We start from the raw sequence: 57,244 nt of genomic DNA on the forward strand, positions 1-57,244 counted from the left end.
TGAACTGGCCTAATGCTCCCGGACACCTCTTAAGGGCGATATGATTCGCCCAATCAGGAGGTTTCATGCAAGAGCGAAAGACCTACACCCGCGAGTTCAAGCAACGTGCTGTAAGCATGGTTCTTGATGATAACTGCTCAGTTCCTGACGTCTGTGCGTCGATGGAGGTTGGCCCCACGGCTCTGCGCCGTTGGATTGAGCAGGTTCGCAAAGAGCGTCAGAAAGGGCAGCCAGTGGCAGGTACTAAGGCAATCAGCGATGAACAGCGAGAGCTTCAACAGCTGCGAGCCAAGGTCAAGCGCCTGGAGACCGAGGCTGAAATCTTAAAAAAGGCTACGGCTCTCTTGATGTCGGATCCCGATCGTTTTTCCTGATCGAGGAGCTGAGAGAGTCGAGTTCGTATCCGACCTGCCTGCTTTGCAGTGCGCTGGGCGTTTCCCGCAGCGCGTTTTATGACTGGCTTAAGCGTCGCTCAGTGCCGAATACCAAGCGTGACGCGCTCAGAGCAAAAGTCGTGCAATTGCATGACCAAAGCCGGGGAAGTGCAGGCGCGCGGATGATCTCTCAGCACTTGAAAGCCCAGCAGATCAAGGTGGGACGGCATCTGGCCGGAAAACTCATGGCGGAGGCAAATCTGGCCAGCAGACAGCGCCGCCGCCATCAGTATCGCTCTAGAGGCGTCGAAGCATTTGTGGCCAAGAATCTGCTCGAGCGTAACTTCGAGCCAACCGCAATCAATCAGGCCTGGTGCGGCGACGTTACCAGCCTGATGGTTGGTAAACGTTGGTATCACTTGGCAGCGGTCATTGATCTGTTCGCCCGCCGAATCGTTGGCTGGGCGTTTTCCCTGATCAACGACGCCAACCTGGTTAGCAAGGCGCTGAGAATGGCGGTGGAGGTTCGAGGCAAACATGCAGGCTTGATGTTTCATTCGGATCAAGGCAGCCAATACACCAGCCAGCTCTTTCAGTCCGAGCTGCTGGAGCATGGGATAACGCAAAGCATGAGCCGCAGGGGGCAGTGCTGGGACAACGCGCCAACAGAGCGTTTCTTTGGGACGCTTAAATCAGAGTGGGTGCCCAATAAGGGCTACACGACAGTTGAAGAAGCCAGGCGGGATATGACCAGCTTCTTCATGCGATACAACCGAATCAGGCTCCACAGCTACAACAACTACCTGTCGCCAATAGCCATGGAGCAAAAAGCGGCATAAACACCGTAATCGGTGTCCGGGATTACTTGACCAGTTCAAGCCCCCTCCCACATTTGATCTGTATTGCTGCTGATAGATGGGCCTGACTCAAATCCCAGGCATAAAAAAGCACCCCTCGGGGTGCTTTTTTTGTGCTCGCTCGCTTAACGCTTCAGCGAAGCCGGCAGGTGCGGCTGGATCGCCGTCAGCACTGCCTTGAAGCATTTGGTGTTGCCGGCAACCACGTGGCCTTTTTCCAGGAAGTCGTGACCGCCGGTGAAGTCGCTCACCAGGCCGCCCGCTTCCTGAATCAGCAGGGCGCCCGCAGCCATGTCCCACTCGGACAGGCCCGACTCCCAGAACGCATCGAAACGACCGGCGGCCACGTAGGCCAGATCCAGGCTCGCTGCGCCAGCACGACGGATGCCCGCAGTCTGGCCGACCAGGGCGCGGAACATGCCCAGGTAGTTTTCCAGGTTGTCCATCTGGTCGTCACGGAACGGGAAGCCGGTGCCCAGCAGGGCGCCGTCCAGGCTGGTGCGGCCGCTGACACGCAGGCGGCGACCATTGAGCTGGGCGCCACGGCCACGGCTGGCGGTGAATTCTTCCTGGCGGACCGGGTCCAGCACCACGGCGTGTTCCAGGCGGCCGCGGTATTTGCACGCAATGCTTACGGCAAAGTGCGGGATGCCGCGCAGGAAGTTGGTGGTGCCATCCAGTGGGTCGATGATCCACAGGTAGTCTTCGCCTTCGCCGCTGCCTTTGTGCAGGCCGGTTTCTTCGCCGAGGATGCCGTGGGTAGGGTAGGCCTTGCGCAGGGCATCGATGATTTTCTGTTCGGCGGCGCGATCCACCTCGGAGACATAATCCTTGGCGTCTTTTTCGTCGACCTTGATGGTATCCAGGCGCTCGATGGAGCGGAAGATCAATTCACTGGCGCTGCGGGCGGCGCGCAGCGCGATATTCAGCATGGGCTGCATGGATAGGTCACCTAAGGTTGTTAAAGAAAGCCGGGCAGTTTAGCAGAAACTTTCTTCAGGTGAAGGGCGACGTTAGCTTTCGTGGCATAACCCTAAGCGCTTCTGTAAGATTTGCTCCCCTTTCCCGTGTCCGAGAGCGCCTCCCTTGCTGCAAAACATCCGTGTCGTTTTGGTCAATACCAGTCATCCCGGCAACATCGGTGGGGTGGCGCGAGCCATGAAAAACATGGGGCTGACGCGGCTGGTGCTGGTCGAGCCACGTGTGTTTCCGCACCATGAGGCCGATGCCCGCGCATCCGGTGCCAACGACATCCTGGAAAACGCCCAGGTTGTCGCCACCCTGGAAGACGCCTTGGTCGGCTGCAACCTGGTGCTCGGCACCAGCGCCCGCGACCGCCGCATTCCCTGGCCATTGCTGGACCCACGTGAGTGCGGTACCAAAGTGGTGGAAGAGGCGGCCGGTGGCGCAGAAATCGCCCTGGTGTTTGGCCGTGAAGACTCCGGCCTGACCAATGAAGAGCTGCAGCGATGTCATTACCACGTGCACATTCCATCAGACCCTGAGTTCAGTTCGCTGAACCTGGGTGCGGCGGTGCAGGTGCTGACGTACGAAGTGCGCATGGCCTGGTTGGCGGCTGAGGGCCAGCCGAGCAAGATGGAGAAGGACGAAGTGGCGTCGACCAAAAGTGGCGAGCTGGCCACGATGGACGAGCTGGAGCGATTCTATGAGCACCTGGAGCAGACCCTGGTGGCCATCGAGTTTCTCGATCCTGAAAAACCACGGCACTTGATGGCGCGCCTGCGCCGCCTTTACGGGCGCAGTTCGGTTAGTCGGGCGGAAATGAATATATTGCGTGGCATCCTCACGGAAACCCAGAAAGCGGCCCGTGGCGAGCTCCTTAAGCGGAAGGATTAAAGATGTTCGAGCGTTTGCGAGAAGATATCCAGAGTGTTTTCCACCGTGACCCGGCGGCGCGCAACGCCTTTGAAGTGCTGACCTGCTACCCCGGCATGCACGCGATCTGGCTTCACCGCCTGTCCGGCGCCCTGTGGGGCATGGGCTGGAAGTGGCTGGCGCGGCTGGTGTCGAACTTCGGGCGCTGGCTGACCGGGATCGAAATTCATCCGGGCGCCAAGGTCGGCCGTCGCTTTTTTATCGACCATGGCATGGGCATCGTGATTGGCGAGACCGCCGAGATTGGCGATGACGTAACGCTTTATCAGGGTGTCACCCTGGGCGGAACCACCTGGAACAAAGGCAAGCGCCACCCGACGCTGGGCGACGGCGTAGTGGTGGGCGCGGGCGCCAAGGTGCTGGGCCCGTTCACGGTCGGCGCCGGCGCCAAGGTCGGCTCCAATGCCGTAGTCACCAAGGCCGTGCCGCCCGGTGCGACGGTGGTGGGGATTCCGGGCCGGATCATCGTCAAGCCGGAAGTCGGCGACGAGCAGGAGGCCAAGCGCAAGGCCATGGCCGAGAAGATCGGCTTTGATGCCTATGGCGTCAGCGAAGACATGCCTGACCCGGTGGCGCGTGCCATTGGCCAGTTGCTCGACCACCTGCAAGCGGTCGATGGCAAGCTGGAGGGCATGTGTGGCGCCCTGAAGGACCTGGGTAGCCCTTACTGCGCCAAAGACCTTCCTGAGCTGCGCGAAGAGGATTTCGCCGAGATCAAGGACGAAACCGCCACCAAGGCAGGCTGAGATCTCGAAATCACCAGAGATCCCCTGTGGGAGGGGGCTTGCCCCCGATTGCAGTGGATCAGCCGGCCTATTTGGCAACTGACCCACCTCTATCGGGGGCAAGCCCCCTCCCACATTTGACCTTCATTGTGTCTGGCATCGCAGGTTATCCGGCGACGCTGTTCGTCCCCACCCCAGCCTGCTATGATTCGCGCGCCCTTTTTACGGGTAATCCTGACTAAAGTACTAGGTCTTATAGTTGACTTAAATACTCGGGAATCGCATACTTGCTCCCATTCTGAAACACCTTGGTACTTGTCCATGAGACTGACTACAAAAGGCCGATACGCGGTGACTGCCATGCTCGACCTGGCTTTGCACGCGCAAACTGGGCCGGTGTCCCTGGCCGATATCTCCGAGCGCCAAGGCATTTCCCTGTCCTACCTCGAGCAGCTGTTCGCCAAATTGCGCCGCAGCAATCTGGTTTCCAGCGTGAGAGGCCCAGGTGGCGGCTATCAATTGTCCCGCGATATGCAGGGCATCCAGGTAGCCCAGGTGATCGACGCGGTCAACGAATCCGTTGACGCGACCAAATGCCAGGGCCTGGGTGATTGCCATGCCGGTGACACCTGCCTGACGCACCACTTGTGGTGTGACTTGAGCCTGCAGATCCATGAGTTTTTGAGTGGTATCAGCTTGGCTGATCTTGTGACTCGCCGTGAGGTGCAAGAAGTAGCCCAGCGTCAGGACCAGCGCCGTTGCAACACCAAGGCGCCGCGTCTGGACAAGATCGAAGCGTCCGCCGTCGAGTGACAGCCGCAGAGCTAACGGCGCGCCAGCCAGCCTGATTTAGGAGAAAGTCCATGAAATTGCCGATTTACCTTGATTACTCAGCGACCACCCCGGTTGATCCGCGTGTCGCGCAAAAGATGAGCGAATGCCTGCTGGTTGACGGAAACTTCGGCAACCCGGCCTCCCGTTCCCACGTATTCGGCTGGAAAGCCGAGGAAGCGGTCGAGAACGCTCGTCGCCAGGTCGCCGACCTGGTTGGCGCCGACCCGCGCGAAATCGTCTGGACCTCCGGTGCCACCGAGTCCGACAACCTGGCGATCAAGGGCGCGGCGCATTTCTACGCGACCAAGGGCAAGCACCTGATCACCACCAAGATTGAGCACAAGGCTGTCCTCGACACCATGCGCCAACTGGAGCGTGAAGGTTTTGAGGTCACCTACCTCGAGCCCACCACCGACGGCATTGTCACCCCGGCCATGATCGAAGCCGCGTTGCGTGACGACACCATCCTGGTTTCCGTGATCCACGTGAACAACGAAATCGGCACCATCAACGACATCGAAGCGATTGGCGAGCTGACCCGTTCCAAGGGCATCCTGCTGCACGTCGACGCCGCTCAGTCCACCGGCAAGGTCGAGATCGACCTGTCCAAGCTGAAAGTCGACCTGATGTCGTTCTCCGCCCACAAGACCTACGGCCCCAAAGGCATCGGCGCCCTGTACGTAAGCCGCAAGCCGCGCGTACGTATCGAGGCCACCATGCACGGCGGCGGTCACGAGCGCGGCATGCGTTCGGGCACCCTGGCGACTCACCAGATCGTCGGCATGGGCGAAGCCTTCCGCGTCGCCAAGGAAGACATGGCTGCCGAAAACGTGCGCATCAAGGCCTTGAGTGACCGCTTCTACAAGCAGGTCGAGAACCTTGAAGAGCTGTACATCAATGGCAGCATGACCGCCCGTGTACCGCACAACCTGAATTTGAGCTTCAACTACGTCGAAGGCGAGTCGCTGATCATGGCGCTCAAGGACCTGGCGGTTTCGTCCGGTTCGGCCTGCACCTCGGCGTCCCTTGAGCCTTCGTACGTACTGCGCGCCCTGGGCCGCAACGACGAACTGGCACACAGCTCGATCCGCTTTACCTTCGGCCGCTTCACCACTGAAGAGCAAGTCGACTACGCCGCGCAGAAAGTCTGCGAAGCCGTCAACAAGCTGCGCGTTCTGTCGCCGCTGTGGGACATGTACAAAGACGGTGTCGACATTTCCAAGATCGAGTGGGCGGCACACTAAATATAGAAGCCGCCACCCCAGCTCTGTAGCAACGTGGCGGAAAACGCAGGCGTTTCTACAGGGTTCCAGAGCGGCCCTGATGAGTGAGGATTCAGTACCATGGCTTACAGCGAAAAGGTCATCGACCACTACGAAAACCCGCGCAACGTCGGCAAGATGAACGCGGAAGATCCTGATGTCGGCACTGGCATGGTCGGCGCTCCGGCGTGCGGCGATGTGATGCGCCTGCAGATCAAGGTCAACGACGCCGGCGTTATCGAAGACGCCAAGTTCAAGACCTACGGCTGCGGTTCGGCCATCGCCTCCAGCTCCCTGGCGACCGAATGGATGAAAGGCAAGACCCTGGATGAGGCTGTCACCATCAGCAACACCCAGCTGGCCGAAGAACTGGCCCTGCCGCCGGTGAAAATTCACTGCTCGGTACTCGCCGAGGACGCCATCAAGGCGGCCGTTCGCGACTACAAGCAGAAGAAAGGCTTGATCTAAGTATTTGGCGACGAGTAAGGAGTCAACGATGGCTATCAGCATGACAGAAGCGGCTGCGCAGCACATTCGCCGCTCCCTGAATGGGCGCGGTAAAGGTGAGGGGATTCGTCTGGGTGTTCGCACCACGGGCTGTTCCGGCCTTGCCTACGTGCTGGAGTTTGTCGACGAGGTGGTTGCGGAAGACCAGGTGTTCGAAAGTCACGGCGAGAAGGTGATCATCGACCCCAAAAGCCTGACCTACCTGGACGGCACCGAGCTCGATTTCGTCAAGGAAGGGTTGAACGAAGGCTTCAAGTTCAACAACCCCAACGTACGCGGTGAATGTGGCTGCGGCGAAAGCTTCAACATCTGAGGCTTCTTGTGGGTACTCCTTGTCATTTCGCTTTATTCGAGCTGCAGCCGAGCTTTCGGCTGGATCTTGAGCAGCTTGCCACGCGCTATCGAGAATTGGCGCGTGGCGTGCATCCGGACCGCTTCGCTGACGCTTCCGAGCGTGAGCAACGCCTGGCGCTGGAGCAATCGGCCAGCCTCAACGAAGCCTATCAGACGCTCAAAAGCCCCCCGAAACGCGCCCGTTATTTACTGGCGATGAAGGGCGGCGAGTTGCCGATGGAAGTCACCGTGCATGACCCGGACTTCCTGATGCAGCAGATGCAATGGCGCGAAGAACTCGAAGACTTGCAGGACGAAGCCGATGTGGCTGGCGTCGCGGTCTTCAAGCGTCGTCTGAAGGCGGCCCAGGATGAGCTCAACGAAAGCTTCGCAGCCTGTTGGGATGATGCTGTGCAACGCGAACAGGCCGAACGCCTGATGCGGCGCATGCAGTTTCTTGACAAGCTCACCTACGAAGTGCGCCAGCTAGAAGAGCGCCTCGACGATTAACCCAGTGTGCTGCCCGTGATGCACGCCTGATAGACAGATAAGACCTGATTACCATGGCTCTACTGCAAATCGCCGAACCCGGTCAAAGTCCTCAACCGCACCAGCGTCGCCTGGCGGTCGGGATTGACCTGGGCACCACCAATTCCCTGGTTGCTGCCGTGCGCAGCGGCCTGTCCGAGCCGTTGCCCGATGCCGATGGCCAGGTCATCCTGCCGTCCGCCGTGCGCTATCACGCCGACCGTATCGAAGTCGGCGAGTCGGCCAAGCTGGCAGCGTCCTCCGACCCCCTTAATACCGTGCTGTCGGTCAAGCGCTTGATGGGTCGTGGTCTGTCCGACGTCAAGCAATTGGGCGACCAGCTGCCGTACCGCTTTGTCGGCGGTGAATCGCATATGCCGTTCATCGACACCGTCCAGGGCCCGAAAAGCCCGGTGGAAGTGTCGGCCGATATCCTCAAGGTGCTGCGCCAGCGTGCGGAAACCACCCTGGGTGGCGAACTGGTCGGTGCGGTGATCACGGTTCCTGCTTATTTCGACGACGCGCAGCGCCAAGCCACCAAGGATGCGGCGAAGCTCGCCGGCCTGAACGTATTGCGTTTGCTTAATGAGCCGACCGCTGCGGCCGTGGCTTACGGCCTGGACCAGCATGCCGAAGGCCTGGTCGCCATTTATGATCTGGGCGGCGGCACCTTTGATATTTCGATCCTGCGCCTGACCGGCGGTGTGTTCGAAGTGCTGGCCACCGGTGGCGACAGCGCCCTGGGTGGCGATGACTTCGACCATGCCATCGCGGGCTGGATCATCAGCAGTGCCGGCTTGTCTGCCGACCTGGACCCGGGCGCACAGCGCAACCTGCTGCAAACCGCCTGTGCTGCCAAGGAAGCGCTGACGGATGCAGCTACCGTTGAGGTTTCCTACGGCAGCTGGTCGGCCCAACTGACGCGCGAAGCCTTCGATGCGTTGATCGAGCCGATGGTCGCCCGCAGCCTCAAGGCCTGCCGCCGCGCCGTGCGAGATTCCGGTATCGAGCTGGAAGACGTGGGTGCCGTGGTCATGGTCGGCGGTTCCACCCGCGTTCCGCGCGTGCGTGACGCCGTCGCCGAAGCCTTTGGTCGCCAGCCGTTGACTGAAATCGACCCGGATCAAGTGGTGGCCATCGGGGCTGCGATCCAGGCCGATACCCTGGCCGGCAACAAGCGCGATGGCGGCGAACTGCTGCTGCTCGATGTGATTCCGTTGTCCCTGGGCCTGGAAACCATGGGCGGCCTGATGGAGAAAGTGATTCCGCGCAACACCACCATTCCCGTCGCCCGCGCCCAGGACTTCACCACCTACAAAGATGGCCAGACGGCCATGATGATTCATGTGCTGCAAGGCGAGCGCGAGCTGATCAGCGACTGCCGCTCCCTGGCGCGCTTCGAACTGCGCGGTATCCCGGCGATGGTGGCCGGTGCGGCGAAAATCCGCGTGACCTTCCAGGTTGACGCCGATGGTTTGCTCAGCGTCGCCGCGCGCGAACTGGCCTCCGGCGTCGAAGCCAGTATCCAGGTCAAGCCGTCCTACGGCCTGACTGACGGTGAAATCGCCAAGATGCTCAAGGACTCGTTCCAATATGCCGGCGACGACAAGGTCGCTCGCGTGCTGCGTGAGCAGCAAGTCGATGCCCAGCGCCTGCTCGAAGCGGTGCAGGGCGCCCTGGATGCCGATGGCGAGCGCTTGCTGGATGCCGAGGAACGCATGGTCATCGACCTGCAGATGCAGGAGTTGGCCGAACTGATGAAAGGCAACGATGGTTACGCCATCGAGCAGCAGACCAAGCGCCTGTCACAAGTAACCGATGCCTTTGCCGCCCGCCGTATGGACCAGACGGTAAAAGCCGCCTTGGCGGGTCGCAACCTGAATGAAATTGAGGAATAACTGATGCCGCAGGTCATTTTTCTGCCACACGCCGAGCATTGCCCGGATGGTATGGTCGTGGAGGCTGAGACCGGCAAGTCCATCCTTGAGGTCGCCCACGACAACCACATCGAGATCGAAAGTGCCTGTGGGGGTGTGTGCGCTTGCACCACGTGCCACTGCGTCATTCGCGAAGGTTTCAACAGCCTTGAAGAGGCTGATGAGCTGGAAGAGGACTTCCTCGATCGCGCCTGGGGCCTTGAAGCGACTTCGCGTCTAAGCTGTCAGGCAAAGGTCGGCACTGAAGACATTACGGTCGAAATCCCGAAATATTCGCTCAACCATGCGGCCGAAGCGCCGCATTGATTCAAGGAACTGTCATGAGCCTGAAATGGGTTGATGTACAAGAAATCGCTATACAACTTGCTGAGGCTCATCCTGAGGTCAATCCTCTTACGGTGAACTTCGTCAAGCTGCGTAACCTCGTAATGGAACTGCCGGATTTTGACGACATCCCTGATCGGGGTGGCGAAAAGGTCCTGGAGGCGATTCAGGGCCTGTGGATCGAAGAAGCAGACTGAGCCGCCTTATTACGCAGTTAGGCAATACCTGATAACCCGCGTATAATTCGCGGGTTTAATTTTTCGTAAATTACCGTTTCTGGAGTTACACCATGGCTGTTCAACGTACTTTCTCCATCATCAAGCCTGACGCTGTTGCAAAAAACGTCATCGGCGAGATCACCACTCGTTTCGAAAAAGCCGGCCTGAAGGTTGTAGCTTCGAAACTCAAGCAACTGTCCAAGGCTGAAGCTGAAGGCTTCTACGCTGAGCACAGCGCTCGTGGCTTCTTCGGCGACCTGGTTGCCTTCATGATCTCCGGTCCTGTTGTTGTTCAGGTGTTGGAAGGCGAGAACGCTATCGCTCTGAACCGTGAGCTGATGGGCGCTACCAACCCTAAAGAAGCGGCTGCCGGCACTATCCGTGCTGACTTCGCCGAGTCCATCGACGCCAACGCTGTTCACGGTTCGGACTCCGAAGCCGCTGCTGCTCGCGAAATCTCGTACTTTTTCGCTGCTACTGAAGTAACCGCTCGCTAAGCATCGGCTTAAAGAGTGAGGGTGAATCCATGACGACATCGACTGTTAAAACCAACCTGCTGGGTCTGACTCAGCCGGAAATGGAGAAATTCTTCGACTCAATCGGGGAGAAGCGTTTCCGTGCCGGTCAGGTAATGAAGTGGATTCACCACTTTGGCGTCGACGATTTCGACGCCATGACGAACGTCAGCAAGGCCCTGCGCGACAAGCTCAAGGCCATTGCCGAAGTTCGTGGTCCCGAAGTGGTCAGCGAGGACATCTCCAGCGACGGCACCCGCAAGTGGGTGGTGCGCGTGGCGTCCGGCAGCTGCGTCGAGACCGTCTACATTCCCCAGGGCAAGCGCGGCACCTTGTGCGTTTCGTCCCAGGCAGGCTGTGCCCTGGACTGCAGTTTCTGCTCCACCGGCAAGCAAGGCTTCAACAGCAACCTCACCGCCGCCGAAGTGATCGGCCAGGTGTGGATTGCCAACAAATCCTTTGGCAGCGTCCCGGCGACCGTCGACCGTGCCATCACCAACGTGGTGATGATGGGCATGGGTGAGCCGCTGCTGAACTTCGACAACGTGGTTGCGGCCATGCACCTGATGATGGACGACCTGGGCTACGGCATCTCCAAGCGCCGTGTGACCCTGTCGACCTCCGGCGTGGTACCGATGATCGATGAGCTGGCCAAGCACATCGACGTTTCCCTGGCCTTGTCGCTGCACGCACCCAATGACGCATTGCGTAACCAATTGGTGCCGATCAACAAGAAGTATCCGCTTAAGATGCTGCTCGAATCCTGCCAGCGTTATATGGCGACCTTGGGCGAAAAGCGTGTTTTGACCATTGAGTACACCATGCTCAAGGACGTCAACGACAAGGTCGAGCACGCGGTCGAGATGATCGAGCTGCTCAAGAACACCCCGTGCAAGATCAACCTGATTCCGTTCAACCCGTTTCCCCATTCTGGCTACGAGCGGCCGAGCAACAACGCCATCCGCCGTTTCCAGGATCAATTGCACCAGGCCGGCTACAACGTCACCGTACGCACTACGCGCGGTGAAGACATCGACGCCGCCTGTGGCCAACTGGTAGGGCAGGTGATGGACCGCACCCGCCGCAGCGAGCGTTATATCGCCGGACGCGAACTGAACGCCGCCGACGATTTGCCGCTGATTGCTGTAAATCGAATCTGAGAGAGGATCTCTATGCCCTTGCGCCTTGCGCTGCTTTTGCTTGTTACCGGTCTCGCGGCCGGTTGTGTTTCATCGGGCCATGATAGCCCTTTGCAAACCGACGAGGGGCGTGAAGCGGCGCGAGTGGCGTATGTGCAACTGGGTCTGGGCTATCTGCAACAAGGCATGAGCGAGCAGGCCAAGGTGCCATTGAAGAAGGCCCTGGAGCTGGATGCCGACGATGCGGATGCCAATGCCGCGCTGGCGCTGGTCTTTCAGGCTCAGGCCGAGCCCGAGTTGGCTGATCGGTATTTCACCAGGGCACTGGCTTCCCGTCCTGGCGACGCGCGGTTGCTGAACAACTACGGCAGTTTCCTGTTCGAGCAGAAACGGTATGAACAGGCGGCCGCTTATTTCCGCCAGGCGAGCACTGACACCCTTTATCCTCAGCGTTCGCGCATCTTCGAGAACCTTGGGGTGACGTCGATACACCTGGGACAGCGCGAACTGGCGCGCCAGCAACTGGAAAAAGCCCTGCACCTGAACGCTCGCCAGCCACGTGCTTTGCTTGAAATGGCTGAGTTGTCCTACGAAGACAGGCATTATGTGCCAGCACGTGACTATTACGAGCGTTTTAGCCTGCTCAGCGGGCAGAATGCACGTAGTCTATTGCTCGGTGTGCGGCTGGCGACGGTTCATGAAGAACGCGACACGGCCGCACGTTTTGGCCAGCAACTCGAACGACTCTATCCCGGTACGCCGGAATATCAGCAATACCTGTCGGAGCAATGATGAAAGCCGCGCACCCGGAAGTTGTAGCAGCTAATCGCGTAAACCCAGGCGACACCTTGCGTGAGGCCCGCGAAAGCAATGGTTGGTCGCTGGCGCAAGTGGCCCTCAAGCTCAATTTGACCAGCACCTCCCTGGCCAACCTGGAAGCTGGCGCATTCGACAAGCTGCCCGGGCACACGTTTGCCCGCGGCTATATCCGCGCTTATGCCAAGTTGCTGGGTATCGACCAGACCGCACTGGTCCAGCAATTCGACCAGTTCACCGGCACCGACTCCCAGGGCAGCAATGTGCATGGCCTCGGGCGTATTGAAGAGCCGACCCGGGTGTCCCACACGATCCTGCGCATTGTCAGCCTGTTGCTGCTGATTGCCGTGATCGGGGGGGGCTTCGTCTGGTGGCAGGACCAGACTTCCCAGCGCAATAAAGACCTGACCAGCAACGCGCTGGAGCACGTCGAAGTCGAAAGCGCCGACGGCACCACCCAGATTCATCCGCTGGATGAGCCGGAAGACCAGGCGGTCGTCGAAGGACAAGTCACGCCGGAAGCGCCTGCCACCGCTGAACAACCCGCTCCGCAAGCCGACAGCGCACCTGCAGCGACTGCAGCCGTACCCGCGCCGGCCCCCGCAGCGCCCGTGGCCCAGGCTCCCGCAACAGCCGCTCCGGCCCAGGCTCCAGCGCCTGCGGCACCGGCTGCGCCTGCCATTTCGCCGCCCACCACCCCCGCGTTGATCGCCGGTGACGGGCGCGTACAGATCACCTTCGTCGCTGACTGCTGGACGCAAGTCACCGACGGTAATGGCAAAGTGCTGTTTAGCGGTCTGAAGCGTAAGGGAGATACTCTTGACCAGGGCGGCAAGCCTCCTTTGACGCTGCGTCTGGGCTATGCCCGTGGCGCGCAAGTGGCCTACAACGGCCAGCCTGTGGACGTAGCGCCGTTCACCAGTGGCGAGACCGCTCGCCTCAAGTTGGGACAATAGTCATGCACGGCGAATCTCCAATCAAACGTCGCGTATCGCGCAAGATCTGGGTCGGCTCGGTGCCGGTGGGCGGCGATGCCCCCATCGCGGTGCAGAGCATGACCAACAGCGACACCAATGACGTGGCCGCCACCGTCGCCCAGATCAATCGTCTGGAAGCGGCCGGCGTGGACATCGTGCGCGTGTCCGTACCGGATATGGACGCTGCCGAAGCCTTCGGCCGTATCAAGCAATTGGTCAAGGTGCCGCTGGTTGCCGACATCCACTTCGACTACAAGATCGCGCTGCGCGTAGCCGAGCTGGGTGTGGACTGCCTGCGGATCAACCCGGGCAACATCGGTCGTGAAGACCGTGTGCGCGCCGTGGTCGATGCGGCCCGTGATCGCGGTATTCCCATCCGCATCGGGGTCAACGCCGGATCGCTGGAAAAAGACCTGCAAAAGAAATACGGCGAGCCTACCCCGGCGGCGCTGGTGGAGTCGGCATTGCGCCACGTTGAACACCTGGAACGCTTGAATTTCCAGGACTTCAAGGTCAGCGTCAAGGCTTCCGACGTGTTCATGGCCGTAGAAGCCTACCGCCTGCTGGCCAAGGAAATCGTGCAGCCGCTGCACCTGGGTATCACGGAAGCGGGCGGTTTACGCTCAGGCACAGTGAAATCTGCGGTGGGTCTCGGTATGCTGCTCGCCGAAGGGATTGGCGATACCATCCGCATCTCCCTGGCGGCAGACCCCGTAGAGGAAGTGAAGGTCGGTTACGACATTCTCAAATCCTTGCGTTTGCGTTCCCGTGGCATCAACTTCATTGCCTGCCCGAGCTGCTCGCGGCAGAACTTCGACGTGGTGAAAACCATGAACGACCTGGAGTTGCGTCTCGAAGACCTGCTGGTGCCGCTGGATGTCGCGGTGATCGGTTGCGTGGTCAACGGACCGGGCGAGGCCAAGGAGGCACACGTGGGCTTGACCGGCGGTACACCGAACCTGATTTACATCGACGGCAAACCGTCGCAGAAATTGACGAATGACAATCTGGTGGATGAGCTGGAAAAGCTGATCCGCGAGAAAGCGGCCGAAAAGGTCGCCGCTGACGCAGCGCTGATCGCTCGCGGCTGATTGAACGAATTTAAGGATTTGATGTGAGCAAGTCTCTGCAAGCCATTCGTGGCATGAACGACATCCTGCCGGAGCAGACGCCACTGTGGCGCTATTTCGAGAGCACGGTCGCGCGTCTGCTGGATAACTACGGTTACAAGCAGATCCGTATGCCGATCGTCGAGTTCACCGAGCTGTTCAAGCGCTCCATCGGTGAAGTGACCGACATCGTCGAAAAAGAGATGTACACCTTCGAAGACCGTAACGGCGACTCCCTGACCCTGCGTCCGGAAGGCACTGCGGCCTGCGTTCGCGCTGTGCTGGAGCATGGCATCACCGGTGGCGGCCAGACTCAGAAACTCTGGTACATCGGCCCGATGTTTCGCCACGAGCGTCCGCAGAAAGGTCGCTATCGCCAGTTTCACCAGATCGGTTGCGAAGTCTTCAACCTGGACGGTCCGGACATCGATGCCGAGCTGATCGTCCTGACCTGGCGCCTTTGGGGTCAGTTGGGCATCCGCGACGCGGTCAAGCTCGAACTCAACAGCCTGGGCACCAGTGAGTCCCGCGGACGCTATCGCGAAGCCCTGGTCGAGTACCTGTCTGCCCACCTGGACAGGCTGGACGAAGACAGCCAGCGCCGGCTGAAGACCAACCCGTTGCGCGTGCTTGATACCAAGAACGCCGACACCCAGGCCGTACTGGTCGACGCGCCGAAAATGGCTGATTACCTGGACGACGAATCGCGCACGCACTTCGAGGGCCTCAAGGCTCGCCTGGATGCGGCGGGTATTCCCTATGTGATCAACCCCAAGCTGGTGCGCGGCCTCGATTACTACAGCAAGACCGTGTTCGAGTGGGTCACCGACAAACTCGGTGCCCAGGGCACCGTGTGTGCGGGCGGTCGTTACGACGGCCTGGTCGAGCAAATGGGTGGCAAGCCGACCACGGGCGTAGGTTTCGCCATGGGCATCGAGCGGCTGATCCTGTTGCTCGAGACCCTTGAGCAAGTGCCACAAGAGATTTCCCGCCAGGTGGACGTGTATCTTTGCGCTTTTGGCGAGGCCGCCGAACTGGCTGCCCTGGCCTTGAGCGAACAGGTGCGTGACCAACTGCCCAACCTGCGTCTGCAAATCAATGCCGGCGCCGGTAGCTTCAAGAGCCAGTTCAAGAAGGCTGACAAGAGCGGCGCGCTGTATGCGTTGATCCTCGGCGATGACGAATTGGCCCAGCAAGTGGTAGGTTTCAAACCCCTGCGTGGCCAGGGCGAACAACAGAACATTGCCTTTGATGCGCTCGCTGCGCACCTGGCCACCTGCGTCGTGCAGGGTTGAAGCTGTCGAACAGCCGAATTTAGCGATTAAGGAGTATTGGGGTGTCGAGTACTGATGATGAGCAACTGGCCGACTTCAAGGACTGGTGGCAGCGTAACGGCAAGCCCCTGGTAACTGGCGGTCTGCTGGCTTTAGTGGTGGTGTTCGGCTGGCAAGCCTGGACCAAATATCAGGCCAACCAGTCCCAGGGCGCCTCGATCGTTTACCAGCAATTGCTGGAAACCACCCTGACGCCGGACGGCAAGCCGGACCCTGCACGAGTGGCAGACCTGGCCGGCAAGCTGAAGAACGAGTTTGGCGGTACGACCTACGCCCAGTACGGTAGCCTGTTCGTCGCGAAAGTCGCGGTCGACACCGGCAAGCTGGATGAGGCAGCCACTGAGCTCAAGGCCATCGCCGACAAACCGACCAACCCGACCCTGGGTGAAATCGCACGTCAACGCCTGGCACAGGTATTGGCGGCACAGAACAAGGCTGACGAAGCACTCAAACTGCTCGACGGCGATGCTGACAAGGCATTTGTAGCCACTCGCGAAGAGCTCAAGGGCGACCTGTTGGTCCAATTGGGTCGTACCGACGAAGCCAATGCTGCGTACCAAAAAGCCAAGGCGGCGCTGTCTGATGAAGCGGCGGTCGGTGGCTTACAAATCAAGCTGGACGACTTGGCCAAAGGGGATGCGTGACGTGATCCGTTGGAAACATGCAGCATTGCTGGCTCTGGCCGTTCTGGCCGCGGGTTGCAGCAGCAACAGTAAAAAAGAACTGCCGCCTGCGGAGCTGACCAGCTTCAAGGAAGAAGTGGTCCTGCAAAAGCAGTGGAGCCGCTCCATCGGTGACGGTCAGGGCGAAACCTACAACATGTTGGTACCGGCAATCGACGGTGACAACATTGTGGCCGCTGATGTAACCGGCATCGTGACCTCCCTGGATCGCATGACCGGCGACGTGAAGTGGAAGAAAGACCTTGAACTGCCTGTCTCCGGCGCCGTTGGCGTGGGTTACGGCATGGTCATGCTCGGCACGCTCAAAGGCGAAGTCGTGGCGCTGGATTCCAGCACCGGTGAAGAGAAATGGCGTGCCCGCGTGACCAGTGAAGTGCTCGCACCGCCTGCCACCAACGGCGATATCGTCGTGGTGCAGACCCAGGATGATCGCGTGATCGGCCTGGACGCCAGCACCGGCGAACAGCGCTGGTTGTACGACAGCACCCCGGCGGTGTTAACCCTGCGCGGTACCAGTGGTCCGATTGTGACCAACAATCTGGCCGTTGCCGGGCTGTCCACCGGTAAAGTGGTGGCCCTGAATACCCAGAACGGCGTGCCGGCCTGGGAAACCCGTGTGGCTATCCCGCAAGGTCGTTCCGAGTTGGATCGCGTCGTGGACATCGACGGCGGCTTGTTGCTGTCCGGCGAGACCCTCTACGTCGCTACTTACCAGGGCCGTGTCGCGGCACTGGACCTGCAGAGCGGCCGGGTCAACTGGCAGCGTGATGCGTCCAGCTACGCCGGTGTCGCCCAAGGGTTTGGCAGCGTCTATGTAAGCCTGGCGTCCGGCACCGTTGAAAGTGTCGACGAGCGTTCCACCACTGCGCTGTGGAGCAACGACTCCCTGGCTCGCCGCCAACTGTCGGCACCGGAAGTCTTCTCCAGCTACGTAGCGGTCGGTGACTTCGAAGGCTACCTGCACCTGTTGAGCCAGGTAGACGGTCGCTTCGTGGGTCGCGAGCGTATCGACAGCGACGGCTTGCGTGCGCGTCCGCTGGTGGTGGGTAACATGCTGTATGTGTATGGCAACAGCGGCAAGCTGGAAGCCCTGACCATCAAGTAAGAATCATGCTTGGGTAACCCCCAGGCGGCCTTGCCTCAATGCTGTTTGTAGGAGCGAGCTTGCTCGCGAAGGACGTCAACGCTAACGCGGGTTTTCTGGATAAACGCGGCGTCCTCTGGTTTTTCGCGAGCAAGCTCGCTCCTGCAGTATTCAGTGTCGAGCAGGGCATGTGGCATTCAAATGCCGCCCCGAGCACCAGCCGCTGCCTTGCAGCGGCTTTTGTATTTTCTGAAATAACGAAGTGGAGAGCCGCATGGTTCCCGTAATCGCCCTGGTGGGCCGACCTAACGTCGGCAAGTCCACCTTGTTCAACCGCCTGACCAGGACTCGCGACGCCATCGTCGGCGACTTGTCCGGTCTGACCCGTGATCGCCAATACGGTGAGGCAAAGTGGCAAGGGCGCTCCTACATTATTGTCGACACCGGTGGTATCTCCGGTGACGAACATGGCATGGACGAAAAAATGGCCGAGCAGTCGCTGCTGGCCATTGAAGAAGCCGATGTCGTGTTGTTCCTGGTGGACGCCCGCGCGGGCTACACAGCTGCCGACCAGATGATTGGCGAGCACCTGCGCAAGCGCAACAAGCGTTCCTATCTGGTCGCGAACAAGATCGATAACATCGATCCTGAAGCGGCCCGCGCCGAATTCAGCCCGATGGGCCTGGGCGACGCGATCCCGGTTGCCGGCGCCCACGGTCGCGGCATCACGCAGATGCTCGAAATTGCCCTCAGCACCTTTCCCAAGGATGACGATGAGGAAGAAGAGGGTGAGGAGGAGATCGTCGCCGAAGGCGAGGAAGCCAAGCGCATTCCTGGCCCGAGCGAAAAAGACGGTATCAAGATCGCCATCATCGGCCGCCCGAACGTCGGCAAGTCGACCCTGGTCAACCGCATGCTCGGTGAAGACCGGGTAATCGTCTATGACGAACCCGGCACCACCCGCGACAGCATCTACATCCCGTTCGAGCGCAACGAGGAAAAGTACACGCTGATCGACACCGCCGGTGTGCGCAAGCGCGGCAAGATCCACGAAGAAGTTGAAAAATTCTCCGTGGTCAAAACCCTGCAAGCGATCAAAGACGCCAACGTGGTGATCTTCGTGATGGACGCCCGCGAAGGCGTGGTGGACCACGACCTGAACCTGCTGGGCTTCGCCCTGGAAGCTGGTCGTGCCCTGGTGATCGCAATCAACAAGTGGGACGGCATGACGCCGAGCGAGCGCGATTTCGTCAAGATCGAACTGCAGCGGCGCCTGTTCTTCGTTGAGTTCGCCGATATCCACTTCATCTCGGCGCTGCATGGCACCGGCGTGGGCAACCTCTACGCCTCGGTACAGAACTCGTTCAAGTCCGCGGTCACGCGCTGGCCGACCAACCGCCTTACCCAGATCCTGGAAGACGCGGTGGGCGAGCACGCGCCGCCGATGGTCAACAACCGCCGCATCAAACTGCGTTACGCCCACTTGGGGGGGGCCAACCCGCCGATTATCGTGATTCACGGTAACCAGATCGAGAAGGTGCCCAAGTCCTATGTGCGTTACCTGGAAAACACCTACCGCCGCGTCTTGAAGCTGGTCGGTACGCCGATCCGTATCGAGTTCAAGGGTGGCGAGAACCCATACGAAGGCAACAAGAACACATTGACCGACCGTCAGGTGAACAAGAAGCGTCGTTTGATGACTCACCACAAGAAGGCCGACAAGAAGCGCCGCGACAAGAAATAACCGCAGCTTCACGTTGTAAGCTGCAAGCTGCAAGAGAGGGCGCCGTTGGCGCCCTTTTTTGTGCGCGGCGGTTTGCCCCTTGACCCGCTTGCAGCTTGCAGCTTAAAACTTGCAGCTCACCCAAAGGGGGCTCCCATGATCACCAGCAAGCTGCCGAACGTCGGCACGACCATTTTCACCAGCATGTCGCAGTTGGCGGCCGACACCGGCGCAATCAACCTGTCCCAGGGTTTTCCCGACTTCAACGGCCCTCAGGATTTGCTCGACGCCGTCGGTCGGCACATCGCCAGCGGCCATAACCAATACGCGCCGATGAGCGGTTTTCCCGCGCTGCGTCAGCAGGTGGCAGCAAAAATCGCCCGCAGCTATGGTGTCAACGTCGATGCCGACCGTGAAGTCACCATCACGCCCGGCGCCACCCAAGGCATTTTTTGCGCGATCCAGGCGGTCATCCGTAACGGCGACGAAGTGATCATCTTCGACCCTTGCTACGACAGCTACGCACCCTCGGTGGAGCTGGCCGGCGGGCGCTGCGTGCATCTGCAGTTGGGCTTGCAGGATTTCAGCCTGGATCTGGAGCGTATCAAGGCCACGCTGTCGCCGCGCACGCGCATGATTGTGCTCAATACCCCGCACAACCCCAGTGGCGCGCTGGTCAGCCGTGAGGAGCTGGACCAGTTGGCCGAGCTGATTCGCGGCCGTGATATTTATCTGCTCAGCGATGAAGTGTACGAACACCTGGTGTTCGACGATGTGCCCCACGTCAGCGTGCTGGCCCATGAGGAGCTGTACTCGCGCGCGTTTGTGGTCAGCTCGTTCGGCAAGACGTATCACGTCACGGGCTGGAAGACCGGCTATGTGGTTGCACCGCCGGCCCTCACTGCCGAGCTGCGCAAAGTGCATCAATACGTCAGCTTCTGTGGCGTGACGCCGTTGCAGTACGCGCTGGCCGATTTCATGGCTGAGCACCCGGAGCACGTGGATGCGCTGCCGGCGTTCTATCAAGCCAAGCGCGATCTGTTCTGCCAGTTGCTGGCGCCGTCGCGGTTCAGCTTCAGCCCATCGGCGGGGACTTACTTTCAACTGGTGGATTATTCCCGGATCCGCCCGGACCTGGATGATGTCGCCATGTCCGAATGGATGACGCGCGAACACGGCGTGGCGTCGATTCCGATCTCGGTGTTTTACCGCGACCCACCCCAAGGCCAGCGCCTGGTGCGCCTGTGCTTTGCCAAACGCGAGGAGACGCTGCAACAAGCGGCGGAAAAACTATGCGTGATTTGAGTGCCTTGCCGAACCTGAACATTGCCCTGATCCAGACCACCCTGGCCTGGCACGACCGGCAGGCCAATCTTGAGCATTTCGAGCTGCTGCTGGAGCAGGCCAGCGGCGCCGACCTGATGGTATTGCCGGAGATGTTCACCACGGGTTTCTCCATGGAATCGGCCGCCCTGGCCGAGCGGGAAAACGGCCCGACTCAGCGCTGGCTGCAAACCCAGGCGGCGAAATACAACGCTGTGATCACCGGCAGTGTGATCATCCAGGCGGCCGACGGCAGCCACCGTAACCGCCTGCTCTGGGCGCGCCCCGACGGTGAGGTGTTGCATTACGATAAACGCCACCTGTTCCGCATGGCCGGCGAACACGACCACTACACGCCCGGCGAGCGCCAGGTGCAGTTCGAGTTGAAGGGCTGGCGTATCCGCCCGCTGATTTGCTACGACCTGCGCTTCCCGGTGTGGAGTCGCGATGCCCAGGACACCGACTTGCTGCTGTACACCGCCAATTGGCCGGGCGCACGGCGCCAGCACTGGAACCGCTTGTTGCCGGCGCGGGCCATCGAGAATTTGTGTTATGTGGCGGCGGTTAATCGAGTCGGCACGGACGGCAAGGGCTTTGCCTACACCGGCGATAGCCAGGTGCTGGATTTCCAGGGCGAGACATTGCTGAGCGCGGGGGAGGCGGATGGGGTATTCCAGGTGATTCTGGATGCAGCGGAGTTGGCGGCGTATCGCACCAAATTCCCTGCGAATCTGGATGCCGATAGTTTTCAGTTTGTCTGACAGGTCGCCATCGGGGGCAAGCCCCCTCCCACATTTGAATGCATTCCCCTGTGGGAGGGGGCTTGCCCCCGATGAGGCCATCAGCACCACCACCCTAGCCCAAAGTAAAAAGGCCCCTGGATTCTCACCCAGGGGCCTTTTGCATGGCGCCGATAAAGCTTACGCCGCCTTCGCTTCCTGCTGGCTCAACGAGCGGTTCAGCGCACTGAACAGCGCCTTGAAGCTTGCCGTAGTGATGTTTTCATCAATCCCCACGCCATGCACCGGACGCTCGCCATTCACGCGCAATTCGATGTAGGCCGCCGCCTTGGCGTTGGTGCCCGCGCCAATCGCGTGTTCGTTGTAATCCATGATCTCCACACCGATCGGCAAGCCGGCCACCAGCGCTTCCAGCGCGCCATTGCCTTTGCCTTTCCAGTGCAGGTTGGTTTCGCCCTGGCCCTTGCCGGAGACTTCCACTTCCACATAGCTGTTGCCGTTTTCTTCCTGCAGGCGGTGGCTGACCAGCGCATACGGAGTGTTGGCTTGCAGGTATTCACGCAGCAGCAACGCGTAGATCTGCGGTGCGGTCATCTCCAGGCCCACGCGGTCGGTCTCGGCCTGTACCACCTGGCTGAATTCGATCTGCATGCGGCGTGGCAAGCTGATGTCGTATTCCTGTTCCAGCAGGTAGGCGATGCCGCCCTTACCCGACTGGCTGTTCACCCGGATCACTGCCTCGTAGCTGCGACCGATGTCGGCGGGGTCGATCGGCAAGTACGGCACTTCCCACAGTGCATCGTCTTTCTGCTGGGAGAAGCCCTTGCGGATCGCGTCCTGATGCGAGCCGGAGAACGCGGTGTGCACCAGGTCGCCGACATACGGATGACGCGGGTGCACCTGGATCTGGTTGCACTCTTCGACGACTTTGCGCACGCCGTCGATGTCGGAGAAGTCCAGCTGCGGGTCGAGGCCCTGGGTGTACATGTTCAGTGCCACGGTGACCAGGTCGACGTTACCGGTGCGCTCGCCGTTGCCGAACAGGCAGCCTTCGACACGGTCGGCGCCGGCCATCAGGCCCAGTTCGGTGGCGGCCACGCCGGTGCCACGGTCGTTGTGGGTGTGCAGGCTGATGATCACGCTGTCACGGCGGTTGATGTGGCGACCGAACCACTCGATCTGGTCGGCATAGATATTCGGCGTGGCGCATTCAACCGTGGCCGGCAGGTTGAGGATCATCTTGTGCTCGGGCGTCGGGTTCCACACCTCGATCACTGCGTCACAGACTTCCTTGGCAAACTCCAGCTCCGTGGCGCTGAAGGTTTCCGGCGAATATTCGAAGGTCCACTGGGTCTCGGGCTGCTGCGCGGCGTATTTGACGAACAGCTTGGCGGCGTTGACCGCGATGGCCTTGATGCCGTCCTTGTCCTGGTTGAACACAATGCGGCGGAACGACGGCGACGTGGCATTGTACAAATGCACGATGGCCTTTTTGGCGCCGCGCAGGGATTCGAAGGTGCGTGCGATCAAGTCTTCACGGCCCTGGGTCAGCACCTGGATGGTGGTGTCCTCGGGGATGTGGTTGTCTTCGATCAGGGTACGCACGAAATCAAAATCGGTTTGCGATGCGGCCGGGAAGGAGGCTTCGATTTCCTTCACACCAACGGCAACCAGAGTCTTCCAGAAACGCAGCTTTTTCGCCGCGTCCATCGGCTCGATCAGCGACTGGTTGCCATCACGCAGGTCGGAGCTGCACCAGATCGGCGCGCTGGTGATGGTTTTCGAAGGCCAGGTGCGGTCCGGGATATCGATGGTCGGGAACGCGCGGTACTTCGAAGACGGGTCTTTGAGCATGCTCATCGCAAAATCCTTTGTTGGAGGGCCGAGAAGAGGCGGCCTGCCGAATCACTATTATTGGGGACGACGCTTGGGGCGAGGCAGATCGATTCAGCCTGGCAGTCGTGCGCTGACGAGGCACAGACTGCGGTGCTGGCGGCGCTGAATGAGGGTGTGAGAGGTTTTCATAAGCTCAACCCTAACCGCCGGGGTGAAAGATGGCAAGCAGTCGAAAAAAATTGAGATAAGTTCTGCTATTTGTGCAGGAATAGCGATTTTATGGCTGGATAAGCAACTATATCTAAATTTAATTGCGCGACCTTTATCGGGTGCGCAATCGAATGATCAGGGTTGGAAAGCACCGATGAAGATCGCCGGGTCGACCCGCGCATCGTTCAGGCTGACGTTCCAGTGCATATGCGGCCCGGTTGCCCGGCCGGTCGAGCCGACCTTGCCCACGACCGCGCCGCGCGCCAGTTGGTCACCGACGTTCACGTCAATCTTCGACATATGGCAGAACATGCTGATAAAGCCCTGGCCATGGTCGACGAATACGGTGTTGCCGTTGAAGAAGTAGTTGCCGGTCAGGATCACCTTGCCCGCCGCCGGCGTTTTGATCGGCGTGCCCGCGCCCACGGCAAAGTCCAGGCCCGAATGGGGATTGCGCTCCTCGCCATTGAAGAAACGTCTTACCCCAAACTTGCTCGACAGCGGCCCGTTGACCGGCTTGTCCAGCAGCAGATTGCTCGGTGTATTCGGGCTGAAACTGCGGTAGGCCTTGAGCTGCACGGCCAGTTCGCCCTCGATGCGCTTGAGTTGCGCAGGTTCCGGGTTGACCTGGCTCTTGTTCTTCAAGGTGATGCGTTGCTCGGGGTATTTCTTGAAGCCCACCACGAACGGCAGTTGGCGGCCGCCACTGGTGATGCGTTCGGTGCCCGGCTTGACCGTCAACGGGATACCCACAATCGCCAGCCAGGTGTTTTGTTCCTTCACCACCAGCACCGGCCTGTTCAGGTAGGTGGCCTTGGGTGCGGTCGCCGCCGTGCCCAGGTCCACGACAGCGACGCCACCGGGCACCGGCTTGTTCAGCAGGCGGGTGATGTAGCTGTCGGCGTGGGCATTGAAGGTCAGGCAAACGAGCATCAACAAGCTGAGAAAGCGTGGCATCGGTCAATCCAGGAGAGAAAGGGTGACGGGGGTCAGGTGGTTGTCTTCCACACGCACCTGCAGTTGGCCTTCACCGAGGCGTGCGGTCAGGCGCTGGCCGGTGTGGGTTTGCGCGGCGCTGCGAATCGCCTGGCCGCGCTCGTCGAGCAGGATGCTGTAGCCACGGCCCAGGGTGGCCAGCGGGCTGACCACGTGCAGCGTCTGCACCTGGCTTTGCAGTTGCAGGCGCCGCGCCTTGAGGCCTTCGCGCATGGCGCGGGGCAGGCGCTCGGCGAGGCTGTCCAGGCGCTGGCGCAGCAACGCCAGTTGACGCCCCGGATGTTGGCCGGCGAGGCGGGTTTCCAGGCGAATCAGGCGTTCGCGACGGGTATTGAGGCTGCGCTCGAACGCGCGGCGCAGGCGCATGTCCAGGTCATCCAGGCGCTGGGCCTGCTGGCGCAGGCGTTCGCCAGGGTGTCGCAGGCGTCGGGCCATGCCCTCCAGGCGCAAGCGATCATGGCGCAGGCGGTTGTGCATCAACAGCACCAGGCGGCGCTGCAGGTTTTCGACCTGGCGCACCAGGTGACTGGCGTCCGGTGCCAGCAGTTCAGCGGCAGCGGAGGGGGTAGGGGCGCGCACGTCCGCCACGAAGTCGCTGATCGATACATCGGTTTCATGGCCGACCGCGCTGACGATGGGCGTGACGCAGGCGTCCACCGCCCGGGCCACGGCTTCTTCGTTGAAGCACCAGAGGTCTTCCAGCGAGCCGCCGCCACGGGCCAGGATCAGCGCGTCGAAGCCGCGTGCGTCGGCCAGCTTCAGCGCACGCACAATCTGTGCGATGGCTTCGCGGCCCTGTACGGCGGTCGGGATCAAGGTCAATTCAATGTTCGGCGCGCGGCGGCGGAACACGCTGATGATGTCGCGAATCACCGCGCCGGTCGGCGAACTGATAATACCGATGCGCCGAGGATGCGCGGGCAAGGGCACCTTGCGCTCGGCACTGAACAGGCCTTCGGCGCTGAGCTTTTCCTTCAAGGCATCGAAGGCCAGGCGCAACGCGCCATCACCCGCCGGCTCCACGGTGTCGAGGATCAACTGGTAGTCGCCACGGCCCTCGAACAGCGAGACCTTGCCGCGCACCTTCACCGCCAGGCCGTCCTTCAACGCCTGGCGTACCCGCGCGGCGTTGTTGCGAAACAGCGCGCAACGCACCTGGGCGCCGCTGTCCTTGAGGGTGAAATACACGTGGCCCGAAGCCGGGCGGGCGAGGTTGGAGATCTCGCCTTCCACCCAGATATTGGTGAACACGTCTTCCAGCAACACCCGCGCGCGGCCGTTGAGCTGGCTGACAGTCAGGACTTCGCGGTCCAGGCCCAGTCGGGCAAAAGGATCTTTAATCATGGGCGGCAGTTTATAGGCATTCGTGCCAGGTTTGACAGAACTGCTCCACCCGCGTGCGACTTCGCGCTGGCGCAATGCTCACGGATGACTAAAGTGTCGGCATTCTCTTTCAAGGAATCACCCATGAGTCTGCTTGAGCTGATGAGCCAGTGGTCGTTCGGCGCGGTTGAGTGGCTGGTGATCGGCCTCGGTATCGTCGTGGCCTATATCGTTTTCGGTATCGCAGGCTTTGGTACGGCATTGGTGGCAGGGCCTGTGCTCATTCTGTTCATGCCGTTGTCGAAGATCATCCCGCTGTTGGTGTTGCTGGATTTTGTCGCCGCCTTTGGTGGCCTGCTGCAGACACATCGGGATGTCAGCAAGCCGGAATTGCTGCGGCTGCTGCCGTGTATGGCCATCGGTTGCACCTTGGGTGTGGTGTTTTTGCTCAACCTGCATTCCGACGTGTTGCTGCTGTTGATGGGGCTGTTTATCAGTGCCTACGCGGTCTACAGCCTGGCAGTGAAGGCCCGGCCCACGCAGTTGGCGGCGGGTTGGTCGATTCCCATGGGCACGGTCGGCGGCTTGTTTGGCGCGCTGTTCGGCAGTGGCGGCTTTTTATATGCGATCTACCTGAACAGCCGTCAGTCCAAGGAGGCGGCGCGGGCCACGCAAAGTGCGTTGATCAGTTGCAGCACCGTGGTGCGCCTGAGCCTGTTTCTGATTGCCGGGGTGTATGCCGATTTGCCGCTGCTGCTGTTGGCGCTGTGCCTGTTGCCGGCGATGGCGCTGGGCTTGTGGTGCGGGCGCAGGCTGACGATGCGCATGTCCCGCGAGGCGTTTGTGCGGTTGGTGACGTGGTTGGTGCTGGCGAGCGGCATTGCGTTGATTGGGCGGTATTTGAGTACTTGACCTGATTTCTTCAGGGATTAAGCTGCCAGCCTTTAGAGCGCCATCGGGGGCAAGCCCCCTCCCACAGTTGACTGTGTTCACAATTCAAAATGTGGGAGGGGGCTTGCCCCCGATGGCGTCAGCAGCCACACCGCAGGACTCCCATGAATTCCCAAAGCATCCTTGTCCCGAAAATCTCCACCTTGCCCGTCCACGAACCCCGCGCCCGGGCAATCGTGCGCTGGCTGGTGCGCAAGAACATCATCAAGGAGGAACTGACCACCTGCGGGCGCACCGGCAACCGCATGGCCTACGCCCTGGCCGACGGCGCCCGCGCGGTGGTGCTGCACCCGCAAGCGCTGCCGTTCAACGAGCCGGTCAATGGCCTGGAAATCATCTACAAGCGCTGCATCTACACGCCGGCCAAGGGTTTTCTCGAAGAAGCCGGCTGCCCTGAGTGCCTGAAGGAAGTCGGCGAAGCGCTGTTCGAAAGCCTGGAAGACTGGATGCCCGGCCACACCGATAACTTCACCTGCCCGCTGTGCGGGCATGAAGACGACATCAATGGCTTTCTGTTCCTGCAGGAATGCGGGTTTTCCAACCTGGGGTTCATCTTCAACAATTGGGCGGAGGCGGGGTTCAAGCAAAGCTTTATCGATGAGTTTGCCGATTGGCTCGATCAAAAAATGAGTTGGGTCAAAGTCGAACTGTAGGAGCGAGCTTGCTCGCGAAAATCGTCAACGATAACGCGGGTTGCCTGGTTTTACGCGGTGCCCTGGCGTTCTTCGCGAGCAAGCTCGCTCCTGCAGGAAGGCAGCGGGTTTTCTCCATCTATCAGTATTACCAAGTTTGTCAGAGTTTTACATTGAGCCCGACAGGGTGCATGTATATAATGGCGCGCTTCCATTTTCCCGCTCGGGAGCCCCCGCGATGCTGCGTATCAGCCAAGAAGCTCTGACATTCGACGACATTCTCCTAGTGCCCGGTTATTCCGAGGTGCTCCCTAACGAAGTCAGTCTCAAGACCCGCCTAACCCGTGGCATCGAGCTGAATATTCCCCTGGTTTCCGCTGCCATGGACACCGTCACCGAAGCCCGTCTGGCCATCGCCATGGCTCAGGAAGGCGGCATCGGCATCATCCACAAGAACATGACCATCGAGCAGCAAGCTGCCGAAGTGCGCAAGGTCAAGCGTTACGAAGCGGGTGTGGTGAAAGATCCCATCACCATCGAAGCCGACGCCACCGTGCGTGATCTGTTCGAACTGACCCGCCTGCACAACATCTCCGGCGTTCCGGTGCTGCACGATGGCGACCTGGTCGGCATCGTCACTTCCCGTGACGTGCGTTTCGAGAACCGTCTTGAAGTCACCGTCCGCGAAGTGATGACGCCTAAAGAGCGCCTCGTCACCGTCAAGGAAGGCGCCGACAAGAACGATGTGCGCGAACTGCTGCACAAGCACCGCATCGAGCGCGTGCTGATCGTCGACGACAAATTCGCCCTCAAAGGCATGATGACCGTCAACGATATCGAAAAAGCCAAGGCTTACCCGCTGGCCAGCAAGGATGACCAGGGCCGTCTGCGCGTGGGCGCTGCGGTCGGCACCGGTAAAGACACCGGTGACCGCGTTTCGGCGCTGGTCGCCGCCGGGGTTGACGTGGTGGTGGTCGACACCGCTCACGGTCACTCCAAAGGCGTGATCGACCGCGTGCGCTGGGTCAAGCAGAACTTCCCTGACGTCCAGGTGATCGGCGGCAACATCGCCACCGGCGCTGCCGCCAAGGCCCTGGCCGAAGCGGGCGCTGACGCGGTCAAGGTCGGTATCGGCCCTGGCTCGATCTGCACCACGCGTATCGTCGCTGGTGTGGGCGTGCCGCAGATCAGCGCCATCGCCAACGTCGCCGCTGCCCTTGAAGGCACAGGCGTTCCGTTGATCGCCGACGGCGGCATCCGGTTCTCCGGTGACCTGTCCAAGGCCATCGTGGCCGGTGCTTCCTGCGTGATGATGGGCTCGATGTTCGCCGGTACTGAAGAAGCACCGGGCGAGATCGAACTGTTCCAGGGCCGCTCCTACAAGGCTTACCGCGGTATGGGTTCGCTGGGCGCCATGTCCCAGGCGCAAGGTTCTTCCGACCGTTACTTCCAGGACTCCTCGGCAGGCGCCGAGAAGCTCGTCCCGGAAGGCATCGAAGGCCGTGTGCCATACAAAGGCACCCTGAGCGCGATCATCCATCAACTGATGGGCGGCCTGCGTTCCTCGATGGGCTACACCGGCAGCGCCGACATCGAAGAAATGCGCACCAAGCCAGAGTTCGTACGGATCACCGGCGCCGGCATGGCTGAATCCCATGTCCACGACGTGCAGATCACCAAGGAAGCGCCAAACTACCGCGTAGGTTGAGGCTTCCAGCAAAACGTTAAGTAACCGGGGCTGTTCTTTCAGCCCCGAGTTGTTTCTGATTCATTAGACGAGACTGACTTCATGGCCCTCGACATTCACGCCCACCGCATCCTGATCCTCGATTTCGGTTCCCAGTACACCCAACTGATCGCCCGCCGCGTGCGTGAAATCGGCGTGTACTGCGAACTGCACCCGTTCGACATGGATGACGAAGCGATCCGCGAATTCGCACCGAAAGGCGTCATCCTCGCCGGTGGCCCCGAGTCCGTGCACGAAGCCAATAGCCCGCGCTGCCCGCAAGCGGTCTTCGACCTGGGCGTGCCGGTGTTCGGTATCTGCTACGGCATGCAGACCATGGCCGAGCAACTGGGCGGCAAGGTTGAAGGTTCCGAGCTGCGTGAATTCGGGTATGCGCGCGTCGACGTGGTCGGCAAGAGCCGCCTGCTGGACGGTATCGAAGACCACATCGACGCCGACGGCCTGTTCGGCCTCGACGTGTGGATGAGCCACGGTGACAAGGTCACCAAAATGCCGCAGGACTTCCACATCCTGGCCAGCACCCCGAGCTGCCCGATCGCCGGCATGTTCAGCGACGAGCGTCGTTACTACGGCGTGCAGTTCCACCCGGAAGTGACCCACACCAAGCAAGGCGGGCGCATCCTGTCGCGCTTCATCCTCGACATCTGCGAGTGTGAAGCCCTGTGGACCCCGTCGAAAATTGCTGAAGACGCCATCGCCAACGTCCGCGCTCAGGTTGGCACCGACAACGTGTTGCTCGGCCTGTCCGGCGGCGTCGACTCCTCCGTGGTCGCCGCGCTGCTGCACAAAGCCATTGGCGACCAGTTGACCTGCGTCTTCGTCGACAACGGCCTGCTGCGCCTGCACGAAGGCGAGCAAGTGATGGCCATGTTCGCCGAGAACATGGGCGTCAAGGTGATCCGCGCCAACGCCGAGGACCAGTTCCTCAACAACCTGGCGGGCGAAAGCGACCCAGAGAAAAAGCGCAAGATCATCGGCCGTACCTTCATCGACGTCTTCGATGCCCAGTCCAACAAACTGGATAACATCAAGTACCTCGCCCAAGGCACCATCTACCCTGACGTGATCGAGTCGGCCGGCGCCAAGAGCGGCAAGGCCCACGTGATCAAGTCCCACCACAACGTGGGTGGCCTGCCTGAGGAAATGAACCTCAAGCTGGTCGAGCCGCTGCGCGAACTGTTCAAGGACGAAGTCCGCCGTCTGGGCCTGGAACTCGGCCTGCCGTACGACATGGTCTACCGCCACCCATTCCCGGGCCCGGGCCTGGGCGTGCGCATCCTCGGCGAAGTGAAGAAGGAATACGCCGACCTGCTGCGCCGCGCCGATCACATCTTCATCGAAGAACTGCGCAAGGCCGACTGGTACCACAAGGTCAGCCAGGCATTCGTGGTATTCCAGCCGGTGAAATCCGTAGGCGTTGTAGGCGATGGCCGTCGTTACGCGTGGGTCGTTGCACTGCGTGCCGTAGAGACTATCGACTTCATGACGGCGCGTTGGGCGCACCTGCCGTACGAACTGCTGGAAACGGTCAGCGGCCGTATCATCAATGAAATCGAAGGTATTTCGCGCGTTACTTACGACGTGTCGAGCAAGCCGCCGGCGACGATTGAGTGGGAATGATTGGACGTCCGGCATTGCCCGGCACGATCTAGCAAGAAATGCCTTGGAGCCCGCGTAATTGCGGGCTTTTGGCTTTTTGGGTCTGGCAAAATTGCGGCAGCTCTGCGCATCGCCATCCCTTGTGTCCTTTTGCCGATGGATTATCGGCGACCTGTCTCTCGCTCCGTCAACAAACGTCTGCACACGCCCTGGTCGTTATTCACTGTTTATCGCCGCCGGAATGCAGTCGTTTGTCCTCGTAATCATTTGAGGGCAGCGACATCTGCATGGCTCACAGCCACTTTTATCAGGCGCTACGTTCCAAACGGCATTCGCGTAGATGACTGTAAAGATTGCGCGACGCAGGCCGATATCGCTTTTGCGGCGACTCGCGTCCAGCAGGTTTGCTCCGGGTGCGTTATCTCACTTATTTCAGGTAGTGATCTGCAAAATGAAAATAAAAAACAAGCTCGTCCTGGCTTTTGTACTCGTCGCGTTCATCCCCGTAAGTCTGGTGGCCGTGATCTCTGTACTCAATACCCGGTCCGAAGCGGTCAGCCAGTTCATGGATGGCAGCACCCGAGAAATACGCCAGATCGACGGTAATATCCGGCAGTTTTTTGATGGTACGCAGCAAAACGTCGATCAAATGGCTACAGACCCTTTCTACACATCAGTCGCCAGCCTAAAGCACTACGAGGCTGCTGATGCAGCCAGTCAGCCGCTGCCTGCGGCAGCCCGGCAAGTCATCGATGCGTTTGCCCGGTATGGCGCGACGCATCCGGCCGCGGCAATCCTGTCCATTGGCCTGGAAGACGGCAGTTACGCGAAATGGCCGGATGACCCTCAGTTGTCGAAATACGACCCGCGTACGCGCCCGTGGTACAAGGCCGCCATGGCCAGCCCCGGTAAAGCGGTAAGGACCGCGGCGTATTACTACGAAAAGGATGCGGTAGCGCTGGTTGGTAGCGCCAGGGCCATGCTCGATGAAGCAGGCAAGGCCAAGGGCGTGTTTGTGGTAAGCGTATCGCTGACCAACCTCACCGAACTGGTCAAAAGCATCAAGCTCGGTGAAAGCGGCTATGTGATGCTCATCGAAGACGGCACGGTACTGGTCGATCCGCGTGATGCCGGGCACAGCTTCAAGCAGCTCAAGGATCTGGGTGAGCCTTACGCCAAACTGGCCGCCACTGCGCAAGGTTCAACCGAAGTGGAAATCAACGGCGTCCGGTACATGGCAAACGTGTGGACATCGCCGGGTCTGGGCTGGCGTTACGTGGGGTTGATTGAGTACAGCGAAGTCATGGCAGAGGCCACACGCATGACCTACGTGACGGTCGCGATCGTGGCGGTGCTGGTGCTGCTTTTCGCACTGCTGGCGGCGGCTTTCGCCAAGGTTATCGTCAAGCCCATCGGCCAGGTCAGCACCGGGCTGCAGTCGATTGCCGAGGGTGAGGGCGACCTGCGCCGTGATCTTGATGTGCAGGGCAAAGACGAAACCGCCGAGCTGGCAGGCTGGTTCAACAAGTTTCTCGCCGCAATACGCCAGTTGATCCAGAGCATCGGCGCGGCATCGACCAACCTGCAGGATGCTTCGCGTGTGAACAGCGAAGTGGCCACTAACATGAACCAGGCGGCTGGACGCCAGCGTGAGGCGGTGGAGTTGGTGTCCACGGCGTTCAATGAAATGGTCGCCACTGCTAATGAAGTGGCGCGCTCGTGCAGCGCTGCGGCCAATTCCGCCGAGAGTGGTCATCATCGTGTCGCCGAAGGTAAAGAGCAGATTGAGTTGACCACCGACAACGTCAATCGCTTGGGGCGTCGCCTGACCGAGTCTTCACAGGCCATGGTGGAGCTGGAGGAGGGTAGTCGCAGTATCAACCAGATTCTGGGCACCATCCGCGCCATCGCCGAGCAGACCAACTTGCTGGCACTTAACGCGGCAATCGAAGCGGCACGGGCCGGTGACCAGGGGCGAGGGTTTGCGGTGGTCGCGGATGAAGTTCGCGCGCTGGCCAAGCGTACCTCGGATTCCACTGGGGAAATCGATCAGCTGCTCAGCGCGCTCGGTAGCAAGACTCAGGAAGTGTCGCAGAAGATGGAAAGTTGCCTGGAGCTGTCACGCGCCAGCGTTTCCTCCATTGGAAGCGCACGTGAAAGCTTTGAAGGCATCCAGCTGTCGGTGAATGAAATCCGGGATCAGAACCTGCAGATATCCGCCGCCGCCGAAGAGCAACATAGCGTGGCCGAAGACATCAACAAGCATATCCAGCAGATCTACGACGAGGCGCAACTGGTCGAGAGCCTCGCCAGTTCTGCGCAGGAAGACTCGGGTCGGCTTTCGCATCTGTCCAATGAGCTGAACGGGCTGGTAGGGCGCTTCAAGTCGTAAGTACGTGAGGGCGGGAGGCACTGACTAGCGTGCAGCTCTAGATTCGCAGTTGCGCCGGAAGTCGTTTAACCAATGCCAGTCAGTTATCACTGACTGGCATTTTTTTGGATAGAAATCTGCGAAGCAAGAGCCGTCGTTTTCAATAAACGACGTTCCAATTCAGTGCGTGAACGTATCCCGTGCGGCTGACACGCCTGGCCACGGGGAAATCAGTCCCCCCGCATGCCTTAAGACTATCTGACTGATTCAAATACGTTTTTAGCGAAACCTGCGCTGAAAATAACCTGTTACGTACCGTTAATTAACCGTTAACCAACTTATCCTGGGCATTAAGTCATGGGCAGTATCCATATAGCCCGGTGCAACAGAAAATCCGACCGGGCCTGCACGGAGAGTTAAAGACAAAGCGAGGCTATCCATGGCCTCAAAACAATAACAAAAGAATAAATGGCGAGGTACTTACGATGACGATGCATGACATTTGGGAATCAATTGTCGCGTTTTATGAACCGACTCTGGAAATAATGAGCTTGTGGGCCTGGGGCCTTCCTCTGTTCGTCTCAGTGCTTGCGGTGATGTTCATCATCTCGCAAAAGTGGCAGAGCCCCCTGACCCTCCGCTCTCTGGCCAATGCAGCCTTTCCCAAGGAGCAATACGACAACCCCTCATCTCGCGTGGATATGTGGAACGGTATCATCCTGTTGATGCTCGGTTTTCCCCTGGTAGGCGTCTTCGCCGTCAATGGCATCGCCATTGCTGACAATGTCGGCGCTTATATCACCGCTGAGTTCGGCGTCCGAGCCCCGTTGATGACGTCAACCTGGCTGATCATCTCCGTTCAGTTTCTGACCTATTTCCTCAGTGTCGACTTCGTCGGGTACTGGATACATCGCTGGTGCCATACCAACGCACTGATGTGGCATCTTCACAAACCTCACCATACCGCCGAGACACTGACGCCCTGGACGTTATTTCGCCAGCACCCCATCGAGTTCTTTGGCCTCAATATCATCCCGGCGGTGGTCGGCGGGGCCTTCACCGGTCTGGTGCTTTATGCGACGGGCAGCCAAATCCACCCAGGCATGGTGGTTGCCGTTACCACAATGGCCTACATCTGCTTCTTTGTTATCGATGTGTTTTCTCACGTCCATCTGCCGATCTCCTACGGGTGGATGAACCGCATCGTTTTGGCCCCTGTCATGCACAACCTTCACCACAGTATGGAACCCCATCACTGGGACAAGAACAATGCAGTCGTGCTGACACTCTGGGACTGGATGTTCGGAACGCTCTACTTGCCCAAGAAGGGCGAAAGCTGGCGTTGGGGGTGTAACGACGAAGAGTATGGTGACAACAATCCGCACAATACCCTGAAGGGCTTCTATATCGATCCTTTCAAAACCCTCTGGCGTCACGTGAAGGACGGACAAAGCCCGAATCCGTGATGGGTTCGGAGCACTCGGGGAGCATCCAGGGTTTACAGCACACCAGGCAATCGCAGGCTCAATTGCGTTAAGGGAATCATCATGGCATTGAAAGACACGCTTCATTGGCGCTATGCAACCAAAAGCTACAACGACGACAAGGTCGCGCAAGAAAAAATTGATTCGATCCTGGAGGCCATACGCCTGGCCCCCAGCAGTTCGGGCCTGCAGCCTTTCAAGGTGTTAATCATCACTAACCCCGAGTTGAAGGCGCAATTGCAGCCGATCTGCGCCAATCAACAGCAAATCTCCACATCGTCACACTTGTTGATTTTTGCAGCCTGGGATGAGTACACACCTGAGCGGATCAATGCATTTTTTGAATACAGCAACGGGATACGTAATCTGCCTGCCACGGTCACCGATGATTACCGGTTATCGCTGCTCGATTCTTTTGGCAGCATGAGCAAGGAGCAGCAGTATGTTCATGCGTCCAAACAGTGCTACATCGCCTTGGGATTCGCGCTGGTAGCGGCAGCCGAACTGGGCGTGGATGCCACACCCATGGAAGGCTTCGACAACCAGGCAGTGAACGCGCTGCTGAAGCTTCCCGAGCAGGGGTTGAACAGTTCCGTTCTCTTGGCCCTGGGCTACCGGGATACTGAAAGCGATTGGCTGGTAAAACTCGAAAAGGTCAGGCGCGACAAGGCGCATCTGTTCGTCGAGATTGCGTAGGGTCTACTCCGGATAATTTCCAACAACACAGGTTGTAATCAGCAGGGCAGATAAAATGTGCCTGCATGCCGGTTCAGGCGCCGTTGCCGAGACCCCATGCAGGCCATGCACGTTGCGCAAGGCATTCCCACACTCAGCTTCTATTGAACGGCCTCGTCTGCCTTGCCGGGGCTTGGTATGGCTTTGTCACTGGCAGGCGGCGCCCGTCTTGTACGCCACATCTGACCGACGTCCAGCGGGCGTGCGATCAGCAGCTCTGCCGATACACTCGACGGACCAAATGTGCGCACTTCATACATCGCTTCGAAGGCGTCGCTATTGCCTAGCACGGTCTTCAAGCGACTCAGCTCGGCACTGTCCGATGCAATTTTCGCGGCCTCAATCAGTGCCGGGTCCATAATGCCGGCAACGACGACGATGTGATTGCCTGCGGGTCCCGGAAAGCGAGCAAGGTACGCATAATCACGACGCATGATTCTGTCAGTGGAGGGTTCGGCCCAATCAGATTGAAATTTATCCCCGGTGGCTAGATCCACAAGGGTATCGCCGCTGGCCGACAGCGAAAACCCGGAGAGATCAAAAAACGGCTCCTGCAGATCACCGAGCGTGTCGAGCAAACCCACATAGACAATATCGTGATCGCTCAGCATCTCATTGGTGAAACGTGAGGTTGTCACATTCTTGATCAGGCTCGAATTTCCGGACCTGGTTGCGACCATGACGGGCATCACCGAAACCAGCGCTGATGCGAGCCCGCTCGGCAAGTGATAGGCATTCATGTCGACATACTTTTGGCCGGGCACCGGCATCCGCTGTTTGTACTTATTGAGGTCCTCGCTGGAAGCGATGGTGGAATCAGCGACCATACGCAGAATGGAACCGTCAGTGCCCTGTTCACCGAATACATAAAAATCACCGGAAACGATGAGTAGCGGCGCCAGATTGTTCGCGATACCACTCCAGAGCGTGCTGTCGATCCGCGAATCACTGGGTGATTTGCCTGCCAACCAGAGCCAGCACAGTGCGTTGAGCGTGAGGAAAAGCGCCGCGCCGGCTAAATACCGCCAATCAAGGAGGCGTCGGCGCACAGGGTCGGCGTATTTGTCTTGCTCTTCGGGCACAACGACGACCAGACGATATTCACCACGCGGAAGGATAAGCCGCTCGCCACGCTCATCGACGGGCGCCGCATCGAGTTTTTTTCGCAACCGATGAATATGCACGCGAACCGTTGCATCAGCCGCGAGATCCACGCTGGCGGATCGACCAAACACGACGAGTGCAATCTCGATTTCTTTGGTTGCGGTCGCCGTCAGTGATCGTTCGAGGAGAAACTCGAAAAGACGAATGATCTGTTGCGATTTACCGAGCGCACCACTCTTCAAGAGTCTGTGCGCGTGCGCTGTGAGCCGATCTACCTGGTCAACTTCCTGCGACTTGTCCATTTCACATCCTGACTGCGCTCGTCGCCATTGAGGATAAGGCGATGAGCTCTACCTAAGCATAGGCGGCAGGTCGTCCGCATCCGTATCCCAAATTGGCACTTGGCCAAGCGCACAACCATTGGCGTTGCGAAAAAGAGGTCGGCGCAAACTGGGTCAGCGGGTTTCCCGGCTTACGCTTACCGCCGCGCAATATCCGAAAAGTAAAACTTGTCCAGCGTATGCCGCGACTCGGTGTATTCGAACTGCCGCCCGTCCTGCAGGAACGTCTGGTTACTCACCACGATCACATGGCTTTGCCCGTCAAGGTCCAGGTGCGCCTGGTCGTCCTTGCTGCGCGGCAGGGCTTCGATGGTGCGCTGGGCATAGCTGATCTGCAGCTGCAGCGTCTGCTCGATAAACGCGTAGATCGACTGCTCGGCAATCGAGCGGTCCAGGCCGGGGATCAGGTCGGCGACGAAGTGGTTGATGTCCAGGATCACCCGTTTGCCGCCAATGCGCCGTACCCGCTTGATCCGGGTGATCAGCGTGCCGGGTTCAGCCTCGATGTGCTGTTGCAATGAGCCTTCCAGCGGCACTTGGGTGAACTCGACCACTTCGGTGCGTATGTCATCGCCCAGGTCGGCGTGGGTTTCATGGAAGCTCACGATGCCACCCAGTTGAAACTCGATCGGGTTCGGCGACAACACAAAGGTGCCTTTGCCGTGGATCTTCTGCGCGAAACCGCGCTCCTGCAACTGCTCGATCGCTCGACGCACCGTGCCCCGGCTGGCCTGGTAGCTGTCCATCAGTTCGGTTTCGGAGGGAAGGCGTGTGCCGCGCTGCAGGCGTTCGGTGGTGATGCTGGCAAGCAGATCGGTATAGATCTGGTTGTATTTGCTCATGGGATGGCTCGATGCCCGGCTCTATGAAGGTGAACGGCGCTTTCAAGGCAGGAACCTTAGTGGCACCTGTGGGGTTTGTCCATTCGCCACTGATGCGGGGGGAGGAAATGTCTGACGGACCATTTGCAAAAGTTAAACAAAATTGTAACTCGTATAGACGAGTTGTTGATTTCACTCGTACAGACGAGTAATTTGCCCTCTCGGCGTGCTGCCAATGACTGCCACCCATAAAAACAATCACAGTGGAAAACGAGCATGAGCCACGACTATTCGATGATTGCCCGCGAGATTCTCGAGAACCTCGGGGGGCGCGACAACCTTGAGCAAGCTGCCCACTGCGTGACGCGCCTGCGCCTGGCGCTCAAGGACCCCAGCCTGGTCAACAGCAGTGCGTTGAACCAGGTCGACCTGGTCAAGGGATCGTTCTTCACCGGCGGTTTGTTCCAGGTGGTGATCGGCCCCGGCGAAGTGGAAAAGGTCTACGCCGCCTTGCGCGACGTCACGGGGCTGGCGGCATCGACCATCGCCGATGTGAAGCGCAAGGGCGCCGACAAGACCAACCCGATGCAGCGCCTGGTGCGGGTGTTCTCCGATGTGTTCATGCCGATCCTGCCGGCGTTGATCATTGCCGGCCTGCTCATGGGCATCAACAACCTGATGGGCGCCAAGGGCATGTTCATCGAGGGCCAGACGCTGCTGGAGGCGTACCCGAACCTGGATGGCCTGTGGAGCCTGATCAACCTGATGGCCAACACCTCGTTCGTGTTCCTGCCGGCACTGGTGGGCTGGTCGGCGGCCAAGCGTTTTGGCGGCAGTGAAATTCTCGGCATCGTGCTGGGCCTGATGCTGGTTCACCCGGACCTGCTCAACGCCTGGAACTACGGCAAGGCAGTCGCCGGCCTCGACGGCCAGAGCCTGCCGTACTTCGATATTCTTGGCTGGTTCCAGATCGAGAAAGTGGGCTACCAGGGGCAGATCCTGCCAATCCTGATGGCGGCCTACGTCATGAGCGTGATCGAAAAATGGCTGCGGGCACGGGTGCCCAACGCCATCCAGCTGCTCGTGGTGCCTATCACCACCATCGTTGTGACCGGCGTGCTGGCGTTGGCCATTATTGGCCCGGTCACCCGGCACCTGGGCATCCTGATTACCGAGGGTGTGGTGACATTGTTCGACCTGGCACCGATGGTCGGCGGCGCGATTTTCGGCCTGCTCTATGCCCCACTGGTCATCACCGGCATGCACCACATGTTCCTCGCCGTGGACCTGCAGTTGATCTCGACCCAGGGCGGCACCTTTATCTGGCCGATGATCGTCATGTCCAACCTGGCCCAGGGCAGCGCCGCACTGGCTGTGTTCTACATGAGCCGCAATGCGCGGGACAAGAGCATGGCGTCGACGTCGGCGATTTCCGCCTACTTCGGTATCACTGAGCCGGCGATGTTCGGCGTGAACCTGCGCTTCAAGTTTCCATTCTATGCCGCGCTGCTGGGCTCGGCGCTGGGCAGCATTTTCCTGTCGCTGAACAAGGTGCAGGCATCGGCCATCGGCGTCGGTGGCCTGCCTGGATTTATCTCGATCATGCCGAGCGCCATTGCGATGTTTGTGATCGGCATGGCGGTGGCGATTGTCGTGCCCTTTGTTGTGACCTGTGTGTTGAGCATGAAGATTGTTCGGCCTGGATACAGGGTCGCCTGATCAATCGCCATCGGGGGCAAGCCCCCTCCCACATTTGAAAGCCATTCCCCTGTGGGAGGGGGCTTGCCCCCGATGAGGCCCCCAAGGCAAGCAAAAAACTCTACTGAAGGAACCCACCATGCAAACCTGGCAACACTCGGTGATCTACCAGATCTACCCCAAAAGCTTCCACAGCCACGCGGGTAACGCCACCGGTGACCTGCTGGGCATCGTCGACAAGCTCGACTACCTGCAATGGCTGGGCATCGATTGCCTGTGGGTCACCCCGTTCCTGCGCTCACCGCAGCGCGACAACGGCTACGACATCAGCGACTACTACGCCATCGATCCCAGCTACGGGACCATGGCCGATTGCGACCTGTTGATCAGCGAAGCGGCCAAGCGCGGTATCAGGTTGATGCTCGATATCGTGGTCAACCACACCTCCGTCGAGCATGAGTGGTTTCGGCAGGCGCGCAGCAGCCTCGACAATCCCTACCGCGACTTCTACATCTGGCGCGACCAGCCCAACAGCTGGGAATCCAAGTTCGGCGGCTCGGCCTGGGAATACGAGGCGCAAACCGGCCAGTACTACCTGCACCTGTTCGACCACACCCAGGCCGACCTCAACTGGGACAACCCCAGGGTGCGCGCCGAAGTCTTCAAGATGATGCGCTTCTGGCGTGACAAGGGCGTGGGCGGCTTTCGCCTGGATGTGATCAACCTGATCTCCAAGCCCGCGGATTTCCCCGACGACCACACCGATGGCCGGCGCTTCTACACCGACGGCCCCAACGTGCACGACTACCTGCAGCAAATGCACCGCGAAGTCTTCGAGGGCCATGACCTGATCAATGTCGGCGAAATGTCCTCCACCAGCTTGGAGCACTGCATTCGCTACTCCAATCCGGCGTCGAAAGAGCTGTCGATGACCTTCAACTTTCATCACCTGAAAGTCGATTACCCGAAGCTGCAGAAGTGGGTGGAGGCCGAGTTCGATTTCCTGCAACTCAAGCAGATCTTCTCCAACTGGCAGTCGGGCATGCAGGCCGGTGGCGGCTGGAACGCGCTGTTCTGGTGTAACCACGACCAGCCCCGGGTGGTCTCGCGGTTTGGCGATGACGGCGTCCATCGCGTGGTGTCGGCCAAGATGCTCGCCACCGCACTGCACTTGCTCCAGGGCACGCCTTATGTGTACCAGGGCGAAGAGCTGGGCATGACCAATCCGGGCTTCGACAGGATCGACCAATACCGTGATGTGGAGACCCTGAATATCTTTCGCCTCAAGCGCAATGCCGGTGAATCCGAGGCGTCGAGCATGGCCGCGATCATGCAGAAGTCTCGCGACAACGGCCGCACGCCGATGCAGTGGAACAGTCAGCCCGGCGCCGGTTTCAGCAGCGGCGAGCCGTGGATCGGCATCCCGGCCAATGCGGCGCAGATCAACGTCGAGCGCCAACTGGATGATCCTGACTCGGTGCTGCATCACTACCGCGCGCTGATCGCCTTGCGTCGCCGTGAACCCCTGATCCAGGAAGGCATTTACCGCGAACTGCTGCAAGGCCATCCCCAGGTCTGGGCGTACCTGCGCGAAGGCCGGGGCGAGCGCTTGCTGGTGGTCAACAACTTCTACGGCACGCCATGTGAAATCCAGTTGCCCGATCAGTTCATCAACGCCGCGAGCGAGCAACGCCTGCTGATCAGCAACTACCCCGACTGCCCGGTGCGCACCCGCGCGGTGGCGCTGCGCCCTTACGAATCGTTTGTGCTGCACCTGACTGGTTGAAATAGCGCCTGTAGGAGCGAGCTTGCTCGCGAAGGTCGTCAACGATAACGCGCCCCTCCAGGTGCAGCGTGGAGCCTGGAAGTGCTTCGCAAGCAAGCTCGCTCCTACAGGCGATCGCGTCACGCAAGACAGTAAGAAAAACAATAAAAATATCGGAGTGCTTTATGAAAACAACAATAAAGCTGGGCCTCGTTGCATCCTGCCTGAGCCTGCCCTTTGGTGCTCAAGCCCTGGAGTTTGGCGGTTACCTGCGCAGCGGCGCCGGCACCTCTACCGGCAGCGGCAAGCAGCAGTGCTTCCAATTGCCGGGCGCGCAAACCAAATACCGCCTGGGCAACGAATGCGAGCAGTACGGCGAACTGGAGTTGCGCCAGGACCTGCTGACCTTCGACGATGGCTCGGTGCTCAGCGTCGATGCCATGGCGTCGCTCTATAACAAGTACGACCGCGCCCTCAAATTCCAGGGCGAGGACAACGGCTCTGCGCGTATGCCGCAGATGTATGCGCAATGGTCCAACCTGCCCAGCCTCAATGGCGGTTCGCTGTGGGCCGGGCGGCGTTACTACAAGCGTAACGACATCCATATCTCCGACTTCTACTACTGGAACCAGAGCGCCACCGGTGGGGGTATCGAGGATGTGTTGATCGGCGGCTTGAAATACAGCTACGCGCTGTCGCGCAAAGACAACCTCTACCAGAAGGAATACGCCACCCGGCATGACTTCAACGTGGCCGGTTTCAACACCAACCCTGGCGGCGAACTGGAGCTTGGCTTGAGCTACATCCAAAAGGCTGGCGGGCGTGACACCAACAGCGGCTGGGCGTTGACCGCGCAGCATGTGCAAAGCGCGTTCCTGGGCGGCAAGAACAAATTCGCGTTGCAATATGGCGAAGGTCCTGGCACCGGCCTGGGCTATACCGGCAATACGCGGTTGGACAACAGCAGCAAAAGCTACCGTGCCGTGGAGTTTTTCGACTGGCAACTGACGCCGCGTTTTGGCGGGCAGGTGCAGGCGGTGTACCAGAAGGATGTGCGGCCCGGGCGTCAGGACCTGAACTGGCTGTCGCTCGGCGTGCGCCCGGCGTATGCCATCAGCGAGCAATTCAAACTGGTCACCGAGCTGGGGCACGATCAGGTCGAGGCCACGGGCGGTACGCGCAAGCTGAGCAAATTCACCTTCGCGCCGACCTGGTCGCCCAAGGGCCCGGAATTCTGGGCACGGCCGGAAGTGCGCTTGTACTACACCTATGCCACTTGGAACCAGGCGGCCAAGCGCGCGGCGAATGAGCTGGCGGCAGGTTCGGCGTTGTCCGACACCGGTGCCTACGGCACAGCGCGGCATGGGTCGAACATGGGCGTGCAGGTTGAATACTGGTGGAAATGACTCGTACTGATGGGGGAGGGGGCACGCCTCCTCCCACATTTGATCTTCGTTTCCCATGAATTTAAAGAACAACAACAGGTGAAGCCATGAACCCCTCTCAACCCCTGGAACTGCTGGCACCCCTGTCCGGAATGCTGCTGGCGCTGGATCAGGTACCGGACCCGGTATTTTCCAGCCGCATGATCGGTGATGGTGTGTGCATCGATCCCACCTCGCAGACCCTCTGTGCACCGCTCGCCGGAGTGATCAGCAATATCCAGGACAGCGGCCATGCGGTCAGCGTCACCGACGACAACGGCGTACAGGTGCTGATGCATATCGGCCTGGACACCGTGAGCCTGGCGGGCAAGGGCTTTACGCGCCTGGTCGAAGAGGGCCAGCGGGTGACGGCCGGCCAGCCGTTGATCGAGTTCGATGCCGACTATGTGGCGCTCAATGCGCGCAGTCTGTTGACCTTGATGCTGGTGGTCAGTGGCGAGCCGTTTGTGGTGCTGGCGGCGCAGGGCGACATGCTTGAGGAGGGCCGGCCGGTGCTGCGACTGTCGCCCGGCGAGGCAGCGGCGGACGCGAATGAGCAGCAGGGCTCGGCGCTGTTCTCCAAACCGCTGACCTTGCTCAATGCCCACGGCTTGCACGCTCGCCCTGCGGCGGTGCTGGCCCAGGCGGCCAAAGGCTTCAGCTCGAGCATCTACCTGCACAAGCAGACCCAGAGCGCCAACGCCAAGTCGTTGGTGGCGATCATGGCGCTGCAAACCGTGCAGGGCGATACCTTGCAGGTGAGCGCGGCGGGGGAGGACGCGCAGGCTGCGATCCGAGCGTTAACGGCGTTGTTGGCCGAGGGGTGTGGCGAAACGGTGGTGGCTCCGACCGAGCCGGTCGAACCTGTCGCGCCGGTGTCGTCGGCCACGCTGCTGCGCGGCGTATGCGCATCACCGGGCTCGGCGTTCGGCCAGGTGGTCCAGGTGGCTGAACCTGAACTGGTAGTTAATGAAGCCGGTGCAGGCGAAGCCACCGAGCGCGATGCATTGACGCGTGGCCTGCTGGCGGCCAACGAGGCGTTGCAACGCTTGCAGGCCGGCGCCGCCGGCAGTGCCCAGGCCGATATCTTCCGCGCCCATCAGGAGCTGCTTGAAGACCCGACGCTGCTTGAGCAGGCCCACCTGTTGCTGGCGAAGGGCAAAAGCGCAGCATTCGCCTGGAACAGCGCAACCGCCGCCACGGCTAAATTGTTCCAGGGCCTGGGCAATACGTTGCTCGCCGAGCGTGCGGCAGACCTGTCCGACGTCGGCCGGCGCGTGCTTGAACTGATCCTGGGTGTCGAGGATCGTGCCTGGGCGCTGCCGGATCAGGCGATCCTGATCGCCGAGCAACTGACCCCCTCGCAAACGGCGAATCTCGATACCCGCAAGGTGATGGGATTTGTCACGGTCGGCGGCGGCGCTACCAGTCACGTCGCGATCCTCGCCCGTGCGCTGGGCATACCCGCCCTCTGCGGTGCACCTGCTGACATATTGGCGTTGGCCGAGGGTACGCACGTGCTACTTGACGCCGACAAGGGCGAACTGCACCTGGCGCCGGATCAGGTCGATATCGACCACTTGCAGGCGGCCCGTGAACGGCAGGGGTTGCGACGTCAGCGCGAAATGGCCGAGGCCGCCCAGGCTGCCGTCACCCGCGACGGCCGTCACATCGACGTCACGGCCAACGTCGCCTCGTTGCAGGAAGTGGAGCAGTCCCTGGCCCTGGGCGGCGAGGGCGTCGGTCTGCTGCGTTCGGAATTCCTCTACCTGGACCGCAACCGCGCGCCCAGCCCCGCCGAGCAGGCCGGCACCTATCGTGCGATTGCCCGTGCCCTGGGCACCGAGCGCAATCTGGTGGTGCGCACCCTGGATGTCGGCGGCGACAAACCGCTGGCCTATGTACCGATGGAAGCCGAAACCAACCCGTTCCTGGGCTTGCGCGGTATTCGCCTGTGCCTGGAGCGGCCGGAACTGTTGCGTGAACAGTTTCGCGCAATCCTTGCCTGTGCCGGGCTGGCGCGGCTGCACATCATGTTGCCGATGGTCAGCCTGCTTTCGGAACTGCATCTGGCGCGCAAGGTGCTCGAGGAGGAAGCGCGGGCACTCGGGCTCAGCGAGTTGCCAAAGCTTGGCATCATGATTGAAGTGCCGTCCGCCGCGTTGATGGCGGATATGTTCGCGCCCCATGTAGATTTCTTTTCCATCGGAACCAATGACCTGACCCAATACACCCTGGCCATGGACCGCGACCACCCACGGCTGGCCAGCCAGGCCGACAGTTTTCACCCGGCGGTGCTGCGCCTGATCGCAACCACGGTCAAGGCTGCCCATGCCCATGGCAAGTGGGTGGGCGTCTGCGGTGCGCTGGCCTCCGAAACCCTGGCGGTGCCGGTGCTGATCGGGCTGGGCGTGGATGAACTGTCGGTCAGCGTGCCGTTGATCCCGAGCATCAAGGCCACCGTGCGTGAACTGGACCTGGCCGACTGCCAGATCATCGCCCGGCAAGTGCTGGGCCTGGAAGAAGCCGGCCAGGTGCGTGAGGCCTTGCGCCTTTACCACGCCGCCACCGTTGAAACCTCATCTGTCGTGGAGCATTGAGCATGTTCGAGAAATTGCAGCAGGCGTTCTGGAAAGCCCTGACGCCGGATCTGATTGCGGAAACGGTCGCGGCGCCGGCGGGGGAGAACCTGTTACCGGTCGATGTGTTGAGTGCATTGGGCGGCGAGGCCAACCTCACGTCGCAACAACGCGTGGCGTTGACGCGGGTGCGGGTGCAGTTGAAAGAGGCGGGGCGGTTGGATGAGGCTGCGCTGAAGGCGGCGGGCGTACCGGGCGTCATGGTGTTGACGGGAGGCGTCGTCCATCTGCTGACCGGCCTCCAAGCCAAATCCTAGCGCAGATCCAAATGTGGGAGGGGGCTTGCCCCCGATAGCGGTGGATCAGTCACCTTATGTAGTGACTGACACTCTGCTATCGGGGGCAAGCCCCCTCCCACATTGATTCCCGGCGTTCTTATAACTGCGGGGTCTCTTCCGGCGGCTTGGTCTTGTCCACACCCGGCACATGCAGGTTGCCTTCCACCACCTGGTTACCTTCCAGCTGCGGCTGGGTCACCCAGGTCAGAATGTCGTAGTAGCGTCGGATGTTCGCCACAAAATGCACCGGCTCGCCGCCCCGGGCATAACCGTAGCGGGTCTTGCTGTACCACTGCTTCTGCGACAGGCGCGGCAGCATTTTCTTCACATCCAGCCACTTGTTCGGGTTCAGGCCTTCCTTCCTGGCCAGAAGGCGCGCGTCGTCCAGGTGGCCGGTGCCGACGTTGTAGGCGGCGAGGGCAAACCAGGTGCGGTCGGGCTCGGCGATCTTGTCGTCCAGCTCGTCCTTGATCTTGGCCAGGTACTTGGCGCCGCCCATGATGCTTTGTTTGGCGTCCAGGCGATTGGACACGCCCATCGCCTGGGCGGTGTTCTGGGTCAGCATCATCAGGCCGCGCACGCCGGTCTTGGACGTCACCGCCGGCTGCCACAGCGATTCCTGATAGCCGATGGCCGCCAATAGGCGCCAATCGACCTTTTCTTCCTTGGCGTAGGCGCGAAAGTGCTTTTCGTACTTGGGCAGGCGCTGTTGCAAATGCTGGGCGAAGGTATAGGCGCCGACATAGCCCAGTACATCGACGTGCCCGTAATAGCGATCTTTCAGACGCTGGAGGGTGCCGTTCTTCTCGACCTTGTCCAGGTAGCTGTTGATCTCGTTGAGCAGGCTGTTGTCGATGCCGGCGGCCACGGCCCAGCTCTGGTTGCTGGCATTGCCGAGGTCGAATGCGACCCGCACGTTGGGGAAGTACACCTGGTTCATGGCGACTTCATTGGAGTCCACCAGGGTCAGGTCGATTTGTCCTTCGTCGACCATGCGTAGCAAGTCGACTACTTCAACGGCGTCGGACTCTTCGTATTCAATCGCAGGATTCTGCTTTTTAAGCGCCGCCAACTGCTCGGCGTGGGTGCTGCCCTTGAGCACCATGATCTTCTTGCCGACCAGGTCCGCCGCATTGGTCGGCCGTGACTGGCCGTTGCGGTAGATGATCTGCGGCGTGACTTCGAGGTACGGATGGGAAAAACGCACCTGCTGCTGGCGCTGTTCGCTGCTGACCAGGCCGGCAGCGGCGAGCACTGGGCCGTTGGGCTTGCCCAGCTGGCCGAACAGGTCATCGAGGTTGTCGGCGGTTTCGATCTCCAGCTTGACGCCCAGGTCATCGGCAAAGCGCTTGACCAGTTCGTATTCGAAACCAGTTTCACCGTTGCGGTCCTGGAAATACGTAGCGGGGCTGTTCCGGGTAACCACCCGCAATACGCCATCCTCCTTGATTCGCTCGAGCGTGCTGGGCTTATCAACACAGGCGCTGAGCATCAGGAAGAGTCCGGTTGCGATGAGCCATTTGGCGCATCGCGGGCGCAAAGCAGTTGGGGAGAACATCTGCGCAGTATACGCAAACGGCCCACGGCGCCATATCTCGACAGCGGCACACTTGTCTGCTAGTCGCTGCAAAACTGTGCTGTATCCCGCAGAAACGTGGCCTGGCGCGTGATTGTGGCGGTTAAAATATCTGCGCCCGAGGCCATGGATTGTCCCTGGGCACCGCGCAAACCGTGCCAACTGACGTTCGGCAGCGGCCAGCGGTAGCGTTTCGGGTGCCGTGGGCGAAGGTTTACGCTAGAATGCACGGCCTCAAAGCACACCCCTTCCCGAGGCTGTCCCGAAGATGTTGATCCTGCGCGGCGCTCCTGCCCTTTCTGCCTTTCGCCACAGCAAACTCCTTGAACAACTGAGCCAGAAGGTTCCAGCGGTTACAGGCCTGTATGCTGAATTTGCTCACTTCGCCGACGTAACCGGCGTCTTGACCGCCGACGAACAGCAAGTGCTCGCACGCCTTCTGAAGTACGGCCCAAGCGTTCCCGTCCAAGAGCCGACTGGCCGCTTGTTCCTGGTTCTGCCGCGGTTCGGCACCATCTCGCCGTGGTCGAGCAAGGCCAGCGACATCGCCCGCAACTGCGGCCTGGATAAAATCCAGCGCCTGGAGCGTGGTATCGCGTTCTACGTGGCCGGCCAGTTCAGCGACGCCGACGCCGAGCTGATCGCCAGCAGCCTGCACGACCGCATGACCCAGATCATCGTCAGCCAGCTGGAACAGGCCGCCGGCCTGTTCAGCCACGCCGAGCCCAAGCCGCTCACTGCAATTGACGTGCTTGGCGGTGGCCGCGCCGCCCTCGAGAAGGCCAACACCGAACTGGGCCTGGCCCTGGCCGAAGACGAGATCGACTACCTGGTCAACGCCTTCAACGGCTTGAAGCGCAACCCCCACGACATCGAACTGATGATGTTCGCCCAGGCCAACTCCGAGCATTGCCGTCACAAGATCTTCAACGCCAGTTGGGACATCGACGGCCAGAGCCAGGAAAAAAGCCTGTTCGGCATGATCAAGAACACCTACGTGATGCACAGCGAAGGCGTTCTGTCGGCTTATAAGGACAACGCCTCGGTGATCGTCGGCTCCGTTGCCGGCCGCTTCTTCCCGGACCCGGAAACCCGCCAGTACGGCGCGGTGCAGGAACCGGTGCACATCCTGATGAAGGTTGAAACCCACAACCACCCGACCGCGATTGCCCCGTTCCCGGGCGCAGCCACCGGTTCCGGCGGCGAAATCCGCGACGAAGGTGCTACCGGCCGTGGCGCCAAGCCAAAGGCGGGCCTCACCGGTTTCACCGTGTCCAACCTGCAGATCCCCGGCTTCGAACAGCCGTGGGAAGTGCCGTACGGCAAGCCTGAGCGCATCGTGACCGCACTGGACATCATGATCGAAGGCCCGCTGGGCGGCGCCGCGTTCAACAACGAATTCGGTCGTCCGGCGTTGACCGGTTATTTCCGTACCTTCGAACAGTCCATCACCACCCCCCGTGGCGATGAAGTGCGCGGCTACCACAAGCCAATCATGTTGGCCGGCGGCATGGGCAACATCCGTGAAGAACACGTCAAGAAAGGCGAGATCCTGGTCGGCTCCAAGCTGATCGTGCTCGGCGGCCCGGCCATGTTGATCGGCCTGGGCGGCGGCGCAGCGTCCTCCATGGCCACCGGCACCAGTTCGGCGGACCTCGACTTCGCTTCCGTCCAGCGCGAAAACCCTGAAATGGAACGCCGCTGCCAGGAAGTCATCGACCGTTGCTGGCAGTTGGGCGACAAGAACCCGATCAGCTTCATCCACGACGTCGGTGCTGGCGGTTTGTCCAACGCCTTCCCGGAACTGGTCAACGATGGCGAGCGTGGTGGCCGTTTCGAACTGCGCAATATTCCAAACGACGAGCCGGGCATGGCCCCGCACGAAATCTGGAGCAATGAATCCCAGGAACGCTACGTGCTGGCCGTCGGCCCTGAAGATTTTGCGCGCTTCCAGGCCATCTGCGAACGTGAGCGCTGCCCGTTTGCCGTGGTCGGCGAAGCCACTGCCGAGCCGCAGCTGACGGTCACCGACAGCCACTTCGGCAACAGCCCGGTGGACATGCCACTCGAAGTGCTGCTGGGCAAAGCCCCGCGCATGCACCGTTCGGCGGTACGTGAAAACGAATTGGGCGATGATTTCGACCCAAGCACCCTTGAGCTGGCCGACAGCATCGAGCGCGTGCTGCACCACCCCGCCGTGGCGAGCAAAAGCTTCCTGATCACCATCGGCGACCGCACTATCACTGGCCTTGTTGCCCGTGACCAAATGGTCGGCCCGTGGCAGGTTCCCGTGGCCGACGTTGCCGTCACCGCCACCAGCTTCGACGTCTACACCGGTGAAGCCATGGCCATGGGCGAGCGCACGCCGCTGGCCCTGCTGGACGCTCCGGCGTCGGGCCGCATGGCCATTGGTGAAACCCTGACCAACATCGCGGCCTCGCGCATCGGCAAGCTGTCCGACATCAAACTGTCGGCCAACTGGATGTCCGCTGCCGGCCACCCCGGTGAAGATGCGCGCCTCTACGACACGGTTAAAGCAGTCGGCATGGAGCTGTGCCCTGAGCTGGGCATCACCATTCCGGTGGGCAAGGACTCCATGTCCATGGCCACCCGTTGGAACGAAGACGGCACCGACAAGAGCGTCACCTCGCCACTGTCGTTGATCGTGACCGGTTTCGCGCCGGTCACCGACATCCGCCAGACCCTGACCCCGCAACTGCGCATGGACAAGGGCACCACCGATCTGATCCTGATCGACCTGGGCCGTGGCCAGAACCGCATGGGCGCCTCGATCCTGGCGCAGACTCACGGCAAGCTCGGCAAACACGCGCCGGATGTCGACGACGCCGAAGACCTCAAGGCCTTCTTCGCGGTGATCCAGGGCCTGAATGCCGACGGTCACCTGCTGGCTTACCACGACCGTTCCGACGGTGGTTTGCTGACCAGCGTGGTCGAAATGGCCTTCGCCGGTCACTGCGGCCTGAACATCGTGCTCGACAGCGTTGCCGAGGATGCCGCCGAGATCAACGGCATCCTGTTCAACGAAGAATTGGGTGCGGTGATCCAAGTGCGCCAGGACGCTACCCCGGACGTGCTCGCACAGTTCAGCGCTGCCGGTCTTGCCGAATGCGTGGCGGTGATTGGCCAGCCGATCAACAACGGTGAAGTCAATATCTCGTTCAACGGCGACACGGTCTTTACCGGTCAGCGCCGCTTGCTGCAGCGCCAGTGGGCCGAGACCAGCTACCAGGTCCAGCGCCTGCGCGACAACGTCGACTGCGCCGAGCAGGAATTCGACGCGATCCTGGAAGAAGACAACCCGGGCCTGAGCACCATGCTCAGCTTCGACGTCAACCAGGACATTGCCGCGCCCTACATCAAGAAGGGTATTCGCCCACAGGTTGCCGTGCTGCGTGAGCAGGGCGTCAACGGCCAGGTGGAAATGGCGGCGGCGTTCGACCGTGCCGGGTTCAATGCGATCGACGTGCACATGAGCGACATTCTCGCCGGTCGCGTTGACCTCAATGAGTTCAAAGGTCTCGTAGCTTGCGGTGGTTTCTCCTACGGCGACGTGCTGGGTGCCGGTGAAGGCTGGGCCAAGTCGGCGCTGTTCAACAGCCGCGCCCGCGACGCGTTCCAGGGTTTCTTCGAGCGTAACGACAGCTTCACCCTGGGCGTGTGCAACGGTTGCCAGATGATGTCCAACCTCAGCGAACTGATCCCGGGCAGCGAGTTCTGGCCGCACTTTGTGCGTAACCGTTCCGAGCAGTTCGAAGCCCGTGTCGCCATGGTGCAGGTGCAGGAATCCAACTCGATCTTCCTGCAGGGCATGGCCGGTTCGCGTATGCCGATCGCCATCGCCCACGGCGAAGGCCATGCCGAGTTCGCCAGCGAAGAAGCGCTGCTCGAAGCCGACCTGTCCGGCACCGTGGCCCTGCGCTTCGTCGACAACCACGGCAAGGTCACCGAGAGCTACCCGGCCAACCCGAACGGCTCGCCGCGCGGCATCACCGGCCTCACCAGCCGCGACGGTCGCGTGACCATCATGATGCCGCACCCGGAGCGCGTATTCCGCGCCGTGCAGAACTCGTGGAGCCCGGAAGAGTGGAACGAAGACGGCGCCTGGATGCGCATGTTCCGCAATGCTCGCGTGTGGGTGAACTAAGGCGGTGTACAAGCTCGCCTTCTTCGTACCCGACAGCCACGTGGAGACGGTGAAAACCGCCGTCTTCGCAGCCGGCGGCGGGCGCATCGGCGACTACGACAGCTGCGCCTGGCAAGTGCTGGGCCAGGGCCAATTCCGCGCGTTGGACGGCAGCCAGCCGTTTATCGGGCAGGTGGGCCAGGTTGAAGTGGTTGAGGAGTGGAAGGTTGAGCTGGTGGTGGCGGATGCGTTGATTGTGGCTGTAGTGGCTGCGTTGAAACTGAGCCATCCGTATGAGACACCGGCGTATGAGGTGTGGCAGTTGGCGGATTTTTGATTCGCACGCTGCATAAACAAGAAACCCGCTGGGCCAGTTTGGTCGGCGGGTTTTTTGTTGCCTTTCAAGGCCTCATCGGGGGCAAGCCCCCTCCCACATTCAACTGCATTCCAACGATGAAACTCGGTCAACTGTGGGAGGGGGCTTGCCCCCGATGGCGTCCGCCCAGGCGCCTCAGACATTTCCGACAAGCCTTTCAGGTTGTCCCTCGGAACCTGTCTCAATAGCCTTCTTCGGTCGCTGTTAGTTCAGTGATCGGGATTTGAACTCAAAGCCCGCCCCGTAACCTTGTATTCGGGTTTTACAGTCAGTGATGGAATTGCCAGATACCGTTGTTCCGCGCCTCAATACAGATAGCGCACTAGGACAAGCCTTGGTTTCAATGTTCAGATCCATTGAAATGGAGTTGACGCTTGAAGGTGCCAAGCCTGGCGCGGTCAAGGTCATTGTCTTTGGTGGTTGTGCTGTCCACCTATATACGCACCATCGTATTTCCACGGATGTGGATGCGGAGATCTATTGTGCGAATTTTCGAGACAAACTGCGTTTACAGACACTGTTGGCAGAGTTTCCGGAACAGTTTTTCGATGAGCAGTCCGGCCGTGTGATGGAGCTGAACTATGACCTCCAATACAACACTAGCTTTGGTCCGCTTCACGAAGACTACTGGGAGCGAAGTATTCCTCTGGAAGAATTTCCTCTTGAGTCTGCACTGAATCTTCATATAGCCGCGCCTATCGACATTGCAATTTCCAAACTGGGCAGAGCCACTGATCAGGATGTAGATGACATCATGGCTTTGCTCAGGGCGGGCTTTATAGTGACCGCTGAGCTCCGTCAGCTGGCATTGCAGGCAATTGATATGTATGTTGGCAACAAAGAGCCACCCAGGTCCATACTGACCAATATCTTGCACGATTATCTGGAGACTGCAGATGGCGAAGCCTTTTAACGGTCCAGTCCTTTCTTGCGCCTTGGACACACTGGTCAAAAGCCCCTTGAATCAGGCTGATGATGCTGCCTTGGTCAGTGCAGCGAAAGCTGTGTGGTATTCCGATACGAATCTTGTGGGCGAGGTGAGGGCGTTCATTCAGGAGCACACCAGTGAGGTAGAGCTTCGTCGCGCAGGCTATTTGCTTGAGCGCTTCACACGCTTTTCGTGTGCGACCGATAGTCGGGTAAAGGAAGCGTTGAAGGCGCTTGAACTGTTTTCAGCTTCCAGGCAATACGTGAAACCCCAAGGCGCTGTCGCGTTGCGCAGTCGTCGTGACGAACTGGCAATGTCCTGGGGATTAAGTGAGGGTCTGGGTTTGAAGGTTCAGACCTTGATGCCTTTTCAGACCCGTCACTATGAAGCCGAACAGCGTGCGGCGTCTGCCTAGGTATAGATAGCTATCAAAGAACTCGGCTTAGGCCTAATACCGTTCAGTTAAGCGTATATCGCCCTCTGTAGGAGCGAGCTTGCTCGCGAAAAGCGTCAACGATAACGCGTGCTTCCTGAATGAACGCGGCGCCTGTGAGTTTTTCGCGAGCAAGCTCGCTCCTACAAAATGCCTTAACTGAAAGGCATTACGGCTGAGGCCGAGTTTTTGCTGTCTGCGATATCTTCAGCGTTAGGAGATTTCCGACACGTCTTTCAGGTTGTCCCTCGGAACTCGCACAACTAACCTTCGCCAGTCGCTGCCAATTCAGCGACCGGGACTGCAAGCCCGCCGAAATAATATTAGAAGCTCGGAAGCGCCGCTATAATCGTGGCGCTTTTCATGGTCATCGTTTTCTGGTGGCTGTGCGCGGGAGACCTTTGGGTCTGCCGAGGTGCTTCTGACTCGGTCTTGCAGGCCCGCGCACAGCTGCCACCCATCATCTGCAAGTGATGCTGGCAGCTCCTATTTTTCAGGAGTTTTACCATGATCAAAGACAGCCAAAATCCCCCATCTGATTCTCTGCCCACCGACCAAATCTTCACCGTCCTGACCCACCTGAACAGCGAAACCCTGCTCGCCAACGCCTCCCAAGACCTGGCATCCGTGCAGGCACTGGCGGGGAATCTGGCTTTTGATGTCGACGGCCCCCAGCGTGATGCCGTGCTGGGGATTCATCGGATGGTGGAGGGCATTCAGTTGATGGTGGATCGAGTACTGGATTTAGTTGAGGTGCCTGAGCAGAAGTAATCAGGCGCCTGTGAGGACCAATCGGGGGCAAGCCCCTCCCACTTTTTGATCGGTGCCGGACTTGGCAATGCGGTCAAGTGTGGGAGGGGGCTTGCTCCCGATGAGTCCAGAACAACCACTACATCTCTAAACCCTGGCGCCGACCACACGGCCACTGACCAACCGCTCCAACGCCTCACCCAACCCGGACGCCTTGTCACCAATCAACAAGTGCCAAACACCGCTCTCAAGCTGACTCACACCCTGGCAACCGAGCGCAGTGAGCTGAGCTTCAGACAACCCCGAATCATCGCCCAGTTCCACCCGCAGCCGGGTCATCGCCACCGCTTCCAGATGACGCACATTCTCTCGGCCACCCAGCGCATTCAGCCATTGCTCGGCCTCTTGCACATTCACCGTCAGGGGCTTATCCACAGGTGCTACCGCTAAAGGCGCTGCAGCAACAAACCCCGGCATCGCCAAGCGGATTTCATCAGCAATGCTATCGGCCATCGGCCCAACCACCACCTGCAAACTCCCGCCGTTACCCGGGCGCACTACAGCCATGGCGCCCAGTGCTTTCAGTTCAGCATCCACCGCCTTGTTGCGATCAACCATGTCCAACCGCAGCCGCGTGGTGCATGCACCCACACTCAGCAAATTCTCTGCACCACCCAGCGCCTGGATATATGCCGTCGCACGCTGGTTATCACTCATCGCTTCAGCCTGCACCACCTGGATATCTTCCCGGCCCGGTGTCTTGAGGTTGAAGCGGCGAATGCAGTAGCTGAACACCGTGTAGTAGATCACCGAGTAGGCCAGGCCCACCGGTACCACCAACCAGCCGTTGGTGGACTTGCCCCAACCCAGAACCATGTCGATAAAGCCACCGGAGAAGGTAAACCCCAGGTGGATATTGAGCAGGTTGGTCACGGCCATCGACAGGCCGGTCAGCAGTGCATGCAGCAGGTAGAGGAACGGCGCGAGGAACATGAAGGCAAATTCAATCGGCTCGGTCACCCCGGTCAGGAACGAGGTCAGTGCCATCGACAGGAAAATCCCGCCCATGACCTTGCGCCGCTCCGGCAGCGCGTTGCGGTACATCGCCAGGCACGCGGCCGGCAGGCCGAACAGCATTACCGGGAACATGCCGGTCATGAATTGGCCGCCTTTCGGGTCGCCGGCAAAGTAGCGGGTCAGGTCGCCGGTCACCACCGCGCCGGTTGCCGGGTCGGTAAACGTGCCGAACACGAACCACGCCATATTGTTGAGGATATGGTGCAAGCCAGTGACGATCAGCAGGCGGTTGAACACGCCAAACACGAATGCACCCAGGCTGCCGCTCTCCATCAGCAACACGCCGAAGCTGTTGATGCCGTGCTGGATCGGCGGCCAGATGAGGCCGAAGATCACGCCCAGGCCCACCGCCGAAAAACCGGTGACAATCGGCACAAACCGTCGCCCGCCAAAGAACGCCAGGTACTCCGGCAGCTTGATGTCCTTGAAGCGGTTATACAGCCCACCCGCCATCAGGCCACTGGCGATACCGGCGAGCATGCCCATGTTGATGGTGGTATCCATCACCTTGAGGGTCGAGATCATCACCAGGTAGCCAATCGCCCCGGCCAGGCCGGCGGTGCCGTTGTTGTCGCGGGCAAAGCCCACGGCGATGCCGATGGCGAAGATCAGCGCCAGGTTGGCGAAGATCGCCTGCCCGGCATCGTGCATCACCGCGATGTTGAGCAAGTCGGTGTCGCCCAGGCGCAGCAAGAGGCCGGCGATTGGCAGGATCGCAATCGGCAGCATCAGGGCGCGGCCCAGGCGTTGCAGGCCTTCGATAAAGTGTTGGTACATGGCGTGTCTCCCTATTCTTGTTGTTTTCAGCTCAGCGGCCAGTGGTGTTGACAGGCTTGGCGAACGGCCCTGGCGCTGCTCAGGTCGAGCAGCTCAAGGCTCAGTTGCCGGCATTGCGCCGCGTCCAGGTGGCGGACGCGGTCCTTGATTTCGCCGATCTGCGGCGGGCTTACCGACAGCTCGCTGACCCCCAGGCCAACCAGTACCGGCGTGGCCAGTGGGTCGGACGCCAGGGCGCCACACACACCGACCCAACGCCCGTGTTTCGCCGCACCGGTGCAGGTTTGGGCGATCAGCCGCAGCAAGGCAGGGTGCAGCGCATCAACGCGGGCGGCCAAGCCTGCATGGTCGCGGTCCATGGCCAGGGTGTACTGGGACAGGTCATTGGTGCCGATGGATAGAAAGTCCGCGTGTTCGGCCAGCTGTTCAGCCATCAGCGCGGCGGCGGGCACTTCGATCATCACGCCCAGTTCCGGGCGCTGCGTCAGCTCCAGCTCCACGCACAGTTCATCCAGGCGCTGGCGAATCTGCAGAAGTTCATCCACCTCGCTGACCATCGGCAACAGGATGCGGCAACGCGCCAGCGGCGAGACTTGCAACAGGGCGCGCAGTTGCTGGTCGAGCAGTTCCGGGCGCACCTGGGCCATGCGGATACCGCGCAGGCCCAACACCGGGTTAGCTTCGACAGGCAGCGGCAGGTAGTCGAGCTGCTTGTCGCCGCCCACGTCGATGGTGCGGATGATCACGGATTTGTCGCCCATGGCATCCAGCACGGCCTGATAGGCCTGGCGTTGTTCCTGCTCATCTGGCGCGGTACGGCGGTCGACGAAGAGGAATTCGGTGCGCAGCAGGCCGACGCCATCGGCGCCGTTGTCAAACGCCACTTGGGCTTCGGCGCTGGAGGCGACATTCGCCGCGACTTCAACCGTCACGCCGTCGGTGGTGAGTGCCGGTTGCCGGGCTTGGGCCTGTTGCTGCTGGCGTCGCAATTTCTGTATTTCGCGAATCTGGTGAACTTCGGCGTGGCGCGCTTCGCTGGGGGCCAGTTCCAGGCGGCCGTTGGCGGCATCGAGCACCACCCGTTGGCCTTGGGGTACGTCGAGCACTTCATTGCCCAGGGCGACGAGACACGGCAGGCCTTTGCCCCGGGCCAAAATCGCCACATGGGAGGTTGCACCGCCTTCGGCCATGCAGATGCCCGCGGCCTGTTGCGCGCTCAGTTGCAGCAAGTCCGAAGGCGTCAGCTCATGGGCACTGACAATCGCCCCCGCCGGCAATTCGAAATGCCAGGCTTCACCCAGCAACGCACGCAGCACCCGTTGTTGAAGGTCTCGCAGGTCATTGGCGCGCTCGGCAAACAGTGGTTTGCCCAACGCCAGCAGCACGGCGCATTGGGCCTGGATCGCATCACGCCAGGCGTGGGTGGCGGCGCTCCCTTGTTCGATGGCAGCGGTGGCTGCGTCGAGTAATGCCGGGTCTTCCAGCAGGGCGAGGTGGGCGGCAAAGATCTCTTCTTCTTCGACGTTCTTGCGTTGGCGCGCCTGGTCCAGCGTATTGCGGATTTCGCCGCGCACTTGCTCAAGGGCGGCATCCAGGCGTTGCAGTTGTTCGTCGACGCTATGATTGCCGCTGTCTTGCGGCAGTTCGATGCCCGTGAGGCGGAACAATGGCCCACATACCAGACCGGGTGCCGCGCATACGCCTTGCAGCACATTGGCTTCGGTATTCGCCCGGCGTGGTGTGGCAACGACCGGCGCGTGATGCTCCTCGTGGATCGCCACGGACAGCGCGGCGACCAATGCCTGTAACGCCGCCTCGCCATCCTTGCCACGGCAGGTCACCCGTACCTCGTCACCTTCGCCAATACCCAGCCCCATCAGGCCGATCAGGCTGTCGCAAGCCGCGGTCTTATCACCCAAGTGCAGCTGCGATTGGCTGCTGAAGCCCTGGGCAGTCTTGCGGATCAGCGCGGCAGGCCGCGCATGCAAGCC

Annotated in this window: 51 protein-coding genes and 1 pseudogene (1 of these 52 cut by a window edge); 42 read left to right on the forward strand and 10 right to left on the reverse strand. The window is 60.3% G+C overall.

The genetic code is table 11. The features are described 5' to 3' along the window. Positions 1–65: 65 nt before the first annotated feature. Both BFP89_RS29435 and BFP89_RS21530 read left to right on the forward strand, forming a co-directional pair. A complete protein-coding gene (locus tag BFP89_RS29435) occupies positions 66–374 on the forward strand; it encodes a transposase (protein WP_065883309.1) in 309 nt (102 codons plus the stop codon). Between the two features lie 8 nt (positions 375–382). Then, entirely contained in the window at positions 383–1,213 is an 831-nt protein-coding gene (locus BFP89_RS21530; protein ID WP_256097288.1) for an IS3 family transposase, read from the forward strand. Positions 1,214–1,356: 143 nt separating this feature from the next. Here BFP89_RS21530 and suhB read toward each other — a convergent pair whose 3' ends face one another. Further along, complete coding sequence (gene suhB, locus BFP89_RS21535) at positions 1,357–2,172, reverse strand: type III secretion system regulator SuhB (protein WP_003175971.1); 816 nt, start codon at positions 2,170–2,172, stop codon at positions 1,357–1,359. Positions 2,173–2,317: 145 nt separating this feature from the next. Here suhB and trmJ point away from each other — a divergent pair, with 145 nt between their 5' ends. The 22 genes from trmJ to BFP89_RS21645 all read left to right on the forward strand — a co-directional run bounded on the left by trmJ (position 2,318) and on the right by BFP89_RS21645 (position 21,259). Continuing rightward, positions 2,318–3,088, forward strand: coding sequence for a tRNA (cytosine(32)/uridine(32)-2'-O)-methyltransferase TrmJ (trmJ, locus tag BFP89_RS21540; RefSeq protein ID WP_065887476.1), 771 nt, complete (start codon positions 2,318–2,320; stop codon positions 3,086–3,088). 2 nt (positions 3,089–3,090) lie between these two features. Then, complete coding sequence (gene cysE / locus BFP89_RS21545; protein ID WP_065887477.1) at positions 3,091–3,873, forward strand: serine O-acetyltransferase; 783 nt, start codon at positions 3,091–3,093, stop codon at positions 3,871–3,873. Between the two features lie 300 nt (positions 3,874–4,173). Then, entirely contained in the window at positions 4,174–4,665 is a 492-nt protein-coding gene (gene iscR / locus BFP89_RS21550; protein ID WP_003194020.1) for a Fe-S cluster assembly transcriptional regulator IscR, read from the forward strand. A gap of 50 nt (positions 4,666–4,715) precedes the next feature. Beyond that, a complete protein-coding gene (locus BFP89_RS21555) occupies positions 4,716–5,930 on the forward strand; it encodes an IscS subfamily cysteine desulfurase (protein ID WP_065887478.1) in 1,215 nt (404 codons plus the stop codon). A 99-nt stretch (positions 5,931–6,029) separates the two neighbouring features. Beyond that, complete coding sequence (gene iscU / locus BFP89_RS21560) at positions 6,030–6,416, forward strand: Fe-S cluster assembly scaffold IscU (protein WP_003175965.1); 387 nt, start codon at positions 6,030–6,032, stop codon at positions 6,414–6,416. Positions 6,417–6,444: 28 nt separating this feature from the next. Continuing rightward, positions 6,445–6,768 carry an iron-sulfur cluster assembly protein IscA gene (gene iscA / locus BFP89_RS21565; protein WP_003175963.1) on the forward strand — a complete coding sequence of 108 codons (324 nt, stop codon included), beginning with the start codon at positions 6,445–6,447 and terminating at the stop codon, positions 6,766–6,768. An 8-nt stretch (positions 6,769–6,776) separates the two neighbouring features. Then, positions 6,777–7,298 (forward strand): co-chaperone HscB, encoded by a 522-nt coding sequence (gene hscB, locus BFP89_RS21570; protein ID WP_065887479.1) that lies wholly within the window; start codon positions 6,777–6,779, stop codon positions 7,296–7,298. A 53-nt stretch (positions 7,299–7,351) separates the two neighbouring features. Further along, complete coding sequence (gene hscA / locus BFP89_RS21575) at positions 7,352–9,214, forward strand: Fe-S protein assembly chaperone HscA (protein ID WP_065887480.1); 1,863 nt, start codon at positions 7,352–7,354, stop codon at positions 9,212–9,214. A gap of 3 nt (positions 9,215–9,217) precedes the next feature. After that, positions 9,218–9,559 (forward strand): ISC system 2Fe-2S type ferredoxin, encoded by a 342-nt coding sequence (gene fdx / locus BFP89_RS21580; RefSeq protein ID WP_015885743.1) that lies wholly within the window; start codon positions 9,218–9,220, stop codon positions 9,557–9,559. Between the two features lie 14 nt (positions 9,560–9,573). Beyond that, positions 9,574–9,774 carry a Fe-S cluster assembly protein IscX gene (gene iscX, locus BFP89_RS21585; protein WP_003238461.1) on the forward strand — a complete coding sequence of 67 codons (201 nt, stop codon included), beginning with the start codon at positions 9,574–9,576 and terminating at the stop codon, positions 9,772–9,774. A gap of 92 nt (positions 9,775–9,866) precedes the next feature. Continuing rightward, positions 9,867–10,292, forward strand: coding sequence for a nucleoside-diphosphate kinase (ndk, locus tag BFP89_RS21590; protein ID WP_003175956.1), 426 nt, complete (start codon positions 9,867–9,869; stop codon positions 10,290–10,292). A gap of 29 nt (positions 10,293–10,321) precedes the next feature. Next, positions 10,322–11,470 (forward strand): 23S rRNA (adenine(2503)-C(2))-methyltransferase RlmN, encoded by a 1,149-nt coding sequence (rlmN, locus tag BFP89_RS21595; RefSeq protein ID WP_065887481.1) that lies wholly within the window; start codon positions 10,322–10,324, stop codon positions 11,468–11,470. Between the two features lie 12 nt (positions 11,471–11,482). Beyond that, positions 11,483–12,241 carry a type IV pilus biogenesis/stability protein PilW gene (gene pilW / locus BFP89_RS21600; protein WP_065887482.1) on the forward strand — a complete coding sequence of 253 codons (759 nt, stop codon included), beginning with the start codon at positions 11,483–11,485 and terminating at the stop codon, positions 12,239–12,241. Then, positions 12,241–13,221 (forward strand): RodZ domain-containing protein, encoded by a 981-nt coding sequence (locus tag BFP89_RS21605; RefSeq protein WP_065887483.1) that lies wholly within the window; start codon positions 12,241–12,243, stop codon positions 13,219–13,221. The genes pilW and BFP89_RS21605 overlap by 1 nt, the downstream gene beginning before the upstream one ends. Before the next feature lie 2 nt (positions 13,222–13,223). After that, positions 13,224–14,333 carry a flavodoxin-dependent (E)-4-hydroxy-3-methylbut-2-enyl-diphosphate synthase gene (ispG, locus tag BFP89_RS21610; RefSeq protein ID WP_003175952.1) on the forward strand — a complete coding sequence of 370 codons (1,110 nt, stop codon included), beginning with the start codon at positions 13,224–13,226 and terminating at the stop codon, positions 14,331–14,333. A gap of 23 nt (positions 14,334–14,356) precedes the next feature. After that, positions 14,357–15,646: a histidine--tRNA ligase gene (hisS, locus tag BFP89_RS21615; protein WP_065887484.1), complete on the forward strand. Its 1,290-nt coding sequence runs from the start codon at positions 14,357–14,359 to the stop codon at positions 15,644–15,646. A 41-nt stretch (positions 15,647–15,687) separates the two neighbouring features. Beyond that, entirely contained in the window at positions 15,688–16,329 is a 642-nt protein-coding gene (locus BFP89_RS21620) for a YfgM family protein (protein ID WP_065887485.1), read from the forward strand. Continuing rightward, entirely contained in the window at positions 16,322–17,473 is a 1,152-nt protein-coding gene (gene bamB / locus BFP89_RS21625) for an outer membrane protein assembly factor BamB (protein WP_065887486.1), read from the forward strand. The genes BFP89_RS21620 and bamB overlap by 8 nt, the downstream gene beginning before the upstream one ends. A 59-nt stretch (positions 17,474–17,532) precedes the next feature. After that, positions 17,533–17,739, forward strand: coding sequence for a hypothetical protein (locus tag BFP89_RS29030; protein WP_165386114.1), 207 nt, complete (start codon positions 17,533–17,535; stop codon positions 17,737–17,739). Next, the gene (der, locus tag BFP89_RS21635; protein WP_057723953.1) at positions 17,727–19,196 is read left to right on the forward strand and encodes a ribosome biogenesis GTPase Der; all 1,470 of its coding nucleotides are present in this window, start codon (positions 17,727–17,729) and stop codon (positions 19,194–19,196) included. The genes BFP89_RS29030 and der overlap by 13 nt, the downstream gene beginning before the upstream one ends. A gap of 135 nt (positions 19,197–19,331) precedes the next feature. Then, on the forward strand, positions 19,332–20,480 hold the full coding sequence (locus tag BFP89_RS21640; protein ID WP_065887488.1) for a pyridoxal phosphate-dependent aminotransferase: 1,149 nt from the start codon (positions 19,332–19,334) through the stop codon (positions 20,478–20,480). After that, entirely contained in the window at positions 20,468–21,259 is a 792-nt protein-coding gene (locus tag BFP89_RS21645; protein ID WP_065887489.1) for an amidohydrolase, read from the forward strand. The genes BFP89_RS21640 and BFP89_RS21645 overlap by 13 nt, the downstream gene beginning before the upstream one ends. A 159-nt stretch (positions 21,260–21,418) precedes the next feature. Here BFP89_RS21645 and leuA read toward each other — a convergent pair whose 3' ends face one another. The 3 genes from leuA to xseA all read right to left on the reverse strand — a co-directional run bounded on the left by leuA (position 21,419) and on the right by xseA (position 25,624). Next, entirely contained in the window at positions 21,419–23,098 is a 1,680-nt protein-coding gene (gene leuA, locus BFP89_RS21650) for a 2-isopropylmalate synthase (RefSeq protein ID WP_065887490.1), read from the reverse strand. 321 nt (positions 23,099–23,419) lie between these two features. Further along, entirely contained in the window at positions 23,420–24,241 is an 822-nt protein-coding gene (locus BFP89_RS21655; protein ID WP_065887491.1) for a M23 family metallopeptidase, read from the reverse strand. A gap of 3 nt (positions 24,242–24,244) precedes the next feature. Continuing rightward, complete coding sequence (gene xseA, locus BFP89_RS21660; protein ID WP_065887764.1) at positions 24,245–25,624, reverse strand: exodeoxyribonuclease VII large subunit; 1,380 nt, start codon at positions 25,622–25,624, stop codon at positions 24,245–24,247. A 123-nt stretch (positions 25,625–25,747) separates the two neighbouring features. Between xseA and BFP89_RS21665 the strand changes: the two genes are divergently transcribed. The 4 genes from BFP89_RS21665 (at position 25,748) to guaA (ending at position 30,553) form a co-directional block, all read left to right on the forward strand. After that, positions 25,748–26,515, forward strand: coding sequence for a sulfite exporter TauE/SafE family protein (locus tag BFP89_RS21665; protein WP_065887492.1), 768 nt, complete (start codon positions 25,748–25,750; stop codon positions 26,513–26,515). A 143-nt stretch (positions 26,516–26,658) separates the two neighbouring features. Further along, on the forward strand, positions 26,659–27,207 hold the full coding sequence (locus tag BFP89_RS21670) for a sugar ABC transporter ATPase (protein WP_065887493.1): 549 nt from the start codon (positions 26,659–26,661) through the stop codon (positions 27,205–27,207). 217 nt (positions 27,208–27,424) lie between these two features. Beyond that, positions 27,425–28,894 carry an IMP dehydrogenase gene (gene guaB, locus BFP89_RS21675; protein WP_015885726.1) on the forward strand — a complete coding sequence of 490 codons (1,470 nt, stop codon included), beginning with the start codon at positions 27,425–27,427 and terminating at the stop codon, positions 28,892–28,894. An 81-nt stretch (positions 28,895–28,975) separates the two neighbouring features. Then, positions 28,976–30,553: a glutamine-hydrolyzing GMP synthase gene (guaA, locus tag BFP89_RS21680; protein WP_065887494.1), complete on the forward strand. Its 1,578-nt coding sequence runs from the start codon at positions 28,976–28,978 to the stop codon at positions 30,551–30,553. 406 nt (positions 30,554–30,959) lie between these two features. On the opposite strand, the gene BFP89_RS29440 is transcribed toward guaA, so the two are convergent. Further along, on the reverse strand, positions 30,960–31,169 hold the full coding sequence (locus tag BFP89_RS29440) for a hypothetical protein (RefSeq protein ID WP_256097373.1): 210 nt from the start codon (positions 31,167–31,169) through the stop codon (positions 30,960–30,962). A gap of 12 nt (positions 31,170–31,181) precedes the next feature. Between BFP89_RS29440 and BFP89_RS29785 the strand changes: the two are divergent. From BFP89_RS29785 to BFP89_RS21695, 4 genes and pseudogenes are all read left to right on the forward strand, one after another. Continuing rightward, positions 31,182–32,069: pseudogene (locus tag BFP89_RS29785) on the forward strand (cache domain-containing protein); the annotation flags it as partial. An 87-nt stretch (positions 32,070–32,156) separates the two neighbouring features. Further along, the gene (locus BFP89_RS29790; protein WP_370671230.1) at positions 32,157–32,924 is read left to right on the forward strand and encodes a methyl-accepting chemotaxis protein; all 768 of its coding nucleotides are present in this window, start codon (positions 32,157–32,159) and stop codon (positions 32,922–32,924) included. Positions 32,925–33,388: 464 nt separating this feature from the next. After that, the gene (locus BFP89_RS21690; protein ID WP_141689124.1) at positions 33,389–34,369 is read left to right on the forward strand and encodes a sterol desaturase family protein; all 981 of its coding nucleotides are present in this window, start codon (positions 33,389–33,391) and stop codon (positions 34,367–34,369) included. A gap of 81 nt (positions 34,370–34,450) precedes the next feature. Beyond that, positions 34,451–35,083: an NAD(P)H-dependent oxidoreductase gene (locus tag BFP89_RS21695; protein WP_065887496.1), complete on the forward strand. Its 633-nt coding sequence runs from the start codon at positions 34,451–34,453 to the stop codon at positions 35,081–35,083. A gap of 140 nt (positions 35,084–35,223) precedes the next feature. Here the strand turns inward: BFP89_RS21695 and BFP89_RS21700 are convergent, their stop codons facing one another. Continuing rightward, positions 35,224–36,528, reverse strand: a complete 1,305-nt coding sequence (locus tag BFP89_RS21700) for a hypothetical protein (RefSeq protein WP_065887497.1) — start codon at positions 36,526–36,528, stop codon at positions 35,224–35,226. 176 nt (positions 36,529–36,704) lie between these two features. Further along, positions 36,705–37,409, reverse strand: coding sequence for a trehalose operon repressor (gene treR, locus BFP89_RS21705; RefSeq protein WP_065887498.1), 705 nt, complete (start codon positions 37,407–37,409; stop codon positions 36,705–36,707). A 255-nt stretch (positions 37,410–37,664) separates the two neighbouring features. On the opposite strand from treR, the gene treP reads away from it, so the two are divergent. The 5 genes from treP to BFP89_RS21730 all read left to right on the forward strand — a co-directional run bounded on the left by treP (position 37,665) and on the right by BFP89_RS21730 (position 45,171). Next, positions 37,665–39,107, forward strand: coding sequence for a PTS system trehalose-specific EIIBC component (gene treP / locus BFP89_RS21710; protein ID WP_065887499.1), 1,443 nt, complete (start codon positions 37,665–37,667; stop codon positions 39,105–39,107). A gap of 118 nt (positions 39,108–39,225) precedes the next feature. After that, positions 39,226–40,872 (forward strand): alpha,alpha-phosphotrehalase, encoded by a 1,647-nt coding sequence (gene treC / locus BFP89_RS21715; RefSeq protein ID WP_065887500.1) that lies wholly within the window; start codon positions 39,226–39,228, stop codon positions 40,870–40,872. Between the two features lie 164 nt (positions 40,873–41,036). Further along, positions 41,037–42,257 carry a maltoporin gene (locus BFP89_RS21720; protein ID WP_065887501.1) on the forward strand — a complete coding sequence of 407 codons (1,221 nt, stop codon included), beginning with the start codon at positions 41,037–41,039 and terminating at the stop codon, positions 42,255–42,257. A gap of 86 nt (positions 42,258–42,343) precedes the next feature. Then, a complete protein-coding gene (ptsP, locus tag BFP89_RS21725; RefSeq protein ID WP_065887502.1) occupies positions 42,344–44,875 on the forward strand; it encodes a phosphoenolpyruvate--protein phosphotransferase in 2,532 nt (843 codons plus the stop codon). Positions 44,876–44,877: 2 nt separating this feature from the next. After that, positions 44,878–45,171 carry a PTS transporter subunit EIIB gene (locus BFP89_RS21730; protein WP_065887503.1) on the forward strand — a complete coding sequence of 98 codons (294 nt, stop codon included), beginning with the start codon at positions 44,878–44,880 and terminating at the stop codon, positions 45,169–45,171. Positions 45,172–45,289: 118 nt separating this feature from the next. Here BFP89_RS21730 and mltF read toward each other — a convergent pair whose 3' ends face one another. After that, a complete protein-coding gene (mltF, locus tag BFP89_RS21735; RefSeq protein ID WP_065887504.1) occupies positions 45,290–46,750 on the reverse strand; it encodes a membrane-bound lytic murein transglycosylase MltF in 1,461 nt (486 codons plus the stop codon). A gap of 286 nt (positions 46,751–47,036) precedes the next feature. Between mltF and purL the strand changes: the two genes are divergently transcribed. The 5 genes from purL (at position 47,037) to BFP89_RS21760 (ending at position 53,420) form a co-directional block, all read left to right on the forward strand. Then, complete coding sequence (gene purL / locus BFP89_RS21740; protein WP_065887505.1) at positions 47,037–50,933, forward strand: phosphoribosylformylglycinamidine synthase; 3,897 nt, start codon at positions 47,037–47,039, stop codon at positions 50,931–50,933. Positions 50,934–50,937: 4 nt separating this feature from the next. Then, positions 50,938–51,249 (forward strand): NGG1p interacting factor NIF3, encoded by a 312-nt coding sequence (locus BFP89_RS21745; RefSeq protein WP_065887506.1) that lies wholly within the window; start codon positions 50,938–50,940, stop codon positions 51,247–51,249. Positions 51,250–51,562: 313 nt separating this feature from the next. Next, the gene (locus BFP89_RS21750; protein WP_065887507.1) at positions 51,563–52,201 is read left to right on the forward strand and encodes a DUF6036 family nucleotidyltransferase; all 639 of its coding nucleotides are present in this window, start codon (positions 51,563–51,565) and stop codon (positions 52,199–52,201) included. Beyond that, positions 52,185–52,631, forward strand: coding sequence for a hypothetical protein (locus tag BFP89_RS21755; RefSeq protein ID WP_065887508.1), 447 nt, complete (start codon positions 52,185–52,187; stop codon positions 52,629–52,631). The genes BFP89_RS21750 and BFP89_RS21755 overlap by 17 nt, the downstream gene beginning before the upstream one ends. Before the next feature lie 525 nt (positions 52,632–53,156). Continuing rightward, positions 53,157–53,420, forward strand: a complete 264-nt coding sequence (locus BFP89_RS21760; protein WP_065887509.1) for a DUF6124 family protein — start codon at positions 53,157–53,159, stop codon at positions 53,418–53,420. Positions 53,421–53,546: 126 nt separating this feature from the next. On the opposite strand, the gene nagE is transcribed toward BFP89_RS21760, so the two are convergent. Both nagE and ptsP (BFP89_RS21770) read right to left on the reverse strand, forming a co-directional pair. Next, on the reverse strand, positions 53,547–55,253 hold the full coding sequence (gene nagE, locus BFP89_RS21765; protein ID WP_065887510.1) for an N-acetylglucosamine-specific PTS transporter subunit IIBC: 1,707 nt from the start codon (positions 55,251–55,253) through the stop codon (positions 53,547–53,549). A 26-nt stretch (positions 55,254–55,279) separates the two neighbouring features. Continuing rightward, positions 55,280–57,244: the 3' portion of a phosphoenolpyruvate--protein phosphotransferase gene (gene ptsP, locus BFP89_RS21770; protein WP_065887511.1), read on the reverse strand. It continues 546 nt past the right edge of the window; the window shows 1,965 of its 2,511 coding nt (coding positions 547–2,511); its start codon lies beyond the right edge, outside the window — the gene reads right to left on this strand; its stop codon occupies positions 55,280–55,282.

This window comes from Pseudomonas sp. 31 R 17, assembly GCF_900004915.1.
Classification (GTDB): Bacteria; Pseudomonadota; Gammaproteobacteria; order Pseudomonadales; family Pseudomonadaceae; genus Aquipseudomonas; species Aquipseudomonas orientalis_A.

What these genes read in the sequence shown, in the direction of transcription:
- BFP89_RS21665 (WP_065887492.1), top strand. Translation starts at nt 25,748, where the DNA reads ATGAGTCTGCTTGAGCTGATGAGCCAGTGGTCGTTCGGCGCGGTTGAG.
- suhB (WP_003175971.1), bottom strand. Translation starts at nt 2,172, where the DNA reads ATGCAGCCCATGCTGAATATCGCGCTGCGCGCCGCCCGCAGCGCCAGT.
- BFP89_RS21730 (WP_065887503.1), top strand. Translation starts at nt 44,878, where the DNA reads ATGTTCGAGAAATTGCAGCAGGCGTTCTGGAAAGCCCTGACGCCGGAT.
- iscA (WP_003175963.1), top strand. Translation starts at nt 6,445, where the DNA reads ATGGCTATCAGCATGACAGAAGCGGCTGCGCAGCACATTCGCCGCTCC.
- BFP89_RS21750 (WP_065887507.1), top strand. Translation starts at nt 51,563, where the DNA reads ATGGAATTGCCAGATACCGTTGTTCCGCGCCTCAATACAGATAGCGCA.
- BFP89_RS21640 (WP_065887488.1), top strand. Translation starts at nt 19,332, where the DNA reads ATGATCACCAGCAAGCTGCCGAACGTCGGCACGACCATTTTCACCAGC.
- BFP89_RS21760 (WP_065887509.1), top strand. Translation starts at nt 53,157, where the DNA reads ATGATCAAAGACAGCCAAAATCCCCCATCTGATTCTCTGCCCACCGAC.
- rlmN (WP_065887481.1), top strand. Translation starts at nt 10,322, where the DNA reads ATGACGACATCGACTGTTAAAACCAACCTGCTGGGTCTGACTCAGCCG.
- treC (WP_065887500.1), top strand. Translation starts at nt 39,226, where the DNA reads ATGCAAACCTGGCAACACTCGGTGATCTACCAGATCTACCCCAAAAGC.
- ispG (WP_003175952.1), top strand. Translation starts at nt 13,224, where the DNA reads ATGCACGGCGAATCTCCAATCAAACGTCGCGTATCGCGCAAGATCTGG.
- guaA (WP_065887494.1), top strand. Translation starts at nt 28,976, where the DNA reads ATGGCCCTCGACATTCACGCCCACCGCATCCTGATCCTCGATTTCGGT.
- mltF (WP_065887504.1), bottom strand. Translation starts at nt 46,750, where the DNA reads ATGTTCTCCCCAACTGCTTTGCGCCCGCGATGCGCCAAATGGCTCATC.
- treR (WP_065887498.1), bottom strand. Translation starts at nt 37,409, where the DNA reads ATGAGCAAATACAACCAGATCTATACCGATCTGCTTGCCAGCATCACC.
- pilW (WP_065887482.1), top strand. Translation starts at nt 11,483, where the DNA reads ATGCCCTTGCGCCTTGCGCTGCTTTTGCTTGTTACCGGTCTCGCGGCC.
- BFP89_RS21700 (WP_065887497.1), bottom strand. Translation starts at nt 36,528, where the DNA reads ATGGACAAGTCGCAGGAAGTTGACCAGGTAGATCGGCTCACAGCGCAC.
- purL (WP_065887505.1), top strand. Translation starts at nt 47,037, where the DNA reads ATGTTGATCCTGCGCGGCGCTCCTGCCCTTTCTGCCTTTCGCCACAGC.
- BFP89_RS29790 (WP_370671230.1), top strand. Translation starts at nt 32,157, where the DNA reads ATGAACCAGGCGGCTGGACGCCAGCGTGAGGCGGTGGAGTTGGTGTCC.
- fdx (WP_015885743.1), top strand. Translation starts at nt 9,218, where the DNA reads ATGCCGCAGGTCATTTTTCTGCCACACGCCGAGCATTGCCCGGATGGT.
- BFP89_RS21605 (WP_065887483.1), top strand. Translation starts at nt 12,241, where the DNA reads ATGAAAGCCGCGCACCCGGAAGTTGTAGCAGCTAATCGCGTAAACCCA.
- nagE (WP_065887510.1), bottom strand. Translation starts at nt 55,253, where the DNA reads ATGTACCAACACTTTATCGAAGGCCTGCAACGCCTGGGCCGCGCCCTG.
- BFP89_RS29435 (WP_065883309.1), top strand. Translation starts at nt 66, where the DNA reads ATGCAAGAGCGAAAGACCTACACCCGCGAGTTCAAGCAACGTGCTGTA.
- BFP89_RS21555 (WP_065887478.1), top strand. Translation starts at nt 4,716, where the DNA reads ATGAAATTGCCGATTTACCTTGATTACTCAGCGACCACCCCGGTTGAT.
- BFP89_RS21720 (WP_065887501.1), top strand. Translation starts at nt 41,037, where the DNA reads ATGAAAACAACAATAAAGCTGGGCCTCGTTGCATCCTGCCTGAGCCTG.
- BFP89_RS21755 (WP_065887508.1), top strand. Translation starts at nt 52,185, where the DNA reads ATGGCGAAGCCTTTTAACGGTCCAGTCCTTTCTTGCGCCTTGGACACA.
- hscA (WP_065887480.1), top strand. Translation starts at nt 7,352, where the DNA reads ATGGCTCTACTGCAAATCGCCGAACCCGGTCAAAGTCCTCAACCGCAC.
- iscX (WP_003238461.1), top strand. Translation starts at nt 9,574, where the DNA reads ATGAGCCTGAAATGGGTTGATGTACAAGAAATCGCTATACAACTTGCT.
- BFP89_RS21695 (WP_065887496.1), top strand. Translation starts at nt 34,451, where the DNA reads ATGGCATTGAAAGACACGCTTCATTGGCGCTATGCAACCAAAAGCTAC.
- ptsP (WP_065887502.1), top strand. Translation starts at nt 42,344, where the DNA reads ATGAACCCCTCTCAACCCCTGGAACTGCTGGCACCCCTGTCCGGAATG.
- bamB (WP_065887486.1), top strand. Translation starts at nt 16,322, where the DNA reads ATGCGTGACGTGATCCGTTGGAAACATGCAGCATTGCTGGCTCTGGCC.
- iscR (WP_003194020.1), top strand. Translation starts at nt 4,174, where the DNA reads ATGAGACTGACTACAAAAGGCCGATACGCGGTGACTGCCATGCTCGAC.
- BFP89_RS21670 (WP_065887493.1), top strand. Translation starts at nt 26,659, where the DNA reads ATGAATTCCCAAAGCATCCTTGTCCCGAAAATCTCCACCTTGCCCGTC.
- treP (WP_065887499.1), top strand. Translation starts at nt 37,665, where the DNA reads ATGAGCCACGACTATTCGATGATTGCCCGCGAGATTCTCGAGAACCTC.
- BFP89_RS21690 (WP_141689124.1), top strand. Translation starts at nt 33,389, where the DNA reads ATGACGATGCATGACATTTGGGAATCAATTGTCGCGTTTTATGAACCG.
- guaB (WP_015885726.1), top strand. Translation starts at nt 27,425, where the DNA reads ATGCTGCGTATCAGCCAAGAAGCTCTGACATTCGACGACATTCTCCTA.
- ndk (WP_003175956.1), top strand. Translation starts at nt 9,867, where the DNA reads ATGGCTGTTCAACGTACTTTCTCCATCATCAAGCCTGACGCTGTTGCA.
- iscU (WP_003175965.1), top strand. Translation starts at nt 6,030, where the DNA reads ATGGCTTACAGCGAAAAGGTCATCGACCACTACGAAAACCCGCGCAAC.
- der (WP_057723953.1), top strand. Translation starts at nt 17,727, where the DNA reads ATGGTTCCCGTAATCGCCCTGGTGGGCCGACCTAACGTCGGCAAGTCC.
- BFP89_RS21645 (WP_065887489.1), top strand. Translation starts at nt 20,468, where the DNA reads ATGCGTGATTTGAGTGCCTTGCCGAACCTGAACATTGCCCTGATCCAG.
- xseA (WP_065887764.1), bottom strand. Translation starts at nt 25,624, where the DNA reads ATGATTAAAGATCCTTTTGCCCGACTGGGCCTGGACCGCGAAGTCCTG.
- BFP89_RS21655 (WP_065887491.1), bottom strand. Translation starts at nt 24,241, where the DNA reads ATGCCACGCTTTCTCAGCTTGTTGATGCTCGTTTGCCTGACCTTCAAT.
- cysE (WP_065887477.1), top strand. Translation starts at nt 3,091, where the DNA reads ATGTTCGAGCGTTTGCGAGAAGATATCCAGAGTGTTTTCCACCGTGAC.
- leuA (WP_065887490.1), bottom strand. Translation starts at nt 23,098, where the DNA reads ATGAGCATGCTCAAAGACCCGTCTTCGAAGTACCGCGCGTTCCCGACC.